This window comes from Prosthecobacter fusiformis (genome assembly GCF_004364345.1).
Taxonomy (GTDB): domain Bacteria; phylum Verrucomicrobiota; class Verrucomicrobiia; order Verrucomicrobiales; family Verrucomicrobiaceae; genus Prosthecobacter; species Prosthecobacter fusiformis.
The window spans coordinates 57,672-114,665 of record NZ_SOCA01000012.1; the positions used below are offsets into that span (position 1 = coordinate 57,672).

51 protein-coding genes (1 of these 51 cut by a window edge) are annotated in these 56,994 nt (G+C 59.9%); 20 read left to right on the forward strand and 31 right to left on the reverse strand.

Features of this window, described 5'->3' with window-relative positions:
- From EI77_RS20965 to EI77_RS20990, 6 genes are all read right to left on the reverse strand, one after another.
- Positions 1–727, reverse strand: the 5' portion of a protein-coding gene (locus EI77_RS20965; protein WP_133797276.1) for a hypothetical protein. 353 nt of this gene lie to the left of the window's left edge; the window shows 727 of its 1,080 coding nt (coding positions 1–727); the start codon lies at positions 725–727; its stop codon lies beyond the left edge, outside the window.
- 29 nt (positions 728–756) lie between these two features.
- The gene (locus EI77_RS20970; RefSeq protein ID WP_133797277.1) at positions 757–1,011 is read right to left on the reverse strand and encodes a hypothetical protein; all 255 of its coding nucleotides are present in this window, start codon (positions 1,009–1,011) and stop codon (positions 757–759) included.
- An 18-nt stretch (positions 1,012–1,029) separates the two neighbouring features.
- The gene (locus tag EI77_RS20975; RefSeq protein WP_133797278.1) at positions 1,030–1,383 is read right to left on the reverse strand and encodes a hypothetical protein; all 354 of its coding nucleotides are present in this window, start codon (positions 1,381–1,383) and stop codon (positions 1,030–1,032) included.
- A gap of 23 nt (positions 1,384–1,406) precedes the next feature.
- Positions 1,407–3,689, reverse strand: coding sequence for a portal protein (locus EI77_RS20980; protein ID WP_133797279.1), 2,283 nt, complete (start codon positions 3,687–3,689; stop codon positions 1,407–1,409).
- Positions 3,690–3,925: 236 nt separating this feature from the next.
- Positions 3,926–4,243, reverse strand: a complete 318-nt coding sequence (locus EI77_RS20985) for a hypothetical protein (protein WP_133797280.1) — start codon at positions 4,241–4,243, stop codon at positions 3,926–3,928.
- 554 nt (positions 4,244–4,797) lie between these two features.
- Complete coding sequence (locus EI77_RS20990; RefSeq protein ID WP_166647416.1) at positions 4,798–5,664, reverse strand: alpha/beta fold hydrolase; 867 nt, start codon at positions 5,662–5,664, stop codon at positions 4,798–4,800.
- A gap of 497 nt (positions 5,665–6,161) precedes the next feature.
- On the opposite strand from EI77_RS20990, the gene EI77_RS20995 reads away from it, so the two are divergent.
- Positions 6,162–6,371, forward strand: a complete 210-nt coding sequence (locus EI77_RS20995; protein ID WP_133797282.1) for a hypothetical protein — start codon at positions 6,162–6,164, stop codon at positions 6,369–6,371.
- 71 nt (positions 6,372–6,442) lie between these two features.
- On the opposite strand, the gene EI77_RS21000 is transcribed toward EI77_RS20995, so the two are convergent.
- Both EI77_RS21000 and EI77_RS21005 read right to left on the reverse strand, forming a co-directional pair.
- Positions 6,443–7,024, reverse strand: a complete 582-nt coding sequence (locus EI77_RS21000) for a Maf family protein (RefSeq protein WP_133797283.1) — start codon at positions 7,022–7,024, stop codon at positions 6,443–6,445.
- A complete protein-coding gene (locus EI77_RS21005; protein ID WP_166647417.1) occupies positions 7,024–7,254 on the reverse strand; it encodes a YgdI/YgdR family lipoprotein in 231 nt (76 codons plus the stop codon). The genes EI77_RS21000 and EI77_RS21005 overlap by 1 nt, the downstream gene beginning before the upstream one ends.
- 67 nt (positions 7,255–7,321) lie before the next feature.
- Here EI77_RS21005 and EI77_RS21010 point away from each other — a divergent pair, with 67 nt between their 5' ends.
- The gene (locus tag EI77_RS21010) at positions 7,322–7,897 is read left to right on the forward strand and encodes a class I SAM-dependent methyltransferase (protein ID WP_166647418.1); all 576 of its coding nucleotides are present in this window, start codon (positions 7,322–7,324) and stop codon (positions 7,895–7,897) included.
- 342 nt (positions 7,898–8,239) lie between these two features.
- On the opposite strand, the gene EI77_RS21015 is transcribed toward EI77_RS21010, so the two are convergent.
- Positions 8,240–10,900 (reverse strand): DEAD/DEAH box helicase, encoded by a 2,661-nt coding sequence (locus EI77_RS21015; RefSeq protein ID WP_133797286.1) that lies wholly within the window; start codon positions 10,898–10,900, stop codon positions 8,240–8,242.
- Between the two features lie 105 nt (positions 10,901–11,005).
- On the opposite strand from EI77_RS21015, the gene EI77_RS21020 reads away from it, so the two are divergent.
- Positions 11,006–11,944: a histone deacetylase family protein gene (locus EI77_RS21020; RefSeq protein WP_133797287.1), complete on the forward strand. Its 939-nt coding sequence runs from the start codon at positions 11,006–11,008 to the stop codon at positions 11,942–11,944.
- A gap of 353 nt (positions 11,945–12,297) precedes the next feature.
- Here EI77_RS21020 and EI77_RS21025 read toward each other — a convergent pair whose 3' ends face one another.
- Positions 12,298–15,411 carry a tetratricopeptide repeat protein gene (locus EI77_RS21025; protein WP_133797288.1) on the reverse strand — a complete coding sequence of 1,038 codons (3,114 nt, stop codon included), beginning with the start codon at positions 15,409–15,411 and terminating at the stop codon, positions 12,298–12,300.
- A 41-nt stretch (positions 15,412–15,452) separates the two neighbouring features.
- Positions 15,453–16,667, reverse strand: a complete 1,215-nt coding sequence (locus EI77_RS21030) for an ATP-binding protein (RefSeq protein ID WP_133797289.1) — start codon at positions 16,665–16,667, stop codon at positions 15,453–15,455.
- Positions 16,668–16,910: 243 nt separating this feature from the next.
- On the opposite strand from EI77_RS21030, the gene EI77_RS21035 reads away from it, so the two are divergent.
- The 3 genes from EI77_RS21035 to bioA all read left to right on the forward strand — a co-directional run bounded on the left by EI77_RS21035 (position 16,911) and on the right by bioA (position 18,883).
- Positions 16,911–17,141: a hypothetical protein gene (locus EI77_RS21035; RefSeq protein ID WP_133797290.1), complete on the forward strand. Its 231-nt coding sequence runs from the start codon at positions 16,911–16,913 to the stop codon at positions 17,139–17,141.
- The gene (locus EI77_RS21040) at positions 17,138–17,548 is read left to right on the forward strand and encodes a type II toxin-antitoxin system VapC family toxin (protein WP_133797291.1); all 411 of its coding nucleotides are present in this window, start codon (positions 17,138–17,140) and stop codon (positions 17,546–17,548) included. Before EI77_RS21035 ends, EI77_RS21040 begins: the two co-directional genes overlap by 4 nt.
- A 72-nt stretch (positions 17,549–17,620) precedes the next feature.
- Positions 17,621–18,883 (forward strand): adenosylmethionine--8-amino-7-oxononanoate transaminase, encoded by a 1,263-nt coding sequence (gene bioA, locus EI77_RS21045; RefSeq protein WP_133797292.1) that lies wholly within the window; start codon positions 17,621–17,623, stop codon positions 18,881–18,883.
- 462 nt (positions 18,884–19,345) lie between these two features.
- Here bioA and EI77_RS21050 read toward each other — a convergent pair whose 3' ends face one another.
- Both EI77_RS21050 and EI77_RS21055 read right to left on the reverse strand, forming a co-directional pair.
- Positions 19,346–19,843, reverse strand: a complete 498-nt coding sequence (locus EI77_RS21050) for a hypothetical protein (RefSeq protein ID WP_133797293.1) — start codon at positions 19,841–19,843, stop codon at positions 19,346–19,348.
- A 75-nt stretch (positions 19,844–19,918) separates the two neighbouring features.
- On the reverse strand, positions 19,919–20,626 hold the full coding sequence (locus EI77_RS21055) for a YwaF family protein (RefSeq protein ID WP_133797294.1): 708 nt from the start codon (positions 20,624–20,626) through the stop codon (positions 19,919–19,921).
- Between the two features lie 214 nt (positions 20,627–20,840).
- Here EI77_RS21055 and EI77_RS21060 point away from each other — a divergent pair, with 214 nt between their 5' ends.
- The 4 genes from EI77_RS21060 (at position 20,841) to EI77_RS21075 (ending at position 25,012) form a co-directional block, all read left to right on the forward strand.
- The gene (locus tag EI77_RS21060) at positions 20,841–22,637 is read left to right on the forward strand and encodes a DUF3592 domain-containing protein (RefSeq protein WP_166647419.1); all 1,797 of its coding nucleotides are present in this window, start codon (positions 20,841–20,843) and stop codon (positions 22,635–22,637) included.
- 32 nt (positions 22,638–22,669) lie between these two features.
- Positions 22,670–23,824 carry a M20 family metallopeptidase gene (locus EI77_RS21065; protein WP_133797296.1) on the forward strand — a complete coding sequence of 385 codons (1,155 nt, stop codon included), beginning with the start codon at positions 22,670–22,672 and terminating at the stop codon, positions 23,822–23,824.
- Between the two features lie 8 nt (positions 23,825–23,832).
- Positions 23,833–24,315 carry a hypothetical protein gene (locus EI77_RS21070; RefSeq protein WP_133797297.1) on the forward strand — a complete coding sequence of 161 codons (483 nt, stop codon included), beginning with the start codon at positions 23,833–23,835 and terminating at the stop codon, positions 24,313–24,315.
- A 226-nt stretch (positions 24,316–24,541) separates the two neighbouring features.
- Positions 24,542–25,012, forward strand: coding sequence for a 3D domain-containing protein (locus EI77_RS21075; protein WP_243838975.1), 471 nt, complete (start codon positions 24,542–24,544; stop codon positions 25,010–25,012).
- 524 nt (positions 25,013–25,536) lie between these two features.
- Here EI77_RS21075 and EI77_RS21080 read toward each other — a convergent pair.
- The 5 genes from EI77_RS21080 to EI77_RS21100 all read right to left on the reverse strand — a co-directional run bounded on the left by EI77_RS21080 (position 25,537) and on the right by EI77_RS21100 (position 31,065).
- The gene (locus tag EI77_RS21080; protein ID WP_133797298.1) at positions 25,537–26,343 is read right to left on the reverse strand and encodes a ThuA domain-containing protein; all 807 of its coding nucleotides are present in this window, start codon (positions 26,341–26,343) and stop codon (positions 25,537–25,539) included.
- 36 nt (positions 26,344–26,379) lie between these two features.
- Positions 26,380–27,705 (reverse strand): RsmB/NOP family class I SAM-dependent RNA methyltransferase, encoded by a 1,326-nt coding sequence (locus tag EI77_RS21085; protein WP_133797299.1) that lies wholly within the window; start codon positions 27,703–27,705, stop codon positions 26,380–26,382.
- A gap of 396 nt (positions 27,706–28,101) precedes the next feature.
- Complete coding sequence (locus tag EI77_RS21090) at positions 28,102–28,398, reverse strand: type II toxin-antitoxin system RelE/ParE family toxin (RefSeq protein ID WP_133797300.1); 297 nt, start codon at positions 28,396–28,398, stop codon at positions 28,102–28,104.
- Positions 28,395–28,649 (reverse strand): addiction module protein, encoded by a 255-nt coding sequence (locus EI77_RS21095; protein ID WP_166647420.1) that lies wholly within the window; start codon positions 28,647–28,649, stop codon positions 28,395–28,397. Before EI77_RS21095 ends, EI77_RS21090 begins: the two co-directional genes overlap by 4 nt.
- Before the next feature lie 343 nt (positions 28,650–28,992).
- Positions 28,993–31,065: an FAD-dependent oxidoreductase gene (locus tag EI77_RS21100; protein ID WP_243838977.1), complete on the reverse strand. Its 2,073-nt coding sequence runs from the start codon at positions 31,063–31,065 to the stop codon at positions 28,993–28,995.
- Between the two features lie 202 nt (positions 31,066–31,267).
- Here EI77_RS21100 and EI77_RS21105 point away from each other — a divergent pair, with 202 nt between their 5' ends.
- The 4 genes from EI77_RS21105 (at position 31,268) to EI77_RS21120 (ending at position 36,181) form a co-directional block, all read left to right on the forward strand.
- A complete protein-coding gene (locus EI77_RS21105; protein WP_133797302.1) occupies positions 31,268–31,903 on the forward strand; it encodes a hypothetical protein in 636 nt (211 codons plus the stop codon).
- Positions 31,904–31,990: 87 nt separating this feature from the next.
- Positions 31,991–32,980: an efflux RND transporter periplasmic adaptor subunit gene (locus EI77_RS21110; RefSeq protein ID WP_166647421.1), complete on the forward strand. Its 990-nt coding sequence runs from the start codon at positions 31,991–31,993 to the stop codon at positions 32,978–32,980.
- A gap of 179 nt (positions 32,981–33,159) precedes the next feature.
- Positions 33,160–34,920 carry a phosphoenolpyruvate--protein phosphotransferase gene (gene ptsP / locus EI77_RS21115; protein WP_166647422.1) on the forward strand — a complete coding sequence of 587 codons (1,761 nt, stop codon included), beginning with the start codon at positions 33,160–33,162 and terminating at the stop codon, positions 34,918–34,920.
- A 208-nt stretch (positions 34,921–35,128) separates the two neighbouring features.
- Entirely contained in the window at positions 35,129–36,181 is a 1,053-nt protein-coding gene (locus EI77_RS21120) for an Mrp/NBP35 family ATP-binding protein (protein ID WP_133797305.1), read from the forward strand.
- Between the two features lie 284 nt (positions 36,182–36,465).
- Here EI77_RS21120 and EI77_RS21125 read toward each other — a convergent pair whose 3' ends face one another.
- On the reverse strand, positions 36,466–37,428 hold the full coding sequence (locus EI77_RS21125; protein ID WP_133797306.1) for a hypothetical protein: 963 nt from the start codon (positions 37,426–37,428) through the stop codon (positions 36,466–36,468).
- Positions 37,429–37,523: 95 nt separating this feature from the next.
- On the opposite strand from EI77_RS21125, the gene EI77_RS21130 reads away from it, so the two are divergent.
- Positions 37,524–38,954: a KAP family P-loop NTPase fold protein gene (locus EI77_RS21130; RefSeq protein ID WP_133797307.1), complete on the forward strand. Its 1,431-nt coding sequence runs from the start codon at positions 37,524–37,526 to the stop codon at positions 38,952–38,954.
- Positions 38,955–39,338: 384 nt separating this feature from the next.
- On the opposite strand, the gene EI77_RS21135 is transcribed toward EI77_RS21130, so the two are convergent.
- The 10 genes from EI77_RS21135 to EI77_RS21185 form a co-directional block, all read right to left on the reverse strand.
- On the reverse strand, positions 39,339–40,187 hold the full coding sequence (locus EI77_RS21135; RefSeq protein ID WP_166647423.1) for a hypothetical protein: 849 nt from the start codon (positions 40,185–40,187) through the stop codon (positions 39,339–39,341).
- Positions 40,184–41,230: a type IV toxin-antitoxin system AbiEi family antitoxin gene (locus EI77_RS21140; protein WP_133797309.1), complete on the reverse strand. Its 1,047-nt coding sequence runs from the start codon at positions 41,228–41,230 to the stop codon at positions 40,184–40,186. Before EI77_RS21140 ends, EI77_RS21135 begins: the two co-directional genes overlap by 4 nt.
- A gap of 528 nt (positions 41,231–41,758) precedes the next feature.
- A complete protein-coding gene (locus EI77_RS21150) occupies positions 41,759–42,493 on the reverse strand; it encodes a hypothetical protein (protein WP_243838979.1) in 735 nt (244 codons plus the stop codon).
- A gap of 39 nt (positions 42,494–42,532) precedes the next feature.
- The gene (locus tag EI77_RS21155) at positions 42,533–43,255 is read right to left on the reverse strand and encodes a 3-keto-disaccharide hydrolase (RefSeq protein ID WP_133797311.1); all 723 of its coding nucleotides are present in this window, start codon (positions 43,253–43,255) and stop codon (positions 42,533–42,535) included.
- 291 nt (positions 43,256–43,546) lie between these two features.
- Positions 43,547–44,284, reverse strand: coding sequence for a hypothetical protein (locus tag EI77_RS21160; protein WP_133797312.1), 738 nt, complete (start codon positions 44,282–44,284; stop codon positions 43,547–43,549).
- Between the two features lie 150 nt (positions 44,285–44,434).
- A complete protein-coding gene (locus EI77_RS24230; RefSeq protein WP_133797313.1) occupies positions 44,435–44,932 on the reverse strand; it encodes a DUF2750 domain-containing protein in 498 nt (165 codons plus the stop codon).
- A gap of 17 nt (positions 44,933–44,949) precedes the next feature.
- Positions 44,950–46,953, reverse strand: a complete 2,004-nt coding sequence (locus EI77_RS21170; protein ID WP_133797314.1) for a DUF4838 domain-containing protein — start codon at positions 46,951–46,953, stop codon at positions 44,950–44,952.
- Positions 46,954–47,085: 132 nt separating this feature from the next.
- On the reverse strand, positions 47,086–47,439 hold the full coding sequence (locus EI77_RS21175; protein WP_133797315.1) for a hypothetical protein: 354 nt from the start codon (positions 47,437–47,439) through the stop codon (positions 47,086–47,088).
- A 155-nt stretch (positions 47,440–47,594) separates the two neighbouring features.
- Complete coding sequence (locus tag EI77_RS21180; RefSeq protein WP_133797316.1) at positions 47,595–47,957, reverse strand: arsenate reductase family protein; 363 nt, start codon at positions 47,955–47,957, stop codon at positions 47,595–47,597.
- Positions 47,958–47,977: 20 nt separating this feature from the next.
- Complete coding sequence (locus tag EI77_RS21185) at positions 47,978–48,337, reverse strand: hypothetical protein (protein ID WP_133797317.1); 360 nt, start codon at positions 48,335–48,337, stop codon at positions 47,978–47,980.
- A 197-nt stretch (positions 48,338–48,534) separates the two neighbouring features.
- Here EI77_RS21185 and EI77_RS21190 point away from each other — a divergent pair, with 197 nt between their 5' ends.
- On the forward strand, positions 48,535–49,761 hold the full coding sequence (locus tag EI77_RS21190; RefSeq protein WP_133797318.1) for a GAF domain-containing sensor histidine kinase: 1,227 nt from the start codon (positions 48,535–48,537) through the stop codon (positions 49,759–49,761).
- A gap of 2 nt (positions 49,762–49,763) precedes the next feature.
- Here EI77_RS21190 and EI77_RS21195 read toward each other — a convergent pair whose 3' ends face one another.
- Both EI77_RS21195 and EI77_RS21200 read right to left on the reverse strand, forming a co-directional pair.
- Positions 49,764–51,419, reverse strand: a complete 1,656-nt coding sequence (locus EI77_RS21195) for an esterase/lipase family protein (protein WP_133797319.1) — start codon at positions 51,417–51,419, stop codon at positions 49,764–49,766.
- A gap of 63 nt (positions 51,420–51,482) precedes the next feature.
- Positions 51,483–52,265: a glycosyltransferase family 2 protein gene (locus EI77_RS21200; RefSeq protein ID WP_133797320.1), complete on the reverse strand. Its 783-nt coding sequence runs from the start codon at positions 52,263–52,265 to the stop codon at positions 51,483–51,485.
- Positions 52,266–52,305: 40 nt separating this feature from the next.
- Here EI77_RS21200 and EI77_RS21205 point away from each other — a divergent pair, with 40 nt between their 5' ends.
- From EI77_RS21205 to EI77_RS21225, 4 genes are all read left to right on the forward strand, one after another.
- A complete protein-coding gene (locus EI77_RS21205) occupies positions 52,306–53,388 on the forward strand; it encodes a hypothetical protein (protein ID WP_133797321.1) in 1,083 nt (360 codons plus the stop codon).
- Between the two features lie 437 nt (positions 53,389–53,825).
- Entirely contained in the window at positions 53,826–54,305 is a 480-nt protein-coding gene (locus EI77_RS21210) for an Lrp/AsnC family transcriptional regulator (RefSeq protein ID WP_133797322.1), read from the forward strand.
- A gap of 21 nt (positions 54,306–54,326) precedes the next feature.
- On the forward strand, positions 54,327–55,508 hold the full coding sequence (locus EI77_RS21215) for a pyridoxal phosphate-dependent aminotransferase (protein WP_133797323.1): 1,182 nt from the start codon (positions 54,327–54,329) through the stop codon (positions 55,506–55,508).
- Positions 55,509–56,752: 1,244 nt separating this feature from the next.
- A partial coding sequence (locus tag EI77_RS21225; RefSeq protein ID WP_166647425.1) for an IS110 family transposase occupies positions 56,753–56,994 on the forward strand: 242 nt, incomplete at its 3' end.

Here is a 56,994-nt window from a genome sequence, read left to right on the forward strand (position 1 = left end):
TGGTCAGCGCACTCGCATTCAGCCCCGTCAGCGACGCTCCACTGCCAGTGGGTGCCAGCACATCCGTGCCGATCACCAGGCCCAGCGTCGCTCGTGCCGCCCCCGCGTTCACATCATCCACCAGCGTCAGTCCATAGGCGCTCACTGCGCTGCTCGCCAGCTTCTCCTCCAGCGCCGTATCCAGCCCCGTCACATCCGCCATCTCATGCTCATGTCCGTCCGGTGGGAATACCTCCGGCACCCCGCTGATCTTGCTCCACGCCAGCCCAGTCATCCATCCCGGATCATCGTAACTTCCAGTTAGCGAAACATAACCCACCGCCGCGCCAGAGACCGTCAGATAATCCGTCAGTTCCCCGCTTTGCGTCGCCAGAGTCCCCAGTCCCAGCGTCGCCCGCATTGCTGTCGCGTCCACATCATCCACCAGCGTCAGTCCATAGTCACTCACCGCCCCCGCATTCAGTTTTCCTTCCAGCGCTCCTTGCAGATCCGCCTGCTCCGTGATCGTTCCTTCGATGTCCCCCCACATCACCACGCCTCCGCCCGGTAGCACCGCCAGTTGCCCCTCGCTGTTAAAGCCCAGCACCTTTCCCGCCATCGGTGCCAGCCACCGCATCCCGCTGCCATCGCCTGCGTTCTTGATGGTTAGGCCCACACTGCCCGGCACCGGCAGTTGGGAAAAAACATGGCCGCTCACCAGCAACGTCACCGCCAGGGTCAGTCTCATTAATCGTGGAACAATAGAAAATAATAGGGTCATGGTAGATAAGGGGCTTTGGAAATAAGATTGCCTGCCAGGTCACGAAATTCGATGGACAACCGGTCCTCCGTCACCGTCGCCAGGCAGAGATTGGCGGGGACGCTTGTCAGTGCAGACCACGGCACTGAGCCTGGATGGCTCCCCACCGTGATCTGGTGCGTGCCGCCGCCGCCCTCCTGGACGGTCACCTCCACACGCCGGATGATCTGGGTCAAGACGACCTCGGTTTTAGCTGCATGATTGGATATCATAAAATAATGCGCATAAGTTCACTTCGTCACATCCAGGGTGATCTGCCACGTCCCCGCCGCATACGTCACCGGCTGCCCCTCCCTCGTCACCTGGATGTCCCAGAAATATCGCCCCGGCAGCAGCCCCACCACACGCGGCGTCACGCTAAAGGTCCCCTCCGTCGCATCCTCTGCGATGAGAATGCCCGGCGTCTCCCCCGCACTTGTCAGCGGCAGCGCCGCCACCGCATCCGTCGGGAATCGTTTAAACTGCATCTGGACCACCGCCCCCGTGAGGTCCAGCGGCACACCATCCACACGGATGGCCACCGAGGACAGGCCCGCCCAAAGATCTCCCGACTTATGCGGGTAAAGTTGTACTGGTGCTGACATAATGATAAAAGAGTGGTTAATGATTACACTGCCGCCGCGCCACCTTCAGGGTTCATATTCACCTCCGCCCCCGCCGCAGGCATCCCGCCCGGCGGCAGCGCCGGAGCAGGAGCCGCCACACTCGCCTCCGCCCCCGGCAGCTCAGCCCTCATTCCCAGCGGCATCGCACCCGGCATCGGCATCGCGTCTCCGCCGCCACCACCACCCAGCATCGCCGCCAGCTCCGGCGGCAGCCCTTCTTCATCCGGCAGCGCCTCCTCACCTTCCTCTTGGCCCGCCTCATCAGGCTTCTTCTCACCCTTCAGCAGCTTCTTCAGCCGCGCCTGCTCCTCCTTCGGCAGCAGTTCCGCCGCATCCTCCAGCGTCGGCAGCGGCCTGCAGATTATCTCATCCGCCTGGTCAAATTCCAGCGCCTTGATCGCCTGTAAAAACAGCGGCCGCGCATTCACCTTCTCCACCTCTGGCATCTGCACCCACTGGCCGAAAAGATCCACCGCCACCTTCGCCCCCTCCAGCTTCGTCTGGTTCTGCTCCTGCGTCAGCAGCATCCGTACGTCGATGTCCAGATCCGCCACCTTCTCCGCCGTCAGCTTCATCAGCTCCGCATTCTCACCCTCACCCCACACAAAGGCCTCATCGCGATCATAGTTCGCATAAAAAAGCTTCACCGCATAGCTAAAGTCCCGGCCAAAGCTCCTTCGCAGCTGCCGCACCGGCTTCTTCAGCAGCACCGCCGCCCGGCTCATGATCTGCCGGATCCCCGTCGCCGTATTGCTCTCCGGCACCCCCGCCAGATCCCCCTGGCTTGCCGCATTGATGCCGCTGCGCAGTTGCGCCATCTGGATGCCCGTCTGCATCAGCTCCATGCTCCGGTTATCCAGGTCCGGCATCCGCATAAATTCCAGCACATCCCCCAGCTTCCACTCCCCCTTCAGCCTCAGCATATCCCCTGGCTGCAGTGCCAGGTCCGCCTCATCATCATCCCGCTCCAGCCGCTCCGGGTGAAATCCCCCCACCGGGTTCGAGTGCATCCTGTTCCGGTAGCTCACCTGGTTCCACAGATCATCCACCTTCCCCTGTACCGCCGCATACTTGGCGAAGAAACCCCGCCCATACAGCTTGTTAGGCACCTTCTCCCACACATGGCACTTGATCGGCAGTTCCCCCTTCGGACTGATGTTTCCCAGATAGTCCGCATACACCAGCCAGTCCTCACTCTGCGGCGGAAACACCACATACAGCCTCCTCGCCTCCCCATCGCCAAAAGGGTCCACTCGTACAAACCCCTCCACCAGCCGCACCCGCGTATTCATCAGCCGCTCCTCCTCTTCCTCCCCATAGTCCTCCACCCGCGTCCCATCCCGCCCGTGCGCATTGTCCACCGTCGCAGGCCGCTCCGCCAGACACACATTATTTCCTGATGTACCCGCCGCCAGCGCCAGCCGCACCGCATCCTCACGCCCCAGGTGAAACTTCACCCTCGCCTCCGTTACAGAAAGCTCGATCAGATTGTAAAAATTCGTAAACCGCAGGTCCAGCTCCGGCGCATCCTCACGGAAGGCCACATCGTTAAAGTGCAGCACCGTCGTCTCCACCCCATGGCGAATCACGGCCTCCTTCTCCACATACAACGGCTTCCAACTCCGCCGTCCCTTCGTCTTTACCTTCGCCGCCTGCCGGTCCGTCGTCACGTACTCCTCCCCCACCATCACCGGTTCCCCATTCACATGCAGCACCGTCAGCTCCTGCTCATGCCGGTCCGTCTCCACCTCATACCACGTCTTCGTAAAGGCCTCCCCCAGGCACGCCGCCTGCGTGATCCCCTCACAATACCGCTCACTCAGCCGCCCATCCCGGAAAGTCCATTGCAGATGCTTCTGGATCACATCCGCCAGCGCCGGATCCTCCTTGCCCACCGGCATCGCCGCGAACCATGGGCTCCCGCCAAAAATATCCTGTTCCGCCTGCGCCGCCGCAAATTCAGTTAGGCCAGCCACAAAGTTCAGACTGTCATTCTGCACCTGGAAAATCAGCCTCGGTTCCCCCGTCCCATCCATCGGCTCACCCCCCGTCCGGTGGGCGAAGACATCCTGCGCCTCCTGCGCATACCGTCGCCTGTTTTCCCGCCACATTGCCAGGTCCGCATGATACGTCTCATACTGCCGCCGTGCCCACTGCACCAGCTGCACCATCCGCCTCCCATCCCCCGCCTCCAGCGCATCCTCCAGTGGGGATTTATGGCGTTTGCGGGAGATCGCCGCCCGCGCCCGGACCGCCGCCTCAGATTCAGAAATGGAAGATTTCATAGTAGATGACACCCCACAATCACCACCCCCCACTCACATTGCGCAACCCCCTACCACCCCCACTTAGCCCAAGTGCCAAAAAAACTTTCCCTTCCCCAAACGCACCCGTCCCCATGGAGCGCCGCCGATCCGTCGGCATTCAATAAAGTGCTCACACCAATGCCCACGCCCCCTCAAGGATAGGACCCATAACTCATATAAGTCCTACCCAGTCCCGTCTGCCCCATGCCTCCGGCCTAGCCATTCAGCCCGTTGCTTTGAAAAGGCCCCGGCCGCGTTTTCGTCTTCTTCTCCTGGTAATAAGTTTTCAGACTGCTTTCAGGATTCCCCGCCACACTCAGCGGCGGTTTACTCCCCGTCGCAGGATCCGTCGTCCTGGCAGGTCGCGTCGTATGCGGCAGCACATTCAGCATCGTCTCATCCACCCCATCCATCACCGTCTTCATCATTTTGTCCGTCGCCGTCGGCGCAGGTTTCGGGCGTGGCAGCACCTTCTGCATCGTCTCGTCCACCCCATTCATCACCGTCTTCATCATCTTATCATAGGCGGACATCCCAGGTGCCGGTGGCGTCGCGGGTGTCACCCGTGCAGGCGGCTGCGACGCAGTACCCGGTGATCTTTTCAGATGCGGATTTTTCTCATAAATCCATCCAGCCCCCCACCTGGAGTCAGCGCCCTGCTTTGGTACAGCGGCCCACCCTTAAACTGGCGATTGCTGTTTTGCGCACTCCTCTGCGCGCTCGTCAGCCCCACCGTCCGCTGTCCATTCTCATCCACCATCACATTTCTCGGCCTGCCATTGATGCGCCCCGTCCGCCCGCTCCCGTTCGAAGAATAATCACTCATCCCTCACCATCCCCCATCCCGCCCGCCCCTGTCCACCCACCAGCACCCCCACTTGCCCCAAGTCCCCAAAAAACATCCCCGCCTCCATCCGCCATGGAGCGCACGCATCTTGCGTGCCGTCTTGTGCGTCCCGCGCAAGACCGTTCTAACGCCCTCGTCTCCCTCCGAATCTATCCCCTTCAAAAAACACACCTCCTGTTAGGCCAAAAATCCTGTTAATCCTGTCATCCTGTTAAAAAAGCCCCACCCCTCCACCCCCACTCACTTCCCCAACGCCTGCTTCAAAATATCATCCAGATACGTCACCGGCAGCGAGTAGTGGCCTTCGTGATCCAGCCAATGCGTCGTCGTATGCGGCATGATGCCCGCCAGCTTCTGCGTGTATTGCCAGTCGATGTTCCGGTCCTCCTTGCCATGCCAGAAATGGATCGGGTAGCCGATCTCCCCCACCTCAAAGCCCCATTCGGAAAGATAGATGTCCGCATCCGCGATGACCGCCCTCGGCCCTCTCCTCAGCGCCTCCAGCATGCCCGCACGCACCACAGAAAACACCTCCCGCCTCGCCAGCACCTTTCGGTCCGCCGGTCCCAGCATCCCCAGCACCCACTTCAGCGGAGCCCGGTCAGGCTCCCCCTTGGAAATCTTCTCCCCCATCCTCAGCAGAACCGCCAGCACCGTCGGGAAAGCATACCGCAGCTTGATCATCAGACGATAAAGCCAAAACATATGCTCATACCCCAGAAACGTCAGCGGTGGTGCCCCACACATGATCGTCGCACTCAGCAGCCGCTCCGGCATCGTCTTCGCCGTCATCAGCACATACGGCCCCCCGCCGGACCAGCCCAGCACGTGAAATTTCTGGATGCCCAGATGATCCGCCAGCTCCGCCAGCACCGGCGGCCAGTCCTTCAGCTCACGCCCTGGCTGGAAGTCCGAAAGACCGATCCCCGGCCGGTCCGCTGAAATGATCCGCAGCCCATGCTTGCGGCCCGCCTCATCCATCAGCTCACCCTGCACCCGCGCGCTCGGCCAGCCATGAAAGTAAAAGCACGGCACACCCGCAGGATCGCCATGCTCCGCAAAGCCTAAAAGGCGTCCAGAAGATAAGCGGAAAGTATGGTCTGCCATGGGGGGAAACGAAAAGTGGGGAGCCTTCACCATAAAGCATCCCGCCCCCCTCGCAATCAACATCCATAAGCACTTTTACCCCTCCGTTCCGCCTCAGAGTAAGGAAAGCGGAAACCTTAACTCCAAAAGAGAGAAGGCCCCCATTTCCACGATGTGCGGATAAACAGACTCCACTGACCCCTTATCCTCGCCTTTCGCCTCACTCTCATGGACCATACATTTTGCTCTCCATCACCGCAGACCAAACCGCATCCCCCCTCTCCTCCCTGAGGAGAGGGCTGGGGTGAGGAGCCGTGTCGATGGCTCTTCCATTTCAGCAGCGGACATCGCCTCACCGGGGCAGGGGATACAGGCCACAGTCAACCCACCACCCTTCAAAAAAGCCCTCCTTGACCGCCACACTCGATGGATTCCTCCGCCTTCGTTTACCACAACCCACCCATAAAAGCCGATTGCAGCCTGGCCAAGAATCTTTAATCTCCCCGGACTCCTTTTTCATGAAAACCGCCTCCGTCCTCCTTGCCGCCGCCGTCCTGGTCCTCGCCTCCACCTCGTGTGACAAGCACTCCTGGGATCAGACCCAGGTCCTCCATGAAGGCATGCACAAAGCTCACGGTGAAGCCCATGGCGAAGCCCACGGTGACACCCATGCACCAGCGGATGCCCATGCCCCTGCGGACGCCCACGCTCCTGCGGCCAAGCATTGATTCCCCCGGCCCCAGCGCCTGCCAGGCATGGCATAAAAGCGGCCCGCAGCAGCGTGCCGCATCGCCATGCCTCAGTGCGCCCCTCGTCCCGCCAGCTCCAGCACTAGTCGCTCCATCGGCAGGCCCATCACATTCGTCCAGGATCCCTCGTAACCTTCCAGGATCATCTCACTGCATTCCTGGATGCCATAGGCCCCCGCCTTATCCAGCGGGTTCACGCACGCATGATACGCCCGGATCACCTCATCCGTCAGCGGCTTGAAAGTCACCTCCGTGATCACATGGAAACCGTGGCCCGCTGCCCCGCCCTCATGGGCCACATACACGCCCGTGCACACCTCATGCCGGCGGCCGGATAGACGCCGCAGCATCGCCAACGCCTCCTCCGCATCCCCCGGCTTCCCCAGCGGCAGCCCGTCCACATACACTAGCGTATCCGCGCCGATGACCCGCGCCCCCGGTCTCATCCGCGCCACCGCCACCGCCTTGCGCCGCGCATTTTCCACCGTCAGCTCCTCTGGCGTCAGGCTCGCATCATGCGCCTCCTCCACCTCCGGCAGCACCACCTCAAAGTCATACCCTGCCTCCCTCAGCAGTTCCACACGCCGTGGGGATTGCGAGGCCAGCACCAGATCCTGGGGAGGCAGCGTCATCACGTATCCTGCTCCTCGATCATCAGTACCTCATCCGCCCGCAGCAGGGACAGCCGGTCCTGAAAAGTCTTGTACCGATAGTAGCCCGTCTTCCCCTGATACTCCGGCCTGCCCTTGCATAAATACTGCCGACCATCCTTCAGGGTGATCTTATAACTGCCGGTGGATTCGCACCCGGCCAAAGTAAAGGCCAGCGCGACGATGCTGAATGTTCGCAGGATCAGGGGCATGATTGATGAACGCCTGCCAAGGAAAAACATTCGCACCGTTTCGCAAGTCCGGTTATATCCGCAACCCATGTCCGCCCCCACTTTTTTGCACGAATTTGTCCGTAACTGGAAAACCGTGGGCGCCGTTGCACCTTCCAGCCAGGCCCTCGCCTACCGGATGATGGAATCCGCCGAGGTCGGCCGCGCCCGTCACGTCCTTGAGCTCGGCCCCGGCACCGGAGCCTTCACCGCCGCCATCCTGGATGCCATGCCCCACGGCTCCAGCTACCTCGGCATCGAGCTGAACCAGACCTTCGTCACCCAGCTTAAGCCCCGTTTCCCCTCCATGGATTTCCGCATCGCCGGAGCCCAGGAGTTCGATTTCCCCGCCTACCTCGCCGACCGCGAGCCCTTTGATGTCGTCGTCAGCGGCCTCCCCTGGACCGCCTTTCCCCGCTGCCTGCAGGAGGCCATCCTCACCAACGTCCTCCCCCATCTCTCCCCCGGCGGCCGCTTCGCCACCTTCGCCTATTACGGCTTCCACCGCCTCCCCAGCGGCCAGCGCTTTCGCGGCCTTCTTCACGAGCTCCTCCCCGGCGTCGAAACCAGCCGCGTCGTCTGGGGAAACGTCCCCCCCGCCTTCGTCTACGTCGCCCGGAAATAATATAGAGCGCCGACCACCATGGAGCGCGGGCGTCCCGCCTGCCGTCTTGTGCGTCCTCGCGCAAGACCGTTCTCAAGCCCCCGTTCGCAGCCATGGAGCGCCGACGCCCCGTCGGCATTCAAAAACAAGTGCTCAGTCCTCAGTGCACAGTTCTCAGATTTAGCGCCCCTCTTCCAAGCCCATAGGACCTATCCGTCCTACAAGCCCTATCCGCCCCGAGCACTGAGCACCGAGCACTGAGCACCGACCACCGAGCACTGAGCACTGAGCACTGAGCACTGAGCACTGAGCACTGAGCACTGAGCACTGAGCACTCCCGTCCCCCTTCGCCCCCGCCCCCCGTCACTGCATCATCGCCTGCGGCGTCTCCTCCTGGAAGACAAACACCCGCATCTCCGCCAGTCGCGGAGCCATCAGCAGCGGATCCTCATCCAGCGTCCTTTCCGCCAGTTGCCGCGCCAGCCTAACCAAACGTGTGTCCGCCAGAAGCTCCGCAAATTTCAGTGGAGCCTGCCCGCTCTGCGCCTTGCCCAGTACATCCCCCGGCCCACGTCGTTTCAGGTCCTCCTCCGAGATGCGGAACCCATCCGTCGTCTCCTCCAAAATCGCCAGACGCGCCTTCGCCTCCTCATCCTTATCCTTCACAAACAGCACGCAGTAAGACGTATGCTCCCCGCGCCCGATCCGCCCGCGTAACTGGTGCAGCTGCGCCAGCCCATACCGCTCCGCATTGTGGATGTACATCACCGTCGCATTCGGCACATCCACCCCCACCTCGATGACCGTCGTGGACACCAGCACCTCCGTTTTACCAGCGCGGAAATCCCGCATCACCGCCTCCTTCTCCTCCGCGCTCAGCTTCCCGTGCAGCAGGCCTACCTGAAAGTGGGGTAAAAGTTTCGCCCACACCTCATGCCCCTTCTTCGCCGCCGTCGCATCCAGCTTCTCGGATTCCTCGATGAGCGGATACACCAGGTACCCCTGCCGCCCCAGCTCCAGTTGCTCCTTCAGAAACTTTGCCGCCTCCGCCTGCTTCGTCGCCGGTCTCACCTTCGTGATGATCTTCCCGCGCTCCTTCGGCCGCTCATCGATGGTGGACACATCCAGGTCCCCGTAAACCGTCAGCGTCAGCGTCCTCGGGATCGGCGTCGCCGTCATCACCAGCACATCCGGCGTATTCCCCTTCTGGATCAGCCGCGCCCGCTGCGCCACGCCAAACTTGTGCTGCTCATCGATGACCACCAGCCCCAGATTCCGCACCAGCGCCTCATCATGCAGCAGCGCGTGCGTGCCGATGACGATGTCAGCCCCCCGTCCTGGAGCGCACGCGTCCCGCGTGCTGAGTTCTGCGTCCCGCGGAACTCCGTCCCCAGATGTCCACAGCCACGGATACTCCTCCGAATGAGAGACCAGCCCCGCCTCACGCGGATTGCTGATCATATAGCCGAAGGTCTCTTGCAGGTCCGCCTCAGAGCGGATCAAGCGGTCGAACGTCTCCTTCTCCCACACCCGGTCATCCACCCACCCGGCTTTCATGATCGTTTTGGCACTGTACGACTTGATCGAATGCATCAGCTCACTCAGTGGATAAAACACCGGGTCCCCCGTTTCCGGATCCCGGTTTTTGACCCCAGGTTCCAGGAGCAGGTGCACATGATCCGGCATCACCACGGCAGCAAACAGATGATAACGCTGCCCATGAAAATGCACCGCCGCATCCAGCGCCAGCTTCCTCGCCTCCGGCGGGAGTTCCCTTCGGGAAGCCGTCGTGAACGTCAGAAAATACTTCCCCCACGGGCGCTCAAAATGAGGCAGGCGGCGTTTGCCATACCGTACATCCCGGGCGGCCGTCAGAACGGTTTCCCGCGGGACGCGTAAAACGGCACGCGGGACGCGTGCGCTCCATAACTCCGTCCCACCCTCCTCCGCACGCGTCCCCGTCCGCAGCGCCACACTCAGCCCCAGCGGCTCCAGCCACTTCCTCGCCGTGTTAAAATGCTGCTCCGCCAGGATCTGCGTCGGTGCCATCAGCGCAGCCTGCTTGCCCGCCTCCACCGCCCCCAGCATCGCCGCAAAAGCCACCACCGTCTTCCCACTGCCCACATCCCCATGCAGCAGCCGGTTCATCGGCGCATGGCTCGCCATGTCCCGTTGGATCTCCGTCAGGGACCGCTTCTGCGCCCCCGTCATTTCAAAAGGCAGCCCCGCCTCAAATTCCACCGCCAGCCGCCCCGCCGCATGCGCATGCCCGCCCGCATCCAGCACCGCCCGCCGCCGCCGCACCACCCGCAGTTGATACCCATAAAACTCCTCCAGCGCCAGGTACCGGCGCGCCTTCTCCAAATCCTCCATCGACTCCGCAAAGTGCACACAGCGGATCGCCCGCGCCCGGCTCCAGCCCGCGAATTCACCACTCGCGCCCGGCGTCGGCAGGATGTCCCCCGTGAAGCCCTCCCCCAGCGCCGCCATCACATACCACGCCGCCGTGCGCAGCGTCTTCTGCGTCACCCCCGCCTTCAGTCGATACACCGGCGTGATCCGCCCGCTATGGATCTTCACCCCCTCATCCTCATCGCTCAGCACCTCATACTCCGGGTGATCCATCAGCAGCCGCCCCTTATACTCCTTCACCTTCCCATAAATGATCAACTCCTGCCCCTCCGCGATCGCCCGGCTCATGAAAGGCATGTTCCACCACCGCAGCGTCAGCAGCCCCCCCATCGCCGCCCCACCCTCCGGCTCCACCTGCGCCTCAAACAAACCCGCCCCACGCCGCGCGCCAAAGTACTTGTTCCCCGTCTTCGTCACTGTCACCGCATAGCAGCCCGGCAGCTCCCCCGGTTGAAAGCTCGCCCCCGCCATCTGCCGGCGGTCCTCATGGCGGAAAGGCAGCCACCACACCACCTCCCCCACTGTTAGCACCTGCTCCTTCGCCAGCGCCTTCACGATGCGAGCAGGCATTCCAGGCACATCAGAAAGAGCAGCATCAAGGGCGATTGGCATGAACGAGAATCAGATTGGGAAGGTCATAAAGCATGCCCAGCCTTTCCCGATAATCCCCAAAAACTTGCCCGGCCTCGTAAAAATCATCCGCCACCTCCCGCTAGCATGACCACCGGCATCCACCTCCAGTCCATCTACACAGACCACGACCCCGGCCCCGGCCACCCAGAAAGCCCCTCCCGCTACACCGCCATCACCCAGGCCCTCACCGCCTCCGGCCTCCTCCCCCGCCTCACCCCCATCCCCGGACGCCACGCCGAAATCCCCGAAATCCAGCTCTGCCACCCCCGGCATTACATTGAGCTCGTCCGCGACGAAGTCGCCGCCGGGCTAGATACCCTCAGCACCGGCGATACCCAGATCAGCGACAAAAGCTACGCCGTCGCCACCCACGCCGTCGGCTCCGTCCTCGATGCCGTGGACCTCGTCATGACCGGCCAGCTCCAGCGCGCCTTCTGCGCCGTCCGTCCCCCCGGCCACCACGCCCGCCCCTCCCAGGGCATGGGCTTCTGCCTCTTCAATAACATCGCCATCGGCGCCCGCCACGCCCAAAAAAAACACGGTGCAGCGAAAGTCCTCATCGTGGACTGGGACGTCCACCACGGCAACGGCACCCAGGACATCTTTTACGACGACGCCACCGTCCTCTTCGCCAGCACCCACCAGTCCCCCTGGTATCCCTTCACCGGTCGTGCCGATGAAACCGGAGCCGGAAAAGGGCAGGGGACCACGCTCAATTTCCCCCTCCCCGCCGGGTCCGGCATGAAAGAAATCCGCCCCATCTTTCAGGATCGCCTCCTCCCCGCCATCGCCCGCTTCCAGCCAGATCTCATCATGATCTCCGCCGGATTCGATTCTCGCATCAACGACCCCCTCGGCCAGTTCCACCTCACCGACGACGACTTCGCCCACCTCACCCGCCTCCTCCAGCAAGCCGCCGCCGAGCACTGCCAAGGCCGCCTCATCTCCATCCTCGAAGGCGGCTACAGCCTCCCCGGCCTCGCCACCGCCGTCACCGCCCACGTCACCGCCATGCTAGAGTGATGAGGTAAAAGATAGCCTCTTCGCCCCCATGGAGCGCCGACGCCCCGTCGGCATTCAAAAATCGTCCTCAGTCCACAGTCCGCAGTCCTCAGATCAGAGCGTCCCCCCCTCAAAAAGTAGCCCGCTCAGTCCCCTGAGCGGAAGCCACCTCGAACCCCCTCCCAGCTCCCCCCATCCCTCAAAAATTCTGTCAAACCTGCCATCCTGTAAAAAGCCCCTCCGCCCCTCCGCAGCCCAAACGCATCCCCAAACCGCCCCGCCTCCCTACAAAGAGGCCAAGGAGCAGAGAATGCTGAGGCAAAAGTCCGTCCTGTCTGCGGTCACACCCATGCCTGCTGAGTCGAAGTTCTTTCTCACAATCTCTCCAGCAGCCTGAGCACCGGAGCCAGCCGTTCGGGGGCGAGACGGTGAAGGTGATCCTTATCGTCATGGGCCAGGAAGGCATCGCGCACCGTCTCGAAAGCCAGCTTCACTTCATCCGGTTGCGCATCCAGAAGCTCACGCGCCTCGCTCGCGCTCGTCACCTTGGCATAGGCCATCCAGGCATCCACCATGAAGCTCAGCACATCCTGATCGTCCGGATGCTGCGTGCACCAGTGACTAAGCTCAGGAAGAACCGACCGAAGGCTTCCAGGGTGGCTGAAGCACAGGTCGTGAAAGGTGGACCGGGCCCAAGAGTCGGATGGAGCCACTTTGAAGCCTTCCACAGCCGAGGCGAATGCTTCTTCAGTAGAACGTCCCAGCTTGAGAAGCACGCTAGCGAGGCTTGAGCGGGCTTTGGGATTCGCAGGATCAAGCTCAATGGCCTTGAGGAACGCGGCTTCTGCTTCTTCGTGGCGATCCAACCCATAGGTGAGTAGGGCACCAAGGTTGTTCCATGGCCAAGCAAACTCCTCGTCCAGTTGGATGGCCTTTCGGTAGGCTGCTTCGGCTTCTGTGTGATAGCCAAGCTTTTCGGAGAGCAATATACCAAGGCCATTCCAGGGTGCGGAAAGCTCCGGATCAAGTTCGATGGCCTTTCGGTAAGCGGCTTCGGCTTCTGCATGACGTCCAAGCTTGTTGGTGAGCAAATTGCCAAGGCCATTCCAGGGTGAAGCAAACTGCGCATTCAGTTCGATAGCTTTGCGGTAGGAAGTCTCAGCTTCTATGTGACAGTCAAGCTTGTCTGTGAGTAAGTTGCCAAGGCTGTTCCAGGGTGAGGCAAGCTTTGGATCCAGTTGGATGGCCTTTCGATAGGCTGCTTCGGCTTCTGCGTGACGGCCAAGTTTATCGGTAAGTAAATTGGCAAGACAAATCCAGGGCCAGTCGTACTTCGGATTCAGTTCGATGGCCTTTCGGTAGGCTGTTTCGGCTTCTGTGTGACGACCAAGCTTGTCGGAGAGCAAGTTGCCAAGACTAATCCAGGACCAGTCGTACGTCGGATTCAGTTCGATGGCCTTCCGGTAGGCTGTTTCGGCTTCTGTGTGCCGGCCTAGCTTCTCGGCAAGCAGGATGCCGAGTTCATTCCAGGACCAGGCATTTTCTGGATCAAGTTCGATCGCCTTTCGGTAGGCGGTTTCAGCTTCATGGTAACGGCCAAGCTCGTCGGTTAGCACTTTACCAAGGCAGATCCAAGGCCAGGCATCCTCCGAATCCAGTTCGATGGCCTTTCGGAAGGCTGTTTCGGCTTCTGTGTGACGGCCAAGCTTGCCAGTTAGCAAGATGCCAAGGCCGTACCAGGACCTGGCATTTCTCGGATCCAGTTCTATAGCCTTGCGGAAAGTTGTTTCAGCTTCTGCGGGACGGCCAAGCTTGCCAGTTAGCAAAATGCCGAGGCTATTCCACGGGCTGGCATCCTTTGCATCCAGTTCGATGGCCTTTCGAAAGGCTGTTTCGGCTTCTGGGTGACGGCCAAACTCAACTGTGAGCAAGTTGCCAAGGTTGTGCCAGGGTAAAGCAGACTTCGTATCCAGTTCGATTGCTTTTCGGTAAGCAATTTCAGCTTCTGGATAGCGTTTCAAATGCACATGCAAAAGCCTTCCCCATTTGAACTGGGAGTAGGCGTCTCCCGGATTGGACGCAATAGCTTGCAAACAGACCTTCTCGGCGAGTACCACATCGATTTCTCTATCGAACTCCGGCGATCCAACCATTCGATCCATGAACTCCCGGCGCGCCGTCTCTGAGCCCGCATGCTCGATGACGTTCTGGGCGAGCAGCAAACAATCCCGCTCAAAACTTGTGCCGCAGGATGCGGTGAGGCGGACGGACTTCGCCGCAGCTTCAGCAAATTCTTTATCTCCAAACAATGCCCGCAGCATCATCACAAACCAATGCATCTTCAGCTTTCCCGTTCGCCCGTGGCGCATGAGGTAGTGGATGTTGGAAAAGCGGTCCGTGAGGAGGTAGGCTTTCTTTTTGCTGTGGCCCATATTAGCGGCCTCGCTGATGAGGCCGGCTTTGATGAGCGCTTTGATCTGGGCGCTGACCTGATTGCTAGGAAGGCGGGTCACGCGGGCGACGGTGGCGACGTCGCAGGGATTCCACTCCAGGGCGATGGCATCGAGCACGCGCTGCTGCTGTCCGGGAAGGGCATCAATAATGGCTTTGTGATAAGGCGTGTAGTCGTCAATGAGGCGCTCGAGCTGGAGGCGGAGTTCGCCGTTCATGCCTTCATTGAGTAGGCGGTAGAAGGTGCGGATGAGGCGCGGATTGCCGCCGGTGAGGATGTGCAGGACTTCGATGCTGCCGGGGCGGTCATGGAGGGTGTCGAGCACGCGCTGGTCGCCGCGAGAGGTGGCGACACCGGCCAGGCATTCACGCATTTCCACCAGGCTGAGGGCCTGGAGTTCGAAGGGACGGAAGAACTCGAAAAAAGGTTTGTCCAGGCCGGTGACATCGCTGAACCAGCGGGTGGCCGCACCGATGATCATGACCCGGGGATCACTCATGAGGAAGGAGCGCAGGCGCATGAGCGACTCGGCATCGTTCACGGCGATGAAGATGTCGTTGAGGTTATCAATCAGCAGCAGCGCGCGTTTGCCTGCGGCATCCACAAGTGCAAGGAAGACCTCACGGGCCTCGTCCTCAATATCCGGTCCGGGCTTGACCAGGAGGGCGTCGATGCGATGGCTGCGGGTGAGATGTGGCTCGGTTTCAGACTCCCACTGGCGGATGCACTCGAGCCAGAAGTCCGCCAGGTCGCCGATGCGGCGGCTTTCTTCGTCGAAGATGACCGGCTGCCACTGCTTGGCCAGTTCAGGCTCGCGGAGCTTGATGGTGGCGGCGATGGCGCAGAGCAGCGTGCTTTTTCCCATGCCACGCGGGCCGACACAGAGTACATGCTGCGGTGGCTCACCGGCGTCGTTGGCGCGGATGATATCAAGCAATCGCGCCAGCAAGGGGCGGCGGGCAGTGAACTCGGAAAGGAGCACCTCCGGCGGCAGCAGCGCGGGATTGTAAAGAGCGAAGGGGGGAGAGGTGTCCATGAGGAAAAGCCAAGGTCAGATGACAGAATGACGCGAGAGCGCTAGGCAGTGTGATGACGCCAGAAGTCGCGAAGAATATGGGATGCAAAGGTGTGCAAGCCATCGCGCTGACGGACCAGGTAGCCATCGTGACGGAGCGTTTCGAGGACATAGTCGAGTTCAGTTGCGAGCAGGCTGCGGTGGGCGGCATCGGGCACCAGCCGGGCATGAATGGTGTCGAAGTCCTCGTTGCCGAAGGCTCGCGGTGAGCGGCATAGATCGCGAAGAATTTCCTCAGCGAGGCGGCGCTCGCTGGAGCTAAACATATCGAGCTTGGTAAGCCGCGTGAACATTTCCTGGCAGTATTTGTTCCGGTTGCCACGCACCATGCGGTCTTCGTAAAGCTGGTCGATGTCCTTCACCGTCGGGCCTTTGTCTGCGGCGTGCTCCTGGACTTCGGAGAGGAAAGTCGCCAGCAGCAGCGGCCAGCCAACACCGAGGCGGGCTAAGATCCGACGGCGGGCGGCTGCGGAAAGTACGATGCCTTCGCCCTCGGCCCGTTCTTCTAGAAACTGAAGCGCTTCCTTGTCGGTGAGGGGTTCGATGTCGATGCTGTCGAAGTCGTTCGCCGCAGGCGAGAGACCAAGTCGGCGCAAGAGGCCGGTCAACCCAATGGAGCCAGTAACCAGGAAGCGCGTGGGACCATCGGCGAGCTCCTGGCGGGCTTTGCGGAACCAATTCAGCGTCGCATCCACCTCGGCAGGACTATGGTTAGACGCCACATGACCAAGGAACCAAGGGAACTCATCCAGCATGAACACGATGGGCAGTTCATTCTCGCGGAGCAGGGTCAGAAATTCATCCGCGATGGGTTCCCAGAGGTCCACCGCAGGCTGTCCAGGAGTGAGTTTGATGCCGGTGACGCTGATCTGCTCGATGCGCTTCAAAACAGAAGCTGTACCTTTGCCTGCCTCTTTCAGCCAAGCGAGTTTGTCGGGAGGTGTTTGCAGCAGTTTCTTAGTCTCTTTAAGCATCAAAGTAAGCCAAGCCGGAGCACTGCGCAGACCCTGGAGGTCGAGATAGAGCGCCGACGTGTTAGCAGGCGGATATCGTTCCAGATCACGAAGGATTGAGGTCTTCCCTGTGCGGCGAGGTCCCAGAAAAGCCATGTGGTCACGATTCAACGCCCTGATCAGCCGTTTGCGGATCGCTGTACGAGGGAAATAATGGTCTCCCGTAGCCGGAGAGCCGATTTTGAGTTTAGCAGGCTGAGACATGCCGCCATCTTCAGGCAATGAAATTATTGCGCAATAAATATTTTGCACAAATTACGATGAGATATCAGCGCACTACATGTTGAAGTGTTAAGCGAGATGCAACCTCCGCCCCTCCTCCCCCCAAACGCATCACCAAACCACCCCGCCTCCCTAGAAAGAGGCCAAGGAGCAGAGAACGCGGAGGCAGCAGGAACCCTGATTCCTCCCCTTGTCATCTAACGCTCTTTCCTGTACTCTACCAGCATGTCCACGATCACGATCCCCATCGCTGATGACGACCTGGCTTTCCTCCACTCCTGGACACAGGAGCAGGGAACCACGGTCGAGGAGTTTTTTTCCCGTGAGGCCCATAGCCTCCGCCGCCATCTACAGGCACCCTTGCACCCAGTATTGCAGCGTGCTTCCGGCGTAATTCACAGCGACATTGATGGCGTCAGTGATCATCGTCAGCATCTGGATGACAAATACCGATGACTGTCGTGGTGGACATCAATGTGCTGCTGGATGTCTTTCAAAGACGTGAGCCTTACTATGCGGCCTCAGCGGCTGTCCTCAATCAGATCATGAATGGAAGAATGGTGGGCATCTGCCCTGCACATGGATTGACCACCCTGTTTTATCTCGCCAGAAGACATGGCACTCAGGTAGATGCCGAAGCTGTGATTGATCGGGTGCTGGAATATTTCGAGGTTGTCTCTCTCGACAAGTCTGAATGGGAGCGCGCGAGGTCTCTGCCGATGGATGACTTTGAAGATGCCGCCATCGCCGTGACGGCAGAGAAAAGCGGAGCATTATTCATCGTCACACGAAATGAAGGAGACTTTGTCTCCTCCCCTGTCCCCGCCGTTTCTCCAGCCTCTTTTTTGAGCCGCATGAGTTGACTCTGGAGCGCCCCCGTCCCCCGTGCTAAGCCTGCATCCTGCGGGGCTTCGTCCCCGGATCCGCGCTTCCTCATGACCTCCCTTCTTCAGACAGAAAAACGCCACCTCTGGCATCCCTTCACCCCCATGCAGGCCTGGTGTGATGAGGCGCATGATCCCTTGATGCTCGTCTCCGGTCACGGCTGTTATTTGAAGGACCAGCACGGCAATGAATACCTGGACGGCAACAGCTCCATCTGGACAAACATCCATGGGCACAACCATCCCACGCTCAATGCCGCCATCCGGGCGCAGTTAGACCAGGTCGCTCACACCTCCTTCCTCGGTTTCACGCATGAGCCTGCCATCCAGCTCGGCCAGCAGCTGGTGGACCTGCTGCCCGGCAGCGCCCTGACCCGCGTCTTCTATTCGGACAACGGCTCCACCGCCATCGAAAGCGCCATCCGCATGGCCTTGCAGTACTGGAAACAAAACGGCCATCCGTCTCGCGATACCATCCTGGCTTTTGATCGCGCCTATCATGGCGATACCCTCGGTGCTGCCAGCGTCGGCGGCATCCCCATCTTCAAAGGCAGCGGCAATGACTTCGGCTATCGCGTTCAGCGCGTGCCCACCCTGGACGCCCTTCTTGGCCTAACCGAGGATGAAATAACCCGCCTCTCCGCCGTCATCATCGAGCCCCTGATCCAGGGCAGCGCAGGCATGCGCCTCTGGCCCAAAGGCATGTTAAAAGCCCTCAGCGACTGGTGTCAAAAGCACGACATCTTCCTCATCCTGGATGAAGTCATGACCGGCTTTGGCCGCACCGGAAAAATGTTCGCCTGCCAGCATGAGGACGTCATTCCGGATTTCCTCTGCTTGGCCAAAGGCCTCACCGGCGGTTACCTGCCCATGGCCGCCACCCTCACCACCCAGCGTGTCTTTGAAGGCTTCCTTGGCCCCGGCCGCGCCTTTTATTACGGTCATAGTTATACCGCCAGCCAGCTCGGCTGCGCCGCCGCCCTCGGCAGCCTCCAGGTTTTCCGCGAGGAAAAGCTCCTCGAGACACTCCCTGCCAAAGTCCAGTTCTTCCAAAACCTCCTCGATACCCTTCGCGATCTCCCCAGCATCCTGGAAATCCGCCAATGCGGCCTGATCGCCGGCATCGAGATCGGCCCCTACGCCCCCGAGCAAATGATGGGCGTCAAGACCTGCCTCGCCGCCCGTCCCCACGGCCTCCTCACCCGTCCCGTTGTGGATACCCTCATCCTCATGCCCCCGCTGGCTGCCACCCAGGCCCAGCTCACCCACATGGTCCTCGCCCTCCGCCTCGCCATCCAAGAAACCGCCCCCTAAAGTCCGCCCGTCCCCCATGGCGCACGCGCCTGTCCCCATGGAGCGCACGCGTCCTCGCGTGTAGTCTTGTGCGTCCCCGCGCAAGACCGTTCTCACGTCCCCGTCCGCCACCATGGAGCGCCGAAGATCCGTCGGCATTCAAAACAAGTGCTCAGTCCTCAGTGGTCAGAAAGCCTCCCCTTCCAGCCCATAGCCCCAATACGCCCCGTGTCTTCCGCCCCTCAAAAAGTAGCCCGCTCAGTCCCCTGAGCGGAAAGCCACCTCGAAACCCCTTCCACCCATCCACCCCACCATCGAAGCTCACCGTCTCATGACTCCGCCTCCTCCGCCTCTTTGCCCCTCTGCGTTAAACCGATCACAGTAGACCACCACCCCACAAAAAAACCGGCAGTCTAAACCGCCGGTTCTCTCAAACCCCCCCGCGCGATCAGTCGCGCGGAAGGCCATATCATCCGCCAAGCCTCAGCCCAGCTTCACCACATCCGTCTTCTCCATGGCCGCCGTCAGGCCAGCCCAGCCCTCGGGCCGCTGGAGCTGGAACATATAAAGGTACAGCGCCACCTGCTGTGGCGGATACAGCGCCAGCAGCGCATCGATGCCCGCCTGCGCCTTCTCTTCAGAAATCTCTTCCGGCAGTTCATCCACCTGGCCCTTGCCATCATGGGGGATGCCCACCGCATCCAGAAAGGTGATCAGCATCGTCCCCTGGGACTTCAGCAGCCAGATCTGCAAAAGCTGCTCCGCCACCGGATCATTCGTCTTCATGTACAGCTGGTTCAGCAGCCACTCACCCTGCTGGGCGCGGGACTTTTCCAGGATGAACTGGGGGCGCAGCTTGCGGGCCTGCGCCAGGGACTGGATCACCGCACGGTACGCCGGGCGTTCGTCCGTCTGCATATACGTGATGATCTGCTGGCGGAGTTCTGGGCCGACGGCCTGGAGGATTTGTTGGGCTTTCATACGCCTGATTTCAAAAAAGGGTTGGATTGGGGCGGGCTTGCTACCATGCACGCCCCTGGGTGGCAACAGGTTATCTCACCCTTCACTCACCTCACCCTGGGCACGCACCCGGCGGGCGATGAAAAAAGGCGCATATAAAACGCTGTAAAAAATCCCGCACAGCACCACCAGGCTGCCGATGTACCACGGCCACGGCCCCAGCACATCCATCAGGCTCGCCTGCTCTGGCTTCCGGCATAGAAAGGCGAAATTGCTGTTCAGCGCCGCATTCACCCCGCCCACCACCAGCGCATAGCCCAGCGTCAGCCCCACCATTCGCGGCACCGCCCAGGCCCGCGGCGGGCACTTCAGCGCCGTCACCACATGCAGCGCCGTCACCACCACCCCGCCATGCAGCACAAAGAAAACCAGGAACCGCGCATCCGGAAAGTCCACCGCCAGGTTCGGCGTGATCAGCCCCTGCAGCGTCCCCGCCAGGCCAAAAAAATACACGATCTCCGCCGCCAGCCGGTTCCTCGTCAGCAGCGCGATTCCCCCCGCGATTCCCGCCACATCGCAGAAATGCAGCGGCAGCCCCGTGTCCCAGCTCAGCGTCCCCAGCCGCCAGTGGGAGACCGTCGCCATCGGCCACGTCATCAGCAGCATCAGCGCCAGCACCCGCTCCGCCACCTGCGCCGCCCCCGGCTGCCACCTGCGCAGCCCCGCCAGAAACATCAGCGCCACAGCGCACAGAGCCAGCACAGTCAGGTGGGTCGAGCCAAAAGCTTGAAAAGGAGCAGACATGGGAAAAAGGGGAAGGGCAGGGGGGGGGAGGCGCACATACTGGTTTCACCGCCCAGCCCCGCCAAGCGAAAAACACCATCAGATACGCCACCCGGCTTCATGCGTGATTTTTTCTCAAAACGCATCACCTTCCCCCACCCGTCCATCGCTCACCCCGCCAGACCCAGTTTCACCTCGGCCCGCGCGCCCGTTTTCCCATTCACGCCCGCACCTTATGTCCTCCCGCCATACCGCCTCCGGGGATACCTTCCTCATCCCCTTCGGCCTCATCTTCCTCCTCGCAGGTCTCGGCGTCGGTTACTTTTATTACGATCTCCTCAGCCGCTGGTACTCCGCGCGGCATTGGGTGCAGGTGCCCTGCATCATCGAATCCAGCGCCCTCCGGGACCACATGGAAACCCGCCCCGCCTCCACCACGGAGCACGATACCCTCATGAATGAGGCCATGGCCACCTATGCCTATGAATACGAGGGCCGCCCCTACCAGGGCACCGAGGTCGCCCTCAGCGGCGGGGCAGATAACTTTGGCGACTACCAGCAGCGCGTCTCCCAGATCCTGGATGACCACCGCACCTCCGGGACACCCTACCGCTGCTTCGTCAATCCGGACGATCCCACCCAGGCCGTCATCTTTCGGGATGCCCGCTGGACCCTCCTCCTCTTCATCAGCATCTTCCCCCTCCTCTTCCCGCTTGTCGGCGGCATCACCGCCACCATGGGCCTGCTGGGCCGGTCAGAAAACAAACGCGTCAGGGGTTATCAGACCAAGTATCCAGACCAGCCCTGGCGGTGGAAATCCGCCTGGGGTCCAGAATGGATGCCGCCAAAGAATGCCGGCCGCACCTGGATCTGGGTCACCATCGCCACCTGGATGTCCATCCTCTGGCTGCCCATGCTCTATGCCCTCGTCGTGGATGGAGACATCAGCCTGTCCAGCCCCATCAGCCTCCTGCCTTTTCTCACCCTCGTTCCCATCCTCTTCGTCTCCCGCGCCGCCCTCCGCCGCATCTTGGAAAAACGCTATGGCCAGATCCTCCTCCATGTGGAGCCGCGCCCCATCACCCCCGGCAGCACCCTGAATGCCTGGCTCGCCATCCCGCAAAACTTGCCGTTAGGCCAGCATGAGCACATGCAGGCGCAGATACGCTGCATTCGGGAGGTCACCACCCGCTCTGGAAAAAACACCACCGTCAACCGCGAGGTCCTCTGGTCAGACCATCAATCCCTCCCCCTCGCCGAGGCCACGCGCGAGGCCCGTGGCAGCCGCCTGCCCGTCACCTTCACCCTCCCCGCCGGTTTGCCCGCCATGCCAGTGGCCCTGGCCGATGTCGGCTGGCACGATGCCAGCCAGCACCTCTGGGAGCTGGAGCTCACCGCCCCGCGCCTCACCCGGCCCATGGTGTATGACCTGCCCGTTTTCCAGACCGACACCGCTTCCTCGTCCACCCCCGTCACCTCCACAGCCACCTCTTCCCCCACCACCCACCCGCTGGATCTGGATGCGGATGAGCTCACCCTCCACCTCGCCCGCCATCACATCACCGCGGTTTTTGATTCCCGCCAGCTCCCCGTCAGTTTTGACCTCAGCCCCCGCCGCTACGCCACCGTCCGCCTCTTTTTGATCTGCTTCACCTCCTTCTGGTCCCTCGCCTTCCTCATCCTGCTGAATACGGATGCCCCCGGCCTCTTTCCCCTCATCTGGGGCGTCACATCCGCCATGCTCTGGGCTCTCATCGTCATGCAATTGCGCCGCCAGCGCCTCCAGTTCAGTGACACCGGCGTGGACATCACCTGGTCCCTCGGCCCCTGGAGCGGACGCCGCAGTTATGAAAAACGTCACCTCGTCCAGTTTCAGCACCGCATCAACATGACCTCCGGTGCCACCGCCTATCACGTCGTCTCGGCCGAGACCATCTTTGGCAAAAAAGTCACCCTCATCGATGGCATCCCCAGTTCCCTCGTCGTGGAAAATCTCTGCCGCCTCCTGGAGGCCTGGCGTAAGCAGGCTTGATCACTTGCCCACAATGTGGCTTGCTAGCTTGCATGAATCCACAACCGGCGAACGTCATCGAACTGTGTCAGGCTCTCGTTCGCATCCCCTCCGTGAATCCCGATGGCGATCCCGGTTGTGACCAGACCGGTGAAGCCGCCTGCGCCACCTACGTCGGCCAGTTCCTCGCCGCCAGCGGAGCCACCGTCCAGCTTGAGGAAGTCGAGCCTGGCCGCCCCAACGTCATCGGCCGTTTTCCCACCCGCCCTTCCGCCGATGGCAAGCCGAAGCCGCGCATCGTCTTCGCCCCCCATACCGATACCGTCAGCGTCGGCGGCATGACCATTGATCCCTTCGGTGGCGACCTCCGCGATGACCGCATCTGGGGCCGGGGTGCCAGCGATACCAAAGGCCCCATGGCCGCCATGCTCTGGGCCCTTTATGAAATGCGTGCAGACATCCCCTCCCTGCCCGTGGAGGTCCACTTCGCCGGTTTCATGTCGGAGGAGTCCGCCCAGCTCGGCTCCCAGCACTTCGCCCGCACCCACGGCCCGTATGATTTCGCCCTCATCGGCGAGCCCACCGGCATGCGCACCGTGCATAAGCACAAAGGCTGCCTCTGGGCGGATGTCCACACCACCGGCGTCGCCGTCCACGGATCCATTCCTGAAAAAGGCGTCAATGCCATCGTCAAAATGGCCTCCCTCATCCACGCTCTCGATATCGAATTCCGCCAGGTCCTCAAAGACACCGGCGGGGAGGATGAATGGCTCGGCTTCAGCACCATCAATCTCGGCATGATCCGGGGCGGCACCCGCTCCAACATCGTCGCGGACCAGTGTGTCCTCCGGGTGGACATGCGCACCACCCCCGGCCTCGCCCGCGCAGGCGGTGCCGTCGCCGTTTTGACAGAATTTGTTAGGCAGCGCGATGCCACCGCCAGCGTCGTCCCCCTGCCGGAAACCTTCCCGCTGAATACCGATGCCACGAACCCCTTCGTCCAGCGTCTGGTTGAATGCGGCTCCTCCGTCACCGGCGCACCCTGGTTCTGTGATGCCGCCTTCCTCGCCGCCGGTGGCACACCCGCCGTCGCCATCGGCCCCGGCGGCATCGCCCAGGCCCATACCAAGGATGAACACATCGCCGTGTCCGACCTCCAGGATGGCGTGAACTTCTTTGTGAAGTTCCTCAAAAGCTGGCAGGTCTAACCAATAGCATGATTGCGTGGGCACGCATCACCCTCAGCGTCATCATCATGACGCTGCTCACCCAGTGTGTGTCACCCATGAAAACGAAACACACCCCCGATCCGGATGTATTTTTTCATTCGGCCCAGCCGCCCCCAGGGGGTACACAGAAGTGGAACCCCCTCTGGTGGGTGGGTAATGCCGATGACCCCGTGCCCCCTCATTGGTACCGTCCAGGACAGAAAATGCGCAGCACCCTCTGGCAGCTTCGGAACCCCATGCACAACTTCACTTTTTATGTCATTGGCATTCATGACAAAGAGTTTGTTAGGCTCGGGAAACAGCCTGGGGCGGTCTTTCGCAAGGGTGGCGGGTGGAATTGGGCCGTCATCCACCATGGCTGGCTGCGCCTTCCCTTTGTCAGTTATGAAGGCGAAAATATTCGCTGGTACGCCCTCTGGCGCGAGAAGGGAAACTTCGGCCTCAAGCTCCACCGTCATCGCCGGGAATAACAAAAAGCGTGTTATGGCCGAACAATGAACGTAATAATAGAAAAAGTTACGATTAACGTTAGGGGCCGAACCGCAAGCGTAGCGCGTTATGGAAAATAGTTGGTTGACACTTCTGCAAAGAACGCCAGACTTCGCGTCCCTCTGAAGAGCAACCAACTGTTCAGGGCGTGACCCAAACAACCCCAACGACTAATTGATCAGATCCATCCTTCTTTGCCTTAGCGTCTTGTGCACTCAATCCCTCGCGGGAGAAGTCAAAATTCCAGCCACAACAACGCCCCAGGGCACACCAGGTCAGATCCTCCATGGCATCCGCACCACCGCCTACACCCACAGTGAGGCGGACCATATCAAATATGGATCGCGCACAGCCGTCGGCACCACCCTGAAATACGGCCAGCTTCGCAGCGCTGCTGCTGACTGGTCCGTTTATCCGGTCGGCACCGTCTTCCAGATCCAGGGAGACAGCGCCCTCTACATCGTGGATGACTACGGCTCCGCCCTCGTCGGCACACGCACCATTGATCTCTACAAACCTTCCAGTTATTCCATGAATGTCTGGGGTGTTCGCAAGGTCGATATCCGCATCCTCAAATGGGGTTGCTTTGCCAAAAGCCTCGCCATCCTGAAGCCCCGCCAGTCCAAGGCCTCCCACGTCCGCGAAATGGTCTCCCGTCTCGTCTCACGTCCCGCCTAACTTAAAGCGCTTCAAGAAAATCACTCCGGCATGCCCGCCCCCGCGCGCATCCCGGAGTTTTTTTATGCCCCCGGAGCGCCCTCGTCCCGTCCCCCCTGGAGCGCACGCGTCCCGCGTGCCGTCTTGTGCGTCCCGCGCAAGACCGTTCTAACACCCCCGTCCGCCACCATGGAGCGCCGACGACCCGTCGGCATTCAAAAACAAGTGCTCAGTCCCCAGTGCACAGTTCTCAGATCAGAGCGTCCCCTTTTTCAGCCCATAGGCCCCATAGGACCTATCCGTCCTATCACCAGCTCCCCTCAAAAAGTAGCCCGCTCAGTCCCCTGAGCGGAAAGCCACCTCGAAGCCCCCTCCCACCCGCCTCCCATCCACCCCACCATCGAAGCTCACCGTCTCATGACTCCGCCTCCTCCGCCTCTTTGCCCCTCTGCGTTAAACCGATCACAGTAGGCCCCACCACCACCCCACAAAAAATCCCACGGACCTTCATCCGTGGGATTCCAAAAAATCACGTCAAAGCCGTCTTACTTCTGCTTCGACTCATATCCCGCCACCGGCTTGCCTTCATCCGTCAGCTTACCGCAGGACCACAGCAGACCACGCGCCACCAGATCCAGGAACACCGGGTCGCTCATCGTCTCATTGCCGTGGCCCATCGTCGTGCCAAAGACCTTCCCCGTGCCATACGTATTCACCCAGATCAGGAAATGATCCTGCTTCGTGTCTTCGCCATAGGCCTTCGCCAGCGGGACGAAGTTTTCCCAAAGCTTCTCATTCTTGTACAGCTCATCCTTCTTATTCACCCACTCCATCGGGAAGCCCTTCATCACCGGATGCTCCGGGGCCACATTCTTCACCGTCAGGTCACGGTTTTTTTCGTGGCTCATGGACGTCTGGCCCACGCACTTGCGCCATTCATCCGTCGCTGCCGCGCGGTAGCTGTGGGCGGAGCAATGCAGCATCACCGCAGGCACACCGTCATGATGCGGCTTGGCGATGCGGTTCACAAACTCCACATCCGTGATACCGCCGAAGCACTCATTGTGCAGCACCACATCGTAGCCCTTGGCCCAGTCCGCCTTCTCATAAATGCTCACCTTGTGCGTCTTGTCCTTTTTGCCATCGGGCCCTTCTTCGTGAATGACGGTGAACTCCACATTCACGCGTGCGCTCAGCCCTTCGGCCAGGATCATCTTTTGGTTCTCATAGTCGTGGCAGCAGCCGCCGGTCACCATCAGCACCTTCAGCGGTGGAGCGGAGGCAGGATCAGCAGCCAAGGAAAAAACGGCAGCAATGCCGAGGGCGAATAACGGGAGCAGGATAGCTTTCATGGAAGGAGGGAGTTAACGCGATGAACCGGTAGATTCTCAATCAGATTGTGCAGGAAGATCATCTTTGGACACCTCTGGCTCCACCGGCGGCAGCACTGCAGCTTCCTCCACAATGGCAGGCGCAGCTTTTGGCTCCTCCTTTTTCCGCACCAGACGCGCCGCATAAAAACCATCATGCCCCGTCTCCGCAGGGTTGATCTTCATCTCCTCCTCCAGCGTCCATTCATCCCCGCGCGTGCTCAGGAATTTTTGCACCTGCTGCTCATTCTCACCCGGCAGGATAGAGCAGGTGGCATACACCATCTTGCCCCCCGGTTTCACCAGCGCACTGTAGCGGCTCAGGATGTCCTGCTGCTCAATGATCAGTCGGTCGATCTCCTCATTGCTCAGCTTCCACTTCGCATCCGGGTTCCGCCTCAGCACCCCCAGGCCGGAGCAGGGCACATCCAGCAAAAGCCGGTCCGCATACCCCGCCAGGCGCTTCAGCGTCTTTGTGCCTTCGATGACGCGCGTCTCCGCCACATCCACACCGGCGCGGGCCGTCCGCTTGCGCAGCTCCGCCAGCTTCCAGTCATGCACATCCAGGGCGATGATCTTGCCCTTGTTCTGCATCAGCGCACCCAGGTGCAGCGTCTTGCCGCCCGCCCCCGCGCACGCATCCACCACCTTCATCCCTGGCTCCACCTGGAGGAAAGGCGCCACGCATTGGGAGGACGCATCCTGCACTTCAAAAAGCCCCTCTTTGAAAGCCGCCATGCCAAACACATTGTAACGCTGCCGCAGATGCAGCGCCGTCGGGATCTCCTTGATCCCATCCGTGATGAAGCCTTCCTGCGCCAGCCGTGTCTTCAGGCTCCGGCGCTCCGTCTTCAGCGTATTCACCCGCAGATACACATCCGCCGGCTTATTCAGCGTCTCGCGGATGGCCGGCCAGGCCGCACCCAGCTCATCGCCCAGCCTTTTTTCCATCCAGTCCGGGATGGAGGCGCGCAGGGCAGGGGACACATCTGCCTTCGCCCGCTCCAGGATGTAAGCCCGGCGCACCGCACCCACCTCATCGAAAAACGGCAGTTCATGCTCCGCCATCACCCAGTACGCCGCCCACACATGCCATAGCCGCTCCATCGTGATCGCCTCCCGCTGCGCATGCTCCGCATCCGGCTGCCCCGCCAGATACCAGTACCAGCGCCAGTGGCGCACGATCTCATACACCGCCTCCGCGAACAGCTTCCGGTCCCGGCTCCCCCACTTCGGATGCCGTTTAAAAGCATACTCCACCACCTTGTCGGCATAGCGTCTGTCCACAAAGACGTCCCGCAGGGAGCTGATAATCTGGGCGATGAGGTGGTAATGCAGTTTCACAGTTAAATCGGACCCCTCCGTTCGTCCCAGATCATCCCAAACGCAAGTTTTCCGCGCACCCCATGGAGCGCACGCGTCCCCCCTTGCCGTCTTGTGCGTCCCGCGCAAGACCGTTCTCACGTCCCCGTCCGCCACCATGGAGCGCCGACGATCCGTCGGCATTCAAAAACAAGTGCTCAGTCCTCAGTGCGCAGTTCTCAGATTTAGCCCCCTCTTCAAGTCTATAGGCCCAATACGCCCCATACGACCGATCCAACCCCCCATGTCTCCCAATCCCTCAAAAAGTAGCCCGCTCAGTCCCCTGAGCGGAAAGCCACCTCGAAGCCCCCTCCCACCATCACCTCATCATCGAAACTCCCCACCCCAAAAAAGCGCTCGCCCCCTCTCGCCTCCCATTTAATCCCTCAGCCGCCCATGCCAGTAACCCGGCTCCCGATGCAGATGCATGACGGCGATGATCCGCAGCATCCCATCCTCTATCCAGTAAACCACAGCATAGGGAAATCTTTTCAAGCGGGCCTTGCGGGCTTCCCCGTCGAACTTCCGCCTCATCTCCGGCCGTGCCTTGATCTCAGCGATGGCCACTTCGGCAGCAGCGGTGAACCGCAGGCCCAACTCATCATCCACACCGCCATAATAAAGCGCCGCTTCTTCCAGTTCAAAAACTGCGGCCTTATGCCAGAGGATCTTCATGCAGATCTGCCAGCACGCTGGGCAGCAAGTTTGCGATGAACTTCAGCCATAACCTCATCATGAGGAATCAGTGTGGCAGTTCCCTCACGGATGGATTCCATGCGGCTCTCAATCTCCGCCTTCCAGGCCGGACTCATCTCCACATCATCAGCTTCATCCACGCTTTCAATCAAACGGGAAGCGATGCGTGAACGATCCTCGGCAGGCAACTGAAGTGCGTATTCAAGAACGGTGTCAAAGCTCGCTGTCATGCCCATGACTTTAATGCAAGGAAGCAGATTCGTCGAGTCCTCTGTCGCATCCCCGTCCGCCCCATCAAGTACCGTGGGCACTCCTGCCCGCGAACGAGCGTTCTGGTGCATCGAAAAGCGGGAACCTTCGCAAACGAGGATGCCTGGGGGCGCACGGGTCGCGGGCAGGAGTGCCCACGGTACTTTCCAAGCCTGCCCCAATCTCCCAAAAAATCCTGTTAATCCTGCAATCTTGGTAATCCTGTAAATAAGCCCCCTAACCACCCCGGCGCACACACCTCTGGTTAGGTCGGCCCCCCCCTGGAGCGCCCCCCAAAGGACGCCCCAGCCCCTCTCAAAAAACTCACTTCACCGGCAGCCACTGCACCGCATCCACCATCACAAAACCCGTCGTCCCCGCGTTGCTGATCTCCACCCAGCCGCCCTTGCCCGCCTCAAAGGAAAAGCTGCCGAGCGGTTGAAAATGGTTAGGCCCCGCAGGTGCCTTCTTCTGGTCCACCATCACCACCGTTTCACCTTCCGCATGGTGGATCGTCACCGGCACGGCGGAGGAGCGATTGTGATTCGTGTTGTAGGAGACAGAGATCTGATACCGCCCCGCCTTCGGCAGATCCGCCGTGAAGCGTGCCCGCTGCGGCCCCTTGTCCTGGCCGTTGTCATGCCGATAGCCCTGCTCCACAAAGCCGGGGCTGGTAAAGCCTTTGTTATCAAAGCCCGTCAACTCCGCCTCTGCATCATCCACCACGATGCCCGGCAGGCTCGCCTTCGGGTACGCGAATCCCTCCGGCAGTGCTGGCGTCTCAAAGTCCAGCATCTGCCCGTCCTGCTCCAGCCGTGCCTTCAGCTTCTCATAGTCGATGCCTTGGATCGTCGTACCCTGCTCGATGGCATGCACCGCCGCCGTCGCCGCGCTCTGCCCCAGCACCATGAAGACCGGCTCCATGCGGATGCTGCCATAGGCGATGTGGCTCGCGCTCAGGCACACCGGCACCAGCAGATTCGTACACTCCTCCGCCTTCGGGCGGATGCTCCGGTAGCTGATCGGATACGGGCGGCTGCGCACCTGCACATCCCCCTCATTGCGGACGTAGCCATCCTTCGTCACGTACCGCTGGATGTTGTGGGAATCCATGTTGTAGGCCCCCATGCCCACACTGTCCTGCACGATCTCCTCCCGCTTGCAGTTCTTCTCCGTCATCACGTAGTCACCGATCATCCGCCGTGCCTCACGCACATAAAGCTGACGCGGGAAATGGCCATTATCCGGGAATTCATCCTTCGCCAGGCCCAGCTTTTGAAACTCCTTACGGATCGCCTCCGGCACCCGCGGGTGATGCGCATACGTCCACATCAGCCCCTTTTGCCAGTCCTCATGCGCCTTCCAAATCTTCGCGCGGGTTTCATAATCCGCCTCCGGATAGTCCCAGTTCTGCCCGATGAAGTCCGTGCTGATAGCGTGCTTGTTATTCGTATCCGTCTTCCGGTTAGGCATCCATCCCGGTGCCCAGGAGATGCGGTGATCCCCCGCCTCCACGTTCCGCAGCGCCAACTCAAACCACTGCTCATCATAGTTCGCCGGTTTTTCCCAGTCCTGCCTGTTCTCTGCAACATCCGTCGTGCACATGCGGAAATTGTATGCCTGCACCTTGCGGTCCCCGCTGAATTCCACCCCCGGATCCTTCTCGATCCCCGGCAGCAGCCCGCTGCTCGGATCACCCTTCTTCACATAGGGATCCACCTTCACGATGAACTGGTGGCTGTGGCTATGCCCCACCTGCACCCCGTTCAGCTTCTCGCCATACACACTGTTCGCCTCGCGGCCCACGTGATACTTCACCCCCGCCTTCGCCATCAGATCCCCCTCATAAGTCGCATCGATGAACATCGGTCCGCTAAATTCGCGGCCACTTTCCATGAGGATCTTCGTGATCTTCGCCCCCTCCTTCACCACACCCTTTTTCAGGTCCAGCCGCTCACCTTTCACGATGGTCACACTGCCTTCCACCGGCTTCAGCATCGCCTCATAAATGGCTGAGGCCACATGCGGCTCAAAGGTCCACATCGTGTCCTCAGATCCCGTATTGCCATGCGGCTTGCGTGCAAAGTAGGCCTCCCGCTTCTCATGCTTCCACTTGCCCTCATCACTGTAATACTTGAAAATATTCCCGTAAAACTCCCGCGACATCCCGCCGATGGCCTTCTTATTGCCAATGTCCGTCGCCCCCAGCCCCCCAGTCGTCAGCCCACCCAGGAACTGCGTCGGCTCAATCAGGATCGCCTTCTTCCCCATCCGCGCCGTCTGAATCGCCGCCGTGATCCCTCCCGAGCTGCCTCCATAAATAATCACATCCGCTGAATCCGCTGCGGCCAGGAGAGAGGGTAAAAGAAGACAGGAAGCTATTAAAGAACGCATCATGGTGGACAGAGAAAGGCGCACTCGGATGGCAGGATCTTTCAGGAAGGTCGGCAGAAGTGCATTTTATGAAACCTTTTAAGCTGGCTGATCCATTGGGTGGAAAGCGGGTTTTTGATTTGAATGCAATTGAAGATTTTACCTATTAAACTGAATCTTGACTGTATACCTAAGTGACTGGTATAGGCATGCAATGAGCAAGGAAGTGACTGACGAAATCCGGCGGCGTGCAGGCGAGTATTTTGCGAGTGGAAGTTTTGACCAGCACTTTGTTCAGCTTCATGGTCATTCTCGAATAACCCTCATCCTCGCGGGCATCTTTTTGCCATTGTTTCTCCAGTTTTCAGCCTCAGCAGGGGCCTGGCGAAAATTGTTCAGTGGCGACCTGTTTACCCCGGGCCTGCGCCGCCGTTATATTCGTCTGGCGAAAAAAGGAGAATTCATTTTCACTTATGTCGTCATCTGTAATGAAGAGTTGAAATATACGCCTGGAGTGGTGGCTCCAGCCTTGGTAATCGGCAACTTTAATGAGGGGCGCGATGACCGGCAGATGTTAAAAATGCGGGCTCGGGTCGCCGATCTGGCATTAGGGCGGGCAGCAGAGCCTCATGAACAGAAGATCGCCAAACTTCTGGGGGATCAGGACTATTGTTTCCAGCGACGACGTCATTTTAATGCTGGTGGGGTGAAGGTAATTGCCTTCGATCTCATGGTTTTGGGAGAATTTCTACCGACGAAGACTTTGCAAATCGAGGTAATTCCCTGTTTGGCAGAGCCTGGGCGGAATGGGCTGATCGCAATGATTCCACACTCCCTGGTAGCGGACCTAATCGATTTCTGAGCCACAAGTGTTGGAGACTGGCTTGAGGAATTTTGAACATGGTGGAGGATGGGACGTATCCAGAGACAGCTCCCCCGTCTCCCCTCCATGAACATCTTCCCCCTCGTCATTCGTTATGGCACCATTGCCGTCGCCCTGTTTGGGGTCTTCAGCATGACGCAGGTCCTTCAGCAGATCCGGGCTCAGGAAAACGTCATCCCACCGCCGCCGGTGCAGCCGCCGGAAAAGCCCGTGGGCACCCGCCTGGCCGCCACCGGCATCATTGAGGCACGGGAGGAAAACGTCGCCATCGGCACCCCCATTGCCGGGCTGGTCACCCACGTCATGGTGAAAGTCAGCCAGCAGGTGGAAAAGGGAGATCCCCTCCTCCAGATCGATGACCGAGAGCTCCAGGCCCAGCTCATCCAGGCCCAGGCCGCCATCGCCGTCAACCAGGCCATGCTGGACATCTCCCTCGCCCAGCGCCTGAAGGTTCAAGACAACCTCGATCGCCTCAAATCCATCACCGATCAGCGCGCCATCAGCCAGGATGACCTGCGCAACCGCACCAACGACCTCACCGTCGCCCAGGCCCAGGTCGCCTCGGCCCAGGCCCAGCTCGCCGCCGCCCAGGCCGATGTCCGCCAGACTCAGTTGCTCATTGATCGCCTCACCATCCGCGCCCCGCGCCCCGGCACCATCCTCCAGGTAAACATCCGCGAGGGCGAATACGCCTCCATTCAAAACCGCCTCGCCGCCATGATCCTCGGGGACCTCGATAAGCTCCAGGTCCGGGCCGATGTGGATGAGCAAAACGCCATGCAGGTCCGCAAAGACGAAGACGCCACCGCCTACGTCAAAGGCGATTCCATCAATGGCTACCCACTCAAATTCGTCCGTATCGAGCCCTTCGTCATCCCGAAGCAATCCCTCACCGGTGCCAGCACGGAGCGCGTGGATACCCGCGTCCTCCAAGTCATCTATGAACTGCCCATCCCTGAGGGGAAACAGCTCTATGTCGGCCAGCAGGTGGATGTCATGATCGGCGGCACCAAGCCCCTCCAGACCCCCACCCTGTCCGGCTCCTCACCCCGGTAAACGAATCCAGGCCTCCTCCCGCCAGGGCAGGGGATGCCGCCCCGGCACCCAGGAAAGCGCCCGCCACCCCATCAAATCCCCATTCCGGGATGAAAAGTTGCACCCTTACCCGGTAAGAGTTCACTGGGGCATGGTTTCTCATTTGCGAAACGATGCAGCCCCCGCCACTTTGGAAGTCGATGATTCAGGAGACTCTCACTCAGGAGAAAACTTGGCAGGGAACCGCAGTTTCCTCCGGGGTCGCGCATGCCGTCGTGCATGTGCTCAAGGAAGATTTTGATGAGCCTGATGCCGATCCCATCTCCGCAGACGAGGTGGAAAACGAGCTCGCCCGCTGGCACACCGCCATGGATGCCACCCATCGCGAGATCGAAGAGCTCAAGGAAATGGTCTCCACCGAAGAACGCAGCGCCGAGGCCGATATCTTCGATACCCACCTCCTCATCCTGGAGGACGTCTCCATCCGCAAATACGTGGAAAAGACCGTCCGGGAAAAGCTCATCTGCGTGGATGCCGTCTATTACCGGCTCATGTGCAAGCACATGGACGCCCTGCGCGGCCTGGCCGATTCCTACCTGCGCGAGCGCTTCCTGGACATCAAGGACATCACCCATCGCGTCATGCGCCACCTTCGCGGGGAGCTATTGCAGCACCCCATGTTTGAGGACCCGGTCATCATCGTCGCCCATGACCTCACCCCTTCGGATACCGTCCAGCTAGACCGCAGCAAAGTCCTCGGTTTCGCCATCGAGACCGGCAGCGGCAATTCCCACGCCGCCATCATCGCCCGCTCCCTCGGCCTCCCCGCCGTCGTGCGTCTTCACGGCATCACGGAGGAGCTGCATTCCGGCGACCCCATCCTCCTGGATGGCAATGAGGGTGCCCTCATCCTCAACCCAACCCCCGCCACCCTTTCCAAATACCGCTCGCGGGAGCAGTTGGCGGAAAAACGCGAAGACGCCCTCCACGAGACCCGGCACGAGCCCTCCATCACCACCGATGGCGTCGTCATCCAGGTCTGTGCCAATGCCGAATTTGTCGAAGAAATGGGCGATATCCGCGATAGCGGTGCCGCCAATGTCGGCCTCTTCCGCACCGAATTCCTTTACCTCGAAGACCCTGAAGGCACGGAGGACTGGCTCGCAGAAAATTACACCCGCGCCGTCCGCATCATGACCCCCGGCCAGGTCATCTTCCGCACCCTCGATATCGGCGGTGACAAAGTGGATGACCAGCTCGCCTCAGAGGCCGAGCCAAATCCCTTCCTCGGCTGGCGCGGCATCCGCGTCTCCCTGGGCATGCGGGAAATGTTCAAGCGCCAGCTCCGCGCCCTCCTGCGTGCCGCCGCCCATGGCCCCATCGGCATCATGTTCCCCATGGTCAGCGATGTCGGGGAAGTCCGCGCCGCCAAAGAACTCCTCGCCGAATGCGCCTCGGAGCTCAGCGCCGAAGGCTACCCCGCCCCCATGCAGGTGGATATCGGCGCCATGATCGAAATTCCCAGCGCCGCCCTCACTGCGGACCTCATCGCTGCGGAGGTGGATTTCTTCAGCCTTGGCACCAATGACCTCGTCCAGTACACCCTCGCCGTGGACCGGTTGAATGAGCGCGTGGCGGATCTCTACAGCCCCACCCACCCCGCCGTCCTCCGCCTCATCGCGCTCACGGTCGAGGCCGCCCGCCGCGCCGGCATCCGCGTCTGCATTTGTGGTGAAATGGCCGCCGATGTCGAAGTCCTCCCCCTCCTCATCGGCCTCGGCCTGGATGAGCTCAGCGTCTCCACCGGCCAGATCGCCCGCGTCAAGCACGCCATCCGCAAGCTCAACGCCTCCGAATGCCGCTCCATCATCGATGCCTGCCGCCACCTCGGCTGCCCCAAACAAATCCTCGGCATGAGCCGCACCATGGCCCAGGAACTGTATCCGGATTTGTTTGAGTAATCCCGGACCTCGCTCAAACCCCTTTAAAATGAAAAAGCGCAGTCTGTTTCCAGGCTGCGCTTCTTCTTTGGGAGTTTTTGGCTGTCTCCGAAAACAACGCATCCAGCTCAAAACATGGATGCACAAAAATCACCCGCCTTCTTCTGCGCGGAAACCCGCTTGAGTTTTCGTCCTTCACCATTAGCGAAAGCGTAACCCAACCCCCGACATGCCCACCGACCCCGACATCCGCCAGGCCCTTTCCCAGGTACGTTATCCCGGCTTCAGCCGCGACATCATCTCCTTCGGCCTCGTCAAAGACATCACCATCGATGGGGGCAAAGTCACCGTTGAGATCTCCGTCGCCACCCGCGACCCCAACATCCCCCGCCTCATTCATGAGCAGGCCATGGATGTCCTCCAAAAGCTCCCCGGCGTCACCGAAGCCAAGCTGAATTTCGACATCAAAGAACCCCCGAACCCCGTCGCAGGCTCCGCCGACCGCCTCCCGAAATCCTCCATCCCCGGCGTCAAGCGCGTCATCGCCGTCGGCTCCGGTAAAGGCGGCGTCGGAAAAAGCACCGTCGCCTCCAATCTCGCCATCGCCCTCGCCAAAACCGGCGCCCGTGTCGGCCTCTGCGATTGCGACCTTTACGGCCCCAGCATCGCCCACATGTTCGGCACCGATGAGCGCCCCTATCAGAACGAGGAGCAGCAGATCATCCCCATCGAAAAATACGGCCTCCAGCTCATGAGCATGGGTTTCCTATTGGAGGATGACGCCCCCGTCATCGTCCGTGGCCCCATCGCCACCAAATACACCCAGCAGTTCCTCCGCCAGTGCGCCTGGGATAACCTGGACTACCTCATTCTCGATCTCCCCCCCGGCACCGGAGACATCCAGCTCACCATCGTACAGACCGTCGCCCTGGATGGAGCCATCATCGTCACCACCCCCCAGGAAGTCGCCTTGATCGATGCCCGCAAAGCCATCTCCATGTTCCAAAAGGTCAACGTGCCCATCCTCGGCATCGTCGAAAACATGAGCTACTTCCTCTGCCCAGACAACGGCCTCACCTATCACATTTTTGGCAAAGGCGGCGGCGAGCACGAAGCCAAGCGCCTCAGCGTCCCCCTGCTCGGCCAGATCCCCATCGAAATGGCCACCCGCGAAGCCGGCGACGAAGGCCACCCCATCGCCCTGGAGGACGTCACCTCCTCCGCCGCCTCCATGGCCTTCCTCTCCATCGCCAACCAAGTCCGCAGCGCCGTCCCCGCTTGAGGCAGTGTTTACCTCCCCTGGATAAGTCCCATCCCTTTCAGTCAACCGCCCCAAAGTACTCCAGAGCTTCAGCTCGCCAAAACCCCCACCCCAGCTTCCACCCGCTACTCGTCACCCCAAGCCCAACGGGCTTACGTAACTCAGTCCAGGGTAGGGACATCTCGTGGAAGCCAAACTGCTGAAACGCGTCCAAGAACGCAAAGGCATGCCCGCCAAAGAAGCCGCCCAAGTGGACTGGAAGAAGCTGTGACGGGGGGGCGTGATTCAGTCCTTTTCGACGGCTGTCACTCTTCCTCCCCGTCGCGGTTCGCAGCCTCTTCAATCTCGGCATAGACCTCTCCAAGGGTGTTCGATCCTTTGCGCCTATCACCCAGCCCCACCACGGAAGCAGAATAAACACCCTTTGCGTTGATCATAGCAGTCACTTGAAGATCTGGAGCAATATTACTACCCGATAAATGAGCCAACTGGAATGAGTCCATAAGGTCGTCAACTTCTTTTGATGACAGTAACATCTTTGCCCTGAAGGTTTGGTCGCCCCATTTCAGTCCAATTTCCCACTCGCCAGGCTTTTTAGTGGAAAGCTCTTCAACGATGTAATTCCCATCTATGTAATACTGCTTAGGCTTACTTCTGGTGCTTTTAACGAGGATGTCTTTGGCTTCCTTTTTTGTCAGGGCCCCGGTTTGTCCGGGCAGTGTAATACGGTCGTTCTCCTTCATGCTATTGACCAGCCCACGCGCAGGTTGCTGCAGATCCCTGGTAGCCTCAATCACCTTGCCCACAGCTTCGATCAGTTGGACTTTTTCCCGCGCTTCAATTTCCCTGATTGGAGCTGCCTGAATCTTTTCAATAATTTCAGGTCCCATTACAAATCCTAACGCCGTTGCAGCGGTCAGATAGATGAAAAGTTGATCACGAAGTTTCATCTTTGTCACGGCTTGAAGGATTCCTTTCGCATATTGAAGTACCGCATCAAGTGAACCATCATCGACTTTGAGGGCCACCAAGCCATGCGGGGTATTGGGAAGTTCGATACCAAGTTTAGCAAGCTCATCACTGAGCTTCTTGTCAAGATCGAGGAGGAATTTGGCGAGTGGTTTATCGACAACCCCGGCCCAAGAATCCCCTTGTATGTAGATACGCAAGCCAAGCTTAGAGATGTCAGGTTCAAATTGCTCACCTGCCAAATAGGTATCAATGAGATTGTTTATTTGTGCTTCGACTGAGGCGGGCGCGTATTCCATGAAACGTAGATTTAGGCCCAACAACTAAACGTTGCATAGTACAATATTTTATCTTTATAGCAGTCACTTTTGCCTTACGCTATTACACCTATCGTATGGCCAGCTCCTCCACTGCCTCTCCGGCCTCCGCGCCGCCCAGCCTCAGCTTTGAGCAGACCGATAAGCTGGGCCTCTCCCCCTTCTGCCAAAGGCTTGAGCGTTACCTCATCGTTGAAAGCGGCTTTGTGGAAGGCAGCCTCGTCGTCGCGCTCAATGCCCCCTTTGGCGGCGGCAAGACCACCTTCCTTGAGATGTGGAAAACCGACCTCCTCAACCGTCGCCAATCACCCGCTGGCGAAACCGCCTTCACCGCCCCCATGCCCGTCATGCTCAACGCCTGGGAAAGCGACTACTGCGGAGACCCCCTCGTCGCCATCCTCGCCGGCCTGCTCAAAGCCGTGGACCATTGGAAAGGCAAAGACGCACCCCAGCCCAGCGAAAAAGCCTCCCTTTGGGAATCCGCCAAAGACGTCGCCTGGTTTTCCGTAAGCCTTGCCAACGACGTCGCCGCCAAACCCACCGGCCTCAATCCAGTCAAAGCAGGTGAATTCGCCGAGAAGAAAAAAAAGGAGCGGGCAGCCAAAACGCCCGACTTCATCACCCTCTTTAACCAGCGAAAAGATGCCCTGGAAAAGCTCAAAGAGCAAATGGCCGCCACCTTCTCCGGCACTAGTACCAAAGTCATCGTCTTCGTGGATGAACTTGACCGCTGCCGCCCCGACTACGCCGTCAGCTACCTCGAGACCATCAAGCACGTCTTCAACGTCAAGGGTATGATCTTCGTCCTCGCCGTGGATCTCCATCACCTGGAAGTCTCCACCAAATCCCTCTTCGGCAGCGACCTGAAATTTCCCGAATACTTCCGCAAATTCAGCCACCGCACCTTCAATCTCCCTGAGCCGGAAGCAGGTTCCATCGGAACACTGCTGGAAGAGATGGTCGCCAAACACGTCACCCGCAGGGGCCAGCGAAACAGCGCCTTCAAGGGAGGCGACTACCTAGTCCGCATGACCGGGCCCCTGGTCTGTGCCTGGCGGATGACCCCGCGCCAGCTTCATGAAGCCTTCCGCATCCTCGGTCACAGTCTCGCCATTGAGGGCGTGCACGGAGAAATGAGCACCCATAATGAAGTCGTCTCCCTGGCTTACCTCTACCTTTGCCTCGCGTATGTCGGTGCCCCTGCAGTTTACAAAAACCTTCGGCAGGGCGGCCACTCACCGGACCAAATGCGCTTCCTTTTTCAGCTCAGCCCTTTGGATTACAAGTCTAAAGCCAATTGGGCCCAGTTGTACATGACCGGCACCAACAGTGATTTCAGCAATTATGACGCAAACACCCACGACTTGATGAAAAAGGCTGTGCCTGATGACGAATACCCACAATACCAGAAGAGTTTCAACATCGCCCTGGGTCATCACCCGGCCCCCTTCAAGCAGATCTGTCAGCGCATCGAAAACGCCATCCGGTTTGAGGACAACGCATCGTAAATCTCGTTTCTCCAAATTTAAGCGAACCGCTGCTCAACGATTGATACGGTGCCTCCATGGCGCACAAGCGTTCACTCCGCCTGCCGTGAAGCCAACCTTCGCAGGTGGTGAGCATGAAGTGCGGGTTCCGGGAGACTCTGTTGGTGAGGGTTAAAAAAACGTTGGCGGGCGCTTTTGGCCGAATCCTGGACGAGACCACGCCCGTTTTTGCAACCGGTTGCACCAGTCGCCGCGAGCTCCTCCGGGGGTTCAGAAGGACCCCGCGTTTTCATCGGGCCTCATGACCTGGCTTCGATTTTTTTTTGTGAACACGTGTTCACGTTTTCCAATGCGCCGGTGAAACATGTTTCATGCGCCGCAAGGGAGGCCCTGGGGGACAATTTCTCAAACGCGGGCGGCTTTGAGCAATGCGTGGGCGGCGTCCACCATGTCCTGGCGCAGGGTGAGGCGGGTGAAGCGGCTCTCTGCGGATTCATCCATCCCGGCGGCCCCCAGGACGAAGTGGCTGGCTTTCACGGGGCCGGGGGAGGTTTCACTGAGAAAGTGCTCCTGCAGGCTGCGCACGGCATCCTCACAGGCTGGATTCCCCACCTGCACCTCCTCAGCAAAGGCGGCGATGGCGGCGTCCATTCCGCGGTCGTAATGACGGAGCGTGTAGAGGATGTCGAAGGCGTCCTTCGGCTGCTGGCGATGATGAAAGGCCCGGAGCTTCAGGGCGAGAAAGGGGCCGGCTTCACACACCCGGGCGGTGAGCGTTTGCTGCGCGCCGTAAAGGTCCACCCCGGTGAGAGGGACCTCCCGCGCGGTGGCGAGCGCCCGGTTCACCCCGGGCATGATCCCGGCCGTGATGTCCTCCACCTGGGTGGTGCCACGGGCATGGGGCGGCTTTTCCGCCAGGAAATCCACGGGCACGGTGACGCTGCCGATGACTTTTTCAAACCGTGAGGGGTGCTTCGGGTTGGGGTGAAAACCCTGGCCGCTGAGCTCCCAATGCAGGTTCCCGTACGTGCCGGAATCCGTCGCCAGGGCGATGCCCAGATCCACGTCCAGGGTGGCGGGACGCGGCAGGGCGCGTACCTGGGAGAGATCGCCACACAGATATTTCGGCACCAGGCCCCCCACGAGCACCAGGTCTCCATGCCAGCTTCTCAGGCTGGACCACACCGTCAGAAAGGCGCTTTCGGCCAGGCTGGCCCGCGACGCTTCGTACTCGCTGTAAACATCGTATTTCATGGCCGGCAAAAACCTGTCCATTCACGCAGGGCGGCGGCAGCGTCCGGCCCGCGCAGGCCCATGCGCTGGAGGTCCAGGTAGATCTGGGCATCGGAGACCAGGGTCAGGTGATGCCGCGTCTGGGTCTCCATCAGCACGCCTTCATCGGCTGGTACATGCAGCCAGAGCTTGCCGCCTTCGCTCACCTGGCGCAGCCCCAGCCGCTCCAGCGTGGCGGCCTCCGGCAGGCGGGAGACATAGGCGGAGCAGACCACCGGCTCCGTGGTGGGATGGCGCAGCCAGGCGGCCATCCATTGCGTGAGGGCCATGGGCACGGCCTCCTCACGCGCCCACTGCTGGAGGCGATGAGCCATCTCCTCCGGCGCGGAGAACCCGGCATAAAGACCGGTGTAGTTGCGCTTCGAGAAACGGTCCGCATCCGCCCATTCATCCAGGAGCGCCAGGGGATCCCGAAGACGAAACTCCCGGGCACTTGTTTTTTCCACAAATCCCTGGCTGATCAGGTGCTGGATGATGCGGGAGATGAGGCCTGAACTGGCCTGGGTGCGCGGCCCAATCTCAGCCTGAGTCCACAGGCGGTCCCGGTCCGTGAGCAGGCAGCGGATGATGCGGGCACTCTTGCCCACGAAGACATTGCGCGGCTCCAGGTAGGAGGTGAAGGAGCGTCCCGGCAGCGCACGGCGATCAATGAGCACCCCGGGAGCCCGTAGCCAGCAGCGGCCATTCAGGTCCATGGCGGCCAGCCCCTGCTGCTTGCAGGCCTCCAGCACCCGTGGAGTGAGCTGGGGGGTCACGATCAGCGGCGGCGGGTCACCAGGCGCTCTCTTCACCCTGACCAGCGATGAGAGGCTGGGTTTGAGCTGATAAACCGGCCATAACAGCATTTTTTGTTGATCCAGCTCCACCTCGATCAAGTTTTCCTGCGCCCGTGGCAGAGGCTGCCACCGCAGGTCCGGATCCTCTGACAACAGGGCCAGGAAGCGGGATTTGAGCTCCCCTTCATCACGGATGATCCCCTTTTCACTGGATTCGGCCCTCTTCACTGTGCAGTAATGCGTGTTTTCAGTGAGAAATCAAACTTTCTTACTGAAAACCGCTCTTTTTACTGGCCAGTAAGAATAGCTCTTTGGAGTGAAAAAGGGGGCTTTTTGGTCTCCACGGTGGGCGATCAAGGCCTCCATTCCCTGACCCAGCATGGCAACCGGGGGCATTTCCTGGCTCCTGACGGAAAGTTTGCAACCGGTTGCAAAACTCGCGCTGGGATCTGCCGGGGGGTGATAGCCTTCTGATCAAAGAGCTGATCGCGTCTTCAATGGGGGTCTGCGCGGGCTGAAGGTCGGGACGACTTTGGCTGGGCCTTCGAAATCCGGGTGTTCGGCGGGATTCAATGTCAGGTGGGGGGATGGGAAGGAGCCCGCATCATCGGGCTGTCCGGCGCGGGGTCGGGGCCGAAGTTGAACACGTGTTCAAGTTTCCGCCGCCCTCCGTGCAACATGTTTCATGCGGTGCAGGGTGGGGCTTTCGGGGTGGGGGAGGCTCCCCTGCCCTGGCACTCCCCTGCCCTGGGGGCCTTACTGGGTCCAGCGGCCGCCTTGGCCGAGGGCGACTTTCCAGCCGCGCAGGTGCATGAAGGAGTAGTCGGTCTTGCCGATGGCGCCGACCATGGGGACGCCGGTGGCTTTTTTCCAGGCGCGGCTCATGCTTTCGCCGGTGTGGCAGCCCCAGCTCTGGCAGAAGGCGCCCTGGGCAAAGGCGCCGCGGTTGATGCGACGGAGGTCGTTTTCATGCAGCCAGACGGAGGAGGCGGCATACACGTCGGAGCTGTAATCGAAGAGAAAGCAGTACTTGTTGGAGTGGCCGAAGAACTCGAAACCGGAGATCTTGTTGCGGCTGCGGGAGACCTGGCCGCCGCCGCGGTTGATGTAATTGATGAGCTCATCCTGGGTGCGGAACCAGACGAGGTTGATGCCGTAGGTGCTCTGCACGGACTGGACGTGGCTGGTCAGCGGGTCCCGGTCCTCGCCGGCGCGGCGGAGGTAGGCATCCCGGTAGACGAGCCAGGTGATGATGGTGCCCTGCGGCTGGCTGCGCTGGAGCTCCTGCATGCGCACGCGGGCCGGGCGGACGAAGTTTCCCCACCAGCGGTCATGCTGCTGGGCAGGGATGCGCAGGTCCTCCCATTTCCTCAGGGCCGGTCCACCGGAGCAGATGATGTATTCATTCTGCGCCTGGGCAGGCGTACTGGCAAAGGCCAGCACCGTGAGGAACAGAAGAGCGGCTTTGACCAAAAAAGGGCGGGGGGACATGGACATGGAATAAATACGGCCAGCAGCCGTAGGCAATGCCTACTTCAATGGCACCAGGTTGAAATCTTTAAACTGCACCTTCATCGGCGGCCCCTGGTGGATCTGCAAACCCAGCAGGCCCTCCTTCGGCGCATTGGCGGTGTCTTCATCCGTCACATCCACCGTCTGCATGCCATTGATGAAATGCTGCACATGGTTGCCCTTCGCCACGATCTTGTATTCGTTCCAGTCCCCGCTCTTGATCGCGGCCTGGATGGCATCGCTATCCCCCACCGTGCCCGCCTTTTCCACCGTCGGTTTCTTGGCTCCCTCAGCCGCCGGCTTGATCACCGTCTTCTCCCCGCGCAGGGCCAGGATGCCCCGGCCCTTTTCCTCATAGAGAATGCCACTGTATTTCGTCCCCGCTTCAAAGTCCGCCTGATAACCGCTCAAAATCGGCCCGAAAGCCCCCGCCTCCAGCTCCTTGCTGCGATACTGCACCCCGGAATTCCCCTTTTCGATCCGGTATTTGAAGGTCAGCTCAAAGTCCCCCACTGTGCCGCCTTTCCACACCAGGAAAGTATTGTGCTTGATGATCCCCTTCGTCGGATCCGCCGGGTCCGGCGGCGTGATCCCCGTGATCGTCCCCTCCTGCACACTCCACAGCTCCTTATTCCCCTCCCAGCCCGTCAGGTCAGTGCCATTAAAAATCTGGACAGGTTCAGCCGCAGAGACAGCAAAAGCCAGCGCGGCCAGTGCAGGAATAAGGAAACGAGTTTTCATGGTTGGATTCAGCCCCGTTGTAACGTGCAGCGCGAGGCGTGTCTATCGGATTGCAAAAAGACGCCAGATCGGTCACCCATCTGCCCCTAAGCTATGGGGTTTCTTAATAAGTAAAATACCTAATATGGCGTGGCAATCAACATAACGACGATGAAGAATCTAATAGAGTCCACTGCCAAGCCGCGAAATAAGGCGTCCATAGCGAGGCGAACTATCGACGTTATCCGACGTTGCCCCACTGACTTGTTCGGCCTCATTTTGTGTCTTTCGTCACTACTCTTTATCCATCCTTTATAACCGATTAAAGTCGTTGTCGTCGAGGGTGACCATCGTCGAATCAGACTGCGAGAGAACAGGGTCAGGCAAGCTCACAAAAACGGCGGAAGCCCTCAAATACTTGTAGCCAGGATCGTATGTAAACGGATCCGCAACGCCATAGCGAGTGCTAGACTTCTGGCCTCCGGCAGAAATGAATCCGTCGTGATTACGATCAACGGCGAATCGAATCGGCGCTCCCCATGGGCTGAGGATCTTGTCACCATCCATCTGCATAGGCCGCGTCCTACCGCTGTGATCGTGGTAGTAAATGGAACCGTCACGCCGAACACGCTCAGCAAGGCCAGAAATAGTAACCTCCTCCGTGTCATCAATGAAGTGAATGGCATCAGGGTCCTCCATTATAATCTGATGAATATAGAAGTTCAATGCACCAGCGCCTGATGTCTGATCAAACCATGCATGCCGCTCGTCAAACGCGGCATCAAAAGCCGCCTTCTTGGATGAGACGCAGAGGGGTAGAGCAGAACCCAACAGCAGCCACAAGACACCCAGACCACGGTCCTCCGAGATGGTGATCATAAGATAGAGGCCTGCAACAACACCGAACGCCGAGAAAGCTAAGGCTGGCCAAAATGCTAGTCCCGCAATCAACTCATCTGGAGTAATTGATCCGGCTGTGTGCCGCGGATTGACGATCGGAAACGCGGCAAGAGCGCAAACAACCAGTGCGAAAGTAATGCTACTTTTCATATGCCGAAGGTCAAAGATGTGCCGACCGCCGGGCGAGAGTAAGCGTGGAGACAGCATGGCGGGTTAAAGTTACGGAAAGCATCTCCGACAGTGCATCCCCGGCGGTTGGCACCAGCGCTTTGTGCGCCTTCGTTGGTCTGTGTCGGGTGGTCATGGTAACTGGGTGAGGCTGCGGTATCTCTCCGCATGGGTGGCCATCTGAGCTGGACTCAAAGCCGAGTCAATCTGCTCTCTCAACTCCAATGGATCGAGCTCCAAGCCCACTAGCTCATGGTTCCAATTAGGGCCAGCCATGACCCCATCGCCACTCATGCCGGGCAGCCATCGAAATAGAAAATCGAAAAGCGGCATACTCTCGATCGTGTGGTCATCGAACTGAGCATTCTGGCATCGTCTTGCGTATGCCTCGTCCGAGAAGTACAAAAGCACCGTAACAGGCCCATCGTCGTCAGCCGTGAAGTCGTTGGACTCGCAGGAGGCTGTGCCGTGCTCGGAACGGAGATACCAAACCGTCTCCGATGCTGCGACTCGATTGATAAACCTCTCAAGGTCTGCTTGGCAGTCGGCTGTGTTTCGGAGCATGGCGAGTGACGCTGGAGTTAGGCGAACAGGTAATTTAAACCCGAATTGTGCGCACTTAACCACCATTTTTGCCTTCCCCCCCCTCAATTCAAATCCAAATCGTCCGCCTTCGCTTTCTTGCTCACCTTCTTCACCTTGGCCCGGCCGTGGTCCGGGTGGAGGCCGAGGGTGCGGGGGGCACCGGGGCGAATCGGGCCGGCGTTGAGGGCGTAGGGGTGGGCGGCGATGACAGAGTCGATCTCTTTCCAGTTCGCTCTCACTTGGGTGGCGATCTCGGGGTTCTTCTTTTTCCAGTAGCCTTCCATCAGGCGGATGTTGTCTGCCTGGAGGCGGGTATAGGTGAGGCCGGCCTGCACGAAGGCGACGCGGCGGGCATACACGGATTCAGCAGGGACGGCGGCGGCGGCGCGGGTGAGGCGGGCTTGGGATTCGCTGAGCAGGGCCTCGGTATAGAGGTCTTTGAGTCCGAATACATCGGCCTCGCCATTCTGGGCGGTGAAGGCCATGCGGGCTTTTTCCAGTCCCTCGAAGTATTCCTGAACGGGCGCGGCGGCGGGGCCGAAGGCGCGTTGATAATAGTCCTTCAGGATGGCATCCGCATCCGTCTGGGGATTCCAAACAAGCTGCGCCATGACGTAAAGCTGCGGCCCCTGGGTGGCCCAGTGCTCCCACACACCATCGATGAAAATGCCCACGCAATTCGCAGCGGCCACGTCTTTGATATCGCGGATGGTCTGTTGCGTGGACAGGTCCGGCAGGCCCTGCTGCCAGCCGCCGGGGCTGCCCGTATTCGGCCGCCACATCATGGCGGGCACGATCCCGGCCCAGGCCTCGAACTGCTGGCGATACGTATCCCCGCGCGTGGAGCCGCGATCCACCAAACCCGTGCGGCCAAAGAAATTCGCCACGATGGACATGATGACATTATCCGCCGGGCGCGCCTTCACCGGCGCAGGCCGGGAGTGGCCATAGCTGAGCATGAGCACCCGGTAGTCCTTGCCCGGATACTTCTCTTTCAGCAGCTCGCCCAGCTTGTTGGCAAAGGTCACATCGCGATCACTCGTCGCCGGGCGTTCCACGGAATATTTTTTGTAGTGAAACAGCCGCGGCTCACCCTCCGGATGATCCCAGGCGGAGCAGTTATCACACACACAATGCCCGCTGGACCAGCTATCATTGGGAGAGGCGTTGAAGACGGTGAGCGATGGATTTTGTGCCAAATCCGCCGCCACCTCCTGCATCCACAGGTCCCACACCTTGGGGTTGCTCATGCACAGCTTGGCCGTGCGTGGGGCAGGGAACCCACTGCGCGTGCCATCAGGTTGCAGCGCAAAGATCTCTGGATGGGTCTTATGAAAACGGTCCCACCAATCCCCAAATCCATGCCCGCCTTCCATGGAAAGAGAGCAGAGCTGCAACCGCTGCTGCATCGTCCAGTCATGGGCGCGGCCATACCCGCGATTACCCAGCGATGAAAAATTAAACACACCCTCCCGCGAGCGGATCTGCGGATGATACCGATACTCCATCGGCGCGACGTCGATGCTCTCCCGAGCCACCACATCCTCCCCCAGATCCCCCGGCCAAAACCAGCGCACGCCCAGTTGGTCCTGCAGGAAAGTATAGACCGCATTCACCGTGCCGTACTCCTGCTGCATGCCCGTGATCTTTCCCTCCCTCGTCACCACATCCATCCGGGCCGGATCCCACCGATCCCGCCCCGCAATGACCACGTGCTTTTCATTCGCCGCGATGAGGATTTCCTCAGGATGCTGAAACTCAAAATCCGTCTTCGGAAACAGCGCCTTTAGGGCCGGTTGATAGCCCACCCAGATCGCCCGCTCTGGCATCGGCTGCGGCACACCATCCATGACCGGAGGCAACACCCCGCTGATCTTTTGAATCGCCTCCGCCAGAGTGACCGCCGCCGCCCGCGTGCGTGGCGGCGCGTCCGCAAAAACAATGATGGGGGCTGGTGCCACGCTTTTGGAAACCAGCGTCAAATCCGCCGCCACAGCACCTCCCGGGATCAGCAGGCCCACCGAAAAAAGAACGCCAAGAGGAAGGAACAGGAGCGCATGTTTCATAGCCCTATTCAACGGTGGTTGATGGGGGACCTATCAGGGATTATTGGAGGGTGGAAGAGGTTGGTTTTCCCAGGAGTCAATCGGGAAGTATGATGAGAACACCGCCTAACAATGAGTTGGGAGTGCCGACCTTCATACTTCACGGGGACCTCCCGGTGAGGCATCACCTCGCCACTGATCAAGAACATATTGAATAGTCCACTGCAACTGGTCTTGATTGCACCAGTATTGGTCAATGGTTCCAGCAGTGGACCATGCCGATCGATTGAACCCATCTTCGATATCGTTATACCAGATCACCGTTGAGCCGCAGATTCCTACCACCCAGAAGCCGCCGCCCATGAGTCCATAGGAGTTCTCATGCCACTTGACCGGATTGATCTTGATGATCTCCCAAAGACGACGTTGAGGCAAGGTCATCTCAGCCCAGGCACGGTTGATGAGATCCCAAATTTCTTCTTCCGATATGGGTGTCCAGCTACTCATTGTAAGGCGAATGTCCTCGGAGGCTGCGATGGAGGCAATACATAACTTGCCCAAAAAGCCCCCCCCTCACCCCAGGCCCTCTCCCCCCTTCCGGGGGCGAGGGAGAGGTTGGGTGGTCTGCGCAATTTATGGGCAAAAGCCACGCGGAAGGAAGGTCACCCCTTCAACACCGCCTCCCACTCCGCCTCCTTAAACCCCACCAGGTACACGCCAGCGGCCTCATCCAGCGCAAAGGGCCGCTTCACCAGATTGCCGTTCGCGGCGAGCATGGCCAGCGCTTCATCGGTGGACATCGCGGGCAGCTTGTCCTTCATCCCCAGGGCGCGATAATCCTGACCGGAGGTATTGAAAAGTGGCCGCAGGTCGCCGCCTTTCGCGGTCAGCATGGCGCGCAGTTCCGGCACCGTGGGCGGCGTCTCGCGGATGGGGATTTCTTGGTAAGATACGCCCACAGCCTTCAGCCACTTCACCGCATTTTTGCAGGTGGAGCATCCTTGGTAGGCATAGACTTTTAGCATAAAAAAACGGTGTTAAAAAGTTACCAGCTCTTCGTCGCCGCACCTGCTCCGATGAGCTCGCCCACTTCATCTTCCACCTCTTCTTCATCCGCCTCCAGCGGCGCGAAGCGCTCGGACCGGAAGCCCAGCTCCTGCTTCACGGAGGAGTGCGGATCTTCAGAATTTTGCAGCTCTTTTAATAAAACGAGGATGTCGAATTCGGCATCGGTGAGCTTGATCTCCGCATCGTCATTGACTGAAAATTTCGGGTTGGAGCGGCCCACGGAGATGGAGCGGATGGTATAGGTGCGGCCTTTCTTGGGCAGGGAGGTGTAAAGGTCAAAGACCCAGGGCTCGAACTGGTCATTGATGCAGACAACTTTTTGGCCGGTGGTAAACATGCGTTGGGAAAAATAAGACGGCCTGTTGTTTGCACTGCTTTATGGGATTCGCAATGGTTTACAGGGAATGCGGGGGCGGATAGGGTTTTTTGCATGGAATGCACGGCACCTCCAAATAGAAGCCATCCCCAGCGGCAGCCTAGGCAGTTCTCCTCGTACGAAAGAACTGGATTTTTTCACTGCCCGCCGTTAGTCATATGAACACACCTGTGGACATAGCCTCCCCCCTTACACCCACTGAATTGGTGGCCAGCGATGGTTCTTTTTTTGACCGCCTGACCGTCATGGCCACGAGCCTCTTGGGGGTGCCTGTGGCCATGGTGGCCATCATTGAGGAAAACCGCCAGATATTCCCCGCCAGTTGCATCCTCAGCGGCGTCCTCGTGGGCGTCACCGAGACCCCCCTTTCCCATTCCATCTGCGCACAGGTGGTGAAGCTGGAGGAGCCCCTGGTCATCAATGACACGCGCCAGCATCCCATGACCCTGGATAATCCCGCCGTGACGGAGGCCGGCATCCTGGCCTATGCGGGCTTCCCTCTGGTGAATGAGGAGGGCAAATCCTTTGGGACTTTTTGTGCCATTGATTACGCGCCCCATGAGTGGTCCACCAATGATGTGGCCCTGCTGCGCATGCTTGCGCTCCAGGTCACCAGTGAGATCCAGCTCCGCACCGCTCTAAACCGCCTCCAGCATGACAATGCCACGCTCACTGCCGTGGCGGAAAAACGGGCTAAAATCAACCGCGCCAACCGGCACGATCTGCGCACCCCGCTCAATGCCATGCTGCTGGGTCTGGAGGCTGTGGAGGAGTTTGGCCACGTGAATGCTGAGCAAAAAGAATCCCTGGAAATGGCACGGCGAAATGGCCTGCAACTCATGTCCATGGTGGATCAAATGCTGGACATCGGGAACATCGATAGAATGGGCAATGCCGCACTGTTCAGACAGCGTCTGCAGGCCAGGGAATTGGTGAACGCAGCCATCGACCAAACAGGCATCCTGGCCACGGATAAAGAGATCACTTTGACCAGCCATTGCGAAAGCGTGACCCACCTCTCCGCCGATGAGGATAAAATGGTGCGCGTACTGGTGAACCTGATCAGCAACGCCATCAAATTCACCCCGGCAGGAGGACAGGTCACCATCCAGGTCAAGGACATGCCGGGGCCGGACCTGGTGGACCATGTGTTTTTTGAGATCGCGGATACTGGCATTGGCATCAGTCCAGGCCATCAGGAGCTGATCTTTAATGAAGGCTATCGGGTGAATCCGGAGGCCACCACCAAGGACTCCACCGGTCTAGGACTGGCCTTTTGCAAAACCATCGTCGAGGCCCATGGCGGGGATATCGGGGTCATCAGTGAACCCGGTCAGGGCAGCGCATTTTATTTCAAGCTGCCCCTGGAGACGGCAGAAGTATAAACTCACTGGAAAGTCTGTACACCGCTTTCCCGCAGGTGCTGCCGCAGACGCAGGGCGATCTCCGCCGTGACCTCAGGCTTTTCCACGCAGCCATGCCAATAGGGCACCACCAGCTCCGTACCCGTCTCCAGATGGGAGCTGGTATAGGGCACCACTAGGTCGCTGCTTTTATCCAGCGGTCCATTCCCAGGATGACCGATGATGCTGTGATGCGGCACCGGAATGGGCTGGGCGTTGAGCGCCTTTAAATACGGATGCTTGGGCGAAAGCGTTCCCAGGCCCAGGAACCCATACGAGCCCCAGTCCTTGAGCTGCGGGTTAAGCGAATCCACATTTCCCGTCAGGATCTCTTTCCCCAGGGCGATGGAATCCACCGGCATACGAATCAGTGCCGCCAGACGGCTGACGCTGCCACGGTCCGCCATGTCGCTGCCCTGATGCGGGACCGTGATGAAGATGAGCCGCTTGATGAAAGGCTGTTTTTCGAAACGCAGCGTCTCCTTGAGCCAGCGCTGGGTGGCCTTGGAGACGCGCAGCTTTTCCGGCGGGCAATTGAAGTAGGCGCTCCACAGCGCATCCTGACTGTCGATGGTCTGCATGCGGCTCAGCAGGCCGCCCATGCTATGGCCCACCAGCACCATGTTATTCATGCCAGGGTCATCCCCCTCAGGATCCAGACGCGCACGTGCCTGCTCCAGGGAGGCCCGCAACCGGGCGGAGGAAGAGGGCACCGGCAGGCTGGACGGATACAGGAAATACCAGGGCTGGTAGTGCGCACGCAGCACCGGGTCCGCGTAGATGGCATTGATGGCATTGAACCAAATTTGCGGATCGGACAGCATGCCGTGGATGAAGACGACCGGGATGCGCTTGGGATCATAAAACTCCAGCCGGTACAGCCGCGTCTGGTTCATCATGTTTCCCGGATACCATAGGCCGATGCGGGAATACGGCCGCAGGAAGCCATCGTTAAGCGCCATCCTTTTCGGCGCGGTATAGTTCGCCGCCAGCTTCACCTTTTCCCCGCCAAAGGAAGCCTCCGGCTGGCGCAGCGGATTGTATAAATGCAGGTGACTGTGGCGGCTGCCATCCGCCTGCGGCGGGTCGAATTCCAGCACCGCCGTCAGCGTCAGGTACGCCCCATTGAGCGGCAGCATGGGGCTCTTCGCCGCCAGCGCCTGGGAATGCTGCAACTGGCCCACAACAGGTACACCCACCCCATCCTCCACCACAGGATCCGTCAGCAAACCCAGAGGCACAGAATCCGCTGCCATGAGGCGATCCAGCATCAATGGGGAGACCTCCAGCGGGCTGCTGGTGATGGGTTGCAGGTGGATGGCGTAGCGGTTGCCCCGGGCCGCAAAGACGCTGCCGCTCCGCCACTTGCGTGGCAGCTGGCTGCGGCTCCAGCTTTTCAGCACCAGGGCCAGCGCGCCATCATACGTCTCTCCCGCTTTCTTTTTTTCCTCATCGCTGGCCTGCGGATCTTTCAGCGTATCCCACGCCTCAGCCGCACGAGCCAGATTGAAGGCCATCACTTTTTGAGTCAACCCACGCCAGGGGGCAAAGGGGGCCTTCACCTCCGGTGCCCGTGGCGGCACGATGCAACTGGCCAGCATCAGGGCCAGGAGCAATAGAATGGCGTGGCGGGAGTGCACGGGGTGGGGGGAAGGGGAGGGGCGGCTAAAGACGAGCCGACAGAAAGAATCGTGCCGGACGCATCAATCGCGCGGCTTTTGGGCCACCTGACCTTCATATGCCCGGCTATACCTCATGAAGGTAAAGAAAGCCGTCGCAATCGCGATCCACAGACCCGGGAAGCCATCCAGGAATCCCGCCTTGATGAAATAAGCGCGGAAAAAGCGCCACCAGGGGCGGAAAACCGCATCCACCAGGGACCAACCGCGCCCGCCTGCCTTTTCGTGATCCGCGAAGACCTCCGTATAGCTCAGGTGCTTGTCCAGGTAATGGCGCATCCCCGTGAAGGAGTAATGGTATAGATCCCCGCGCAGTGTCGTATGCGGTCCCTGCACCACCAGCCGCTCATGCACCTGGCTGCTGTCATGCCCCTGCCACTGGCCTTTTTCCCGGCGGAAAAGGCGCACCTTTTTATCCGGATACCAGTCCCCATGGCGGATCCAGCGGCCCAGGAACCACACACACCGCGCCATCCATGCCGCATCATAAATGGCGGAATCTCCACTTTCAAAAAACGCCGCGATGCCCTGCTGCAGCTCCGGGGAAAGCTCCTCATCACAGTCCAGGGCCAGGATCCAGGGCTGCGTGCAGAAGCTGTTGCACAGGTTTTTTTGGTCCGTGTAGCCCAGCCAGTCCTGGTGGACAAACCGCGCGCCAAATTCCGCCGCCACCTCCGCCGTAGCATCCGTACTGCCACTGTCCACGATCACGATTTCCTCCGCCAGCCCCGCTGCACTGGCCAGGCAGCGACGCAGATTGGCCTGCTCATTTTTAGAGATGATGGCGATGGAAATCGGGTACGGCATGGGATGGCCATGATGGAAGAGGAAGAATGGACAAATGAAAATGGAAAAGTCTCTCTGTTTGCAATCCGGCGACTTCCGCCCTCAAGTCAGCCTCTTGCCTTCCTCCACCCCCCATCCCTCTTCTGCCCCCGGCACGCCACTGTGGCTCTGGCCGCATGTGCTCAGCCTGGAGGCCCCCCTGGTGGCCATGCTCTGGCTGGCAGCCCTGGCCCATGTGAATGACCTGAAGCTCATGCCCGGCGTACTGCCCGGCCTGGGGCTGGCCGTCTGGCTCATCTATCTGGCAGACCGTTTGCTGGATACCTGCGGGGTGCCCGTACAGTTTCTCAGCATCCGCCACCGCTTTTACCGGCGCTTTCGCTGGCCTATCCTGCTGCTGGTGATGCCCCTGGCCGCAGCCGCCCTTGTATGGCTGGCCCTATGGGTGGTGCCCGTCGGCCTGCTGGCGCACTCCCTCGCCCAGGTAGTACCCATCGGCATTTACCTCATCCTTTATTCCGTCACCGGCACCCGCGTGCGCGGCTGGCTCATCCAGGCAGGCATGCTCCTGCTCGTCGTGCTGGTCAACATGCTGCCCATTTCCCTGGAGGTGAAACTGGCCGTCTCCCTCCTCATCACCGGCGGCACCGTCCTCATGCTCGGCCTGCGCTGGCATGAGCAGGTGACCAAATTTTTCCGCAAAGAAGTCGCCGCAGGCCTCCTCTTCGCCTTCGGCTGCACCACCTGGACCCGCTTCCACACCCTGGGGAATGACGGACCCGAAATCTGGGCCGAGCTCATCCTCCTCGGCGTCCTTTTTGTTAGCAACCTCGCCCTCATCACCGCCCGCGAAGCCGCAGATACACCCTCCAACGGAGCCTCGGGCACCGTGCGCGGCGGCATGCTCATCGGCCTCGCCAGCCTCATCGCCATCTATCTGGAATACCTGCCCACCACGCTGCTGCCGCTCACCTTTGCCCTCCTGGCCGGTCTCATCGCCCTGGAAATCCTCTGGCAAAAGCGCCACTCACTCTCTGCCGAAGCCTTCCGCGTCTGGGCCGATGCCCTCACTGCCATGCCCGCCTTCGCCCTCCTCCTCATCCCCGATTCCACCAGCACCGCCCCCGCCGCCTGCTGCCTCTGACCCGGATCGCCCGCGCCTGCCCCATGGAGCGCAGGCGTCCGTCCGCCATGGAGCGCACGCGTCTCGCGTGCCGTCTTGTGCGTCCCGCGCAAGACCGTTCTCACGCCCCCGTCCGCCCCCATGGAGCGCCGACGACCCGTCGGCATTCAAAAAGTGCTCAGTCCACAGTGCGCAGTCCTCAGATAAGAGTGCGCCCCTAGCCAAGCCCCGTCCCCTCCTCAAAAAGTAGCCCGCTCAGTCCCCTGAGCGGAAAGCCACCCCGAAGCCCCCACCCACCCGCCTACCACCCCACCACCCCACCACCCCACCCGCCTACCATCCCACCACTCCCAAAAAATCTTCCTACCCCAAATCTTTCTACCCTCCTCCCCGCCCCCCCACGAACTCCTCAACAAACTTTGTGCATGAATCCAGAGAGAGGTTAAAATGCGCGTCCCATGGATCCCCTGATTCAACTCCTCCAAATCAATTCAAACCGCTCCACCAGCGAGCTGGCCCAAATCCTGGGCCTTTCCGAAGACGAAGTCGTACGCAGGATGCGAGCTGCCGAAGCGGACAAAACGATCCTGGGATACAACGCCGTCGTGGACAAACACAAGGCCGGCCATCGGGGCGTCACCGCCCTCATCGAAGTCCGCATCACCCCCGAGCGCGAAGGCGGCTTTGACCGTCTGGCCAAGCGCATCGCCAAATTTGACCAAGTGCGCGAATGCTTCCTCATGAGCGGCGGTTATGACCTCGCCGTACTCGTCGAAGGCAAAGACCTCCTCGATGTCGCCAACTTCGTCGCCGAAAAGCTCAGCACCCTCGGCGGCGTACTCTCCACCGCCACCCACTTCCAGTTGAAGGCCTACAAACAGTCCGGCTTCCTCGCCCATTCCGGCGATGAAGAAGATCGTCTCCCCGTCAGCCCGTGATCCATCCAGAGGCCTAACCACATGGATTACAACAGTAAAATTTCGACCCAGATCCGCGACCTCCCGCGCTCTGGCATCCGGGACTTTTTTGAACTCGTCATCGGCCGTAGCGACGTCATCTCGCTCGGCGTCGGCGAGCCCGACAAACCCACCCCCTGGCCCATCCGCGAAGCCGCCATCCGCGCCCTCGAAAAAGGCCAGACCAGCTACACCTCCAACCTCGGACTGGAATCCCTGCGCATCGCCATCAGCGGCTACGTGGAAAACCAGTTCCGCGTGAACTACGATCCCAAAAAAGAGATCCTCGTCACCGTCGGCGTCTCCGAGGCCCTCGACATCGCCTTCCGCGCCATGCTCAATCCTGGCGATGAAGTCATCTACCACGAGCCCTGCTACGTCTCCTATTCCCCCAGCATCAAGATGGCCTACGGCGTCCCCGTCGTCGTCGAAACGCGCGAGGAAAACATGTTCGCCCTCATGGCCGCCGACGTGGAAAAAGCCATCACGCCCAAGACCAAAGTCATCGCGCTGAACTTCCCCACCAACCCCACCGGCGGCGTCATGCCTCCGGAGGAACTGGAAAAAATCGCCGCCCTGGCCGTGAAGCATGATTTGTTAGTCTTCACCGACGAAATCTACTGCGAGCTCCTCTACGACGGCCAGCAGCACAAAAGCATCGTCGAATACCCGGGCATGCGCGAGCGCACCGTCCTGCTGCACGGCTTCAGCAAAGCCTTCGCCATGACCGGCTGGCGTCTCGGCTACGCCTGCGCCCCCGCACCGTTGATTGAGGCCATGATGAAAGTGCACCAATACTGCATGCTCTGCGCCCCCATCCTCAGCCAGGTGGCCGGGATCGAAGCGCTGAAAATGGGAGCCAGTGCCTATGAAGACATGCGCCTCAGCTACGAGCAGCGGCGCAACACCATCGTCAGCCGCCTCAACGGCATGGGCCTCCACTGCTTCAACCCCGGCGGCGCCTTCTACGTCTTCCCAGAGATCCGCAGCACCGGCCTCACCAGCAAAGAATTCGCCTTCGGCCTGCTCGATAAAAAGAGCGTCGCCGTCGTCCCCGGCACCGCCTTCGGTGCCGCCGGCGAAGGCTTCGTCCGCTGCTGCTACGCCACCGCCCCCGACCTCATCGTCAAAGCCATGGACCTCATGGAAGAGTTCGTCAACGAAGTGCGCTCCGCCGGAAAATAAGCCCGCCTAACCAACGATATTATTTGAGACCCCTGGTTCACCCGTGAGCCAGGGGTTTTATTTAAATCTGTAGACCTCTTGCCAGTCACGTATCCTCAGACTCAAAGTCCAAACGGGCCACCTGCCAAGCCTCCCAAGCTTGATGCGGATCAATGTCAAGATAGCCACGACCTTCATCAACCGCTGGCTTTCTGCGCGGATGTGAGGACAACCCTTGGGGCCTGATCCCTGATATCCTCAACATCTTCCTGTGCCAGTGGAGAACCCGTTGGCAGGCTCCCGATTCAGCAATGTGGCAACAAGAGAAGGGATGGGTGAGATAATCAATTCTTCAGCGTCGGGCACACATTCAGACCGGTTCCACACCCCTCCAACCTCAGAGCGGGTGGCCTGCCATCCTGGAGGTAAATCCGCGACCTCGAAAATGGAAGAATCCAACAGGCTGACACTCTCCAACGAAACGACCATTACATCATCCATTGATGCATCCGAGGTTCCTATAAATTGCCAGCTCTCATCCTCTAGATCATGGCTGACTAGCAAAATGGGCTCTGAACGAGCCATGATTTGTCGCATGGCAATGACCGCGCTGTCGCGAGGCTGCTCGAAGGGCCACGAATCTAAATCATTTTCTCTTTGCATAAGCACTCTATTCAAGAACCAACCATGCCCACGATCAGCAGCCCTAAGGCGGGTTCAACGGTTAAATTTGAGTAACCATTGGGGGGAATGGGTAAAGAATGATTCTGATCATCAAGCCCAAAGGGCTTACGTCATTTAGCCCAGGGTTCGTAGAACCCTGGGTAACGTGCCACCCCATACCCATCCCCGATCAACCCCAAAGGGGTTGCGTCGCTTATACGTGGCTCCACTGGACACTCAACTTGCGGAGATACCGACGGAACCTCGTTGAGGTTCGCCTGGACCATCGTCTGGTCGCCTCGTTTCCCAGGGTTGTGCCAACCCTTGTATGTTCAATTCCGTTTCGTTCATCGCCATGCTTTGCATTGTTATGGACAGCCGGTTTGGCTCGGGCGGGCGGCCGCCCGCCCGAGCCAAGCAGGGGGTCGGCCGTGCAACCCTTGAACCGTCTTAACAACGAGTTCGCAGCCCAGCTTGGCCACCTCCTGCTTCATCGGTCAGAGATCGAACAGTTGCCTGAACCTCAGCGGCGTTTCCACGCCTCCGGGAGTTCGTATTCACAAGGTTGATCCTCTCCCTTACCAACCCTCCCATCCTAGCTCATGTCCCCTACTCCTGTCTACCTCGGCGTCGATATCGCCAAAGACTCCCTGGATGTTCATTTCCTCGGCCAGTCTCACTCCCTGGCCAACACCACCGCTGGCATTTCCAGGCTCATCAAGATGCTTTCCAAACATCCGGATCCCGGCTGCCTCCACATCATCTGCGAGGCCACTGGCGGTTATGAACGAGCCCTCTGCACGGCCCTTCACCACAACAAGACCACCCTCAGCGTGGTCAACCC

Coding starts and splice junctions, on each gene's coding strand:
- EI77_RS21020 (WP_133797287.1), top strand. CDS start 11,006: ATGACCACCGGCATCCACCTCCAGTCCATCTACACAGACCACGACCCC.
- EI77_RS21015 (WP_133797286.1), bottom strand. CDS start 10,900: ATGCCAATCGCCCTTGATGCTGCTCTTTCTGATGTGCCTGGAATGCCT.
- EI77_RS21040 (WP_133797291.1), top strand. CDS start 17,138: ATGACTGTCGTGGTGGACATCAATGTGCTGCTGGATGTCTTTCAAAGA.
- EI77_RS21065 (WP_133797296.1), top strand. CDS start 22,670: ATGAATCCACAACCGGCGAACGTCATCGAACTGTGTCAGGCTCTCGTT.
- EI77_RS21030 (WP_133797289.1), bottom strand. CDS start 16,667: ATGTCTCAGCCTGCTAAACTCAAAATCGGCTCTCCGGCTACGGGAGAC.
- EI77_RS21095 (WP_166647420.1), bottom strand. CDS start 28,649: ATGACAGCGAGCTTTGACACCGTTCTTGAATACGCACTTCAGTTGCCT.
- EI77_RS20980 (WP_133797279.1), bottom strand. CDS start 3,689: ATGAAATCTTCCATTTCTGAATCTGAGGCGGCGGTCCGGGCGCGGGCG.
- EI77_RS20975 (WP_133797278.1), bottom strand. CDS start 1,383: ATGTCAGCACCAGTACAACTTTACCCGCATAAGTCGGGAGATCTTTGG.
- EI77_RS21035 (WP_133797290.1), top strand. CDS start 16,911: ATGTCCACGATCACGATCCCCATCGCTGATGACGACCTGGCTTTCCTC.
- EI77_RS21005 (WP_166647417.1), bottom strand. CDS start 7,254: ATGCCCCTGATCCTGCGAACATTCAGCATCGTCGCGCTGGCCTTTACT.
- EI77_RS21070 (WP_133797297.1), top strand. CDS start 23,833: ATGATTGCGTGGGCACGCATCACCCTCAGCGTCATCATCATGACGCTG.
- EI77_RS21090 (WP_133797300.1), bottom strand. CDS start 28,398: ATGAAGATCCTCTGGCATAAGGCCGCAGTTTTTGAACTGGAAGAAGCG.
- EI77_RS21080 (WP_133797298.1), bottom strand. CDS start 26,343: ATGAAAGCTATCCTGCTCCCGTTATTCGCCCTCGGCATTGCTGCCGTT.
- EI77_RS20995 (WP_133797282.1), top strand. CDS start 6,162: ATGAAAACCGCCTCCGTCCTCCTTGCCGCCGCCGTCCTGGTCCTCGCC.
- ptsP (WP_166647422.1), top strand. CDS start 33,160: ATGATTCAGGAGACTCTCACTCAGGAGAAAACTTGGCAGGGAACCGCA.
- EI77_RS24230 (WP_133797313.1), bottom strand. CDS start 44,932: ATGGTGGTTAAGTGCGCACAATTCGGGTTTAAATTACCTGTTCGCCTA.
- EI77_RS20970 (WP_133797277.1), bottom strand. CDS start 1,011: ATGATATCCAATCATGCAGCTAAAACCGAGGTCGTCTTGACCCAGATC.
- EI77_RS21215 (WP_133797323.1), top strand. CDS start 54,327: ATGGATTACAACAGTAAAATTTCGACCCAGATCCGCGACCTCCCGCGC.
- EI77_RS20985 (WP_133797280.1), bottom strand. CDS start 4,243: ATGTCCGCCTATGATAAGATGATGAAGACGGTGATGAATGGGGTGGAC.
- EI77_RS21025 (WP_133797288.1), bottom strand. CDS start 15,411: ATGGACACCTCTCCCCCCTTCGCTCTTTACAATCCCGCGCTGCTGCCG.
- EI77_RS21060 (WP_166647419.1), top strand. CDS start 20,841: ATGTCCTCCCGCCATACCGCCTCCGGGGATACCTTCCTCATCCCCTTC.
- EI77_RS20990 (WP_166647416.1), bottom strand. CDS start 5,664: ATGGCAGACCATACTTTCCGCTTATCTTCTGGACGCCTTTTAGGCTTT.
- EI77_RS21100 (WP_243838977.1), bottom strand. CDS start 31,065: ATGATGCGTTCTTTAATAGCTTCCTGTCTTCTTTTACCCTCTCTCCTG.
- EI77_RS21175 (WP_133797315.1), bottom strand. CDS start 47,439: ATGAGTAGCTGGACACCCATATCGGAAGAAGAAATTTGGGATCTCATC.
- EI77_RS21130 (WP_133797307.1), top strand. CDS start 37,524: ATGGCCAGCTCCTCCACTGCCTCTCCGGCCTCCGCGCCGCCCAGCCTC.
- EI77_RS21150 (WP_243838979.1), bottom strand. CDS start 42,493: ATGTCCCCCCGCCCTTTTTTGGTCAAAGCCGCTCTTCTGTTCCTCACG.
- EI77_RS21000 (WP_133797283.1), bottom strand. CDS start 7,024: ATGACGCTGCCTCCCCAGGATCTGGTGCTGGCCTCGCAATCCCCACGG.
- EI77_RS21110 (WP_166647421.1), top strand. CDS start 31,991: ATGAACATCTTCCCCCTCGTCATTCGTTATGGCACCATTGCCGTCGCC.
- EI77_RS21210 (WP_133797322.1), top strand. CDS start 53,826: ATGGATCCCCTGATTCAACTCCTCCAAATCAATTCAAACCGCTCCACC.
- bioA (WP_133797292.1), top strand. CDS start 17,621: ATGACCTCCCTTCTTCAGACAGAAAAACGCCACCTCTGGCATCCCTTC.
- EI77_RS21050 (WP_133797293.1), bottom strand. CDS start 19,843: ATGAAAGCCCAACAAATCCTCCAGGCCGTCGGCCCAGAACTCCGCCAG.
- EI77_RS21170 (WP_133797314.1), bottom strand. CDS start 46,953: ATGAAACATGCGCTCCTGTTCCTTCCTCTTGGCGTTCTTTTTTCGGTG.
- EI77_RS21160 (WP_133797312.1), bottom strand. CDS start 44,284: ATGAAAAGTAGCATTACTTTCGCACTGGTTGTTTGCGCTCTTGCCGCG.
- EI77_RS21010 (WP_166647418.1), top strand. CDS start 7,322: ATGTCCGCCCCCACTTTTTTGCACGAATTTGTCCGTAACTGGAAAACC.
- EI77_RS21190 (WP_133797318.1), top strand. CDS start 48,535: ATGAACACACCTGTGGACATAGCCTCCCCCCTTACACCCACTGAATTG.
- EI77_RS21180 (WP_133797316.1), bottom strand. CDS start 47,957: ATGCTAAAAGTCTATGCCTACCAAGGATGCTCCACCTGCAAAAATGCG.
- EI77_RS21135 (WP_166647423.1), bottom strand. CDS start 40,187: ATGAAATACGATGTTTACAGCGAGTACGAAGCGTCGCGGGCCAGCCTG.
- EI77_RS21120 (WP_133797305.1), top strand. CDS start 35,129: ATGCCCACCGACCCCGACATCCGCCAGGCCCTTTCCCAGGTACGTTAT.
- EI77_RS21055 (WP_133797294.1), bottom strand. CDS start 20,626: ATGTCTGCTCCTTTTCAAGCTTTTGGCTCGACCCACCTGACTGTGCTG.
- EI77_RS21200 (WP_133797320.1), bottom strand. CDS start 52,265: ATGCCGTACCCGATTTCCATCGCCATCATCTCTAAAAATGAGCAGGCC.
- EI77_RS21185 (WP_133797317.1), bottom strand. CDS start 48,337: ATGTTTACCACCGGCCAAAAAGTTGTCTGCATCAATGACCAGTTCGAG.
- EI77_RS21205 (WP_133797321.1), top strand. CDS start 52,306: ATGGAAAAGTCTCTCTGTTTGCAATCCGGCGACTTCCGCCCTCAAGTC.
- EI77_RS21155 (WP_133797311.1), bottom strand. CDS start 43,255: ATGAAAACTCGTTTCCTTATTCCTGCACTGGCCGCGCTGGCTTTTGCT.
- EI77_RS21125 (WP_133797306.1), bottom strand. CDS start 37,428: ATGGAATACGCGCCCGCCTCAGTCGAAGCACAAATAAACAATCTCATT.